The following is a 51,529-nucleotide window of genomic DNA, read 5'->3' as shown; positions in this document are numbered from 1 at the left end:
GTAGGTCGATGCCGAATTTAGAAGAGAGAGCGAGTTCAAAAGACTCGCTCTTTTTTATTTTGTCTCGTGGAGAACCTCTAACTGCCAACTTGTAACCTGTAACTTGCCGAAGGCAATTTATCTGATTTCTGGTAACTCGATACCTTTTATTTTACGATATAAATTTAAAGCGTAAGAATCCGTCATTCCTGAGACGTAATCCGTTACCGTTTGTATTTTCGTGTAAATGGAATCATCTTGATGAACTTTGTATTGTTCTGGCATAACGGATAGAATATTCCGGGCATAATAGGTTTCTGGTTTCAGAACAGCATCAATATATTCTTTTAATATGGTGGCAAGGATTTTGAAACCTGCAATCTGTATTTGTGTAACGATATTCGTGTGATAAATCCGGGAATAGGCTAATTCAGTACAGGTTTCATAGGCTTGTTTATTGGTGCCTGTTAAGTGATGTATCAAGCTGCCTTGAAAGGTTCCGTTCATGATTGCCTCGTAGTTTTGGCAAAAGATGTCTGCACAGGCATTGATTAATTTATTAATAATACCTGCACGTAGAAATGCGATACATTCGTTTTTGTCCGTGACAATTTTGAAGGTTCTGGAGATCGTCTTTAAATCTTCCTTGTCTGTATCTTTGTCGTAGAAATTAAGAAGTATCCGGGTAGTTTCATCATAGGATAGAATTTTTAGCTTGTGAGAGTCTTCAATATCCATGATCTGATAGCAAATATCGTCGGCAGCTTCAACTAGATAAACGAGTGGATGGCGGACGTATTGCAAAGGTTTTGAGTTGAGTTGGATAATACCAAGTTCTTCGGCTACTTCCTTGTATATTTCTTTTTCACTTTGAAAAAATCCGTATTTATGTCCTTTGAGGGAGGCTTTAGATTCAAATGGGTATTTAACAATGGATGCAAGAGTGGTAAAGGTCATTGTGTAACCACCTGGCCTGCGTCCGTTAAAGCTATGGGTTAATAACCGAAAAGCATTTGCGTTACCTTCGAAATGACTGATGTCAGCCCATTCCTCGTCCGTTAGGAGTTTTTTCAAGTATTGCCCTTCTCCTTCCGTGAAAAAATAAGAAATAGCCTCTTCGCCGGAATGTCCGAAAGGAGGATTCCCCAAATCGTGAGCTAAACAGGCCGTACTAACAATGGTTCCGATTTCTTCGAGGATTTCTGGGTGCTCTAATGCCTCTTTGGTTTTAACAAATTGTGCAATTTTGTTTCCTAGCGAACGTCCCACGCTAGCTACTTCTAGGCTATGAGTTAGACGGTTATGTACAAAGATATTGCCCGGTAACGGGAATACCTGAGTTTTATTTTGTAATCGTCGAAACGGTGAGGAAAAGATTAAACGATCGTAGTCTCTTTGAAATTGTGATCGGTCATGAGAACGAAACATGGTGATAGTACTTCCCGGTTGATAACGTCTCGATGATAATAATTTATTCCAGTCCATCATGGTAGTTCAGATTACAAATTTATAGGTTACAGGTTTAAGTAAAGTATGTCAATTGGAGACCTGTAACGGTTATACAAATGTAGTAATAAAAAGAAGAGGAAGCAAACTGCTTCCTCTTTCGATCTTTATTTTGAAATGAAGTGGTAGTGACTACCAAATCTTTCGAATGCTGCTTTATCGAGCGTTTCTCGGTGATCGGGATGAGCAATATTGATTAAAGTCTTTGCTCTTTCCTGAAGGGTTTTACCGTAAAGGTCTGCGATACCGAATTCCGTAACAATGTAGTGTACATCGAAACGGGTGGTAACAACTCCAGCTCCGTTTAACAAGGTCGGGCAAATTTTGCTCACGCCTTTGTTTGTTACTGCCGGTAATGCAATAATCGGTTTTCCTCCTTCGCTGGCTGCTGCTCCGCGGATGAAGTCTAATTGACCACCACTACCACTGTAAAATTTAATACCTAAAGAGTCTGCGTTGACTTGACCCGTGATGTCAACGGAAAGGGCTGAGTTGATAGCTGTCATTTTCGGTTGTTGTGCGATGATGAACGGATCGTTCGTGTAACCTACATCCATCATGGCTACTCCCGGGTTATCATCGATGAAGTCATATACTCTTTTTGATCCCATCAAGAAGGTTGATACGATCTTACCTTTGTCGAATTTCTTATTCATGTTGTTGACAACACCTTTTTCATACAAGGGTAATACGCCGTCAGCAAACATTTCCGTGTGAATACCTAAGTTTTTGTGGTTGCCTAGTTGGGAAAGTACCGCATTAGGGATTGCTCCGATTCCCATTTGCAGGGTAGCTCCGTCTTCGATCAAAGAGGCTACATTTTTACCGATAGCAATATCTTGCTCTGTTAATGTTGCCGGATGAGCTTCGATAAGCGGGGTATTGTCCTCGCAGAAGATGTCGATATCTGATAATTTGATGATAGCATCTCCCCATGCTCTAGGAACGTTCGGGTTGATAACACCAATAACTGTTTTCGCATTCTGTACGGCAGCTAACGTGGCATCAACAGAGGTTCCCATGGATACAAAACCATGCTTGTCCGGGGGACAAACTTGGATCATGGCAACATCAACCGGGTGAATACCGCTTCTGATCAGTTTCTGGGTTTCACTCAAATGAACGGGTACATAATCTGCATATCCTTCTTGAGTCGGTTTACGCACGTTACTGCCCACGAAATAGGATTCTAGGAAGAAGATTCCTTCGAATTCTGCTTCTGCATACGGGGCACTACCTTCCGTGTGCAAGTGTTGCAACTTGACGTCTCTCAATTCTCCTGCACGTCCTCTGTTGCAAAGAGCTTGAATTAGACCTTGGGGGGCACAAGCCACACTGTGAATGTGAATCCGGTCTCCGGATTTTACAACTTTTACAGCCTCTTCAAATGACACTGTTTTGATTCCTTGATACATAGCAAGTTATTTTGTTTTGATTTCTTATGATTTAATTATTAGCTAACCTCTTGAAAGAGGGGTGCAAGTTAACAACACTCTTTTAATTAAACAATTTTTTCCGTAATTATTAGTGTTCAATTTGTGACACGGTTTTTACTTACAGTAGCCAGCCTAGAATGGCCTTTCCCGTGAAAAGATAAATGTTCAAACCGATGATGTCGTTCGTTAAGGTGATAAACGGACCGGTGGCAAGTGCCGGATCTATTTTTAATTTGTTGAGTAATAGAGGAAAAGCTGTACCGAACATGGATGCGAACATGATCACGATAAATAAGGATATAGTTACCGTGATGGGCATGGCAAGTGATGTTAGGTTGAAACAAAGGGATAGGATAAAAATGATGGAAGAACAGATGCAGGCATTTATGACTGCACATGAAATTTCTTTTGAAATACTCTGTAATATGTTTTTTGATGTCAGGGTGTTGGAGGCAAGTCCTTTTACCACGATGGCGGAAGACTGGATACCCACGTTTCCCCCCATGGCGGTGATAACAGGAATGAACATGGCTGTTGCTGGGAATAGGGCAATGTCTGCCTCGTAGAAAGAAATCATATAGGCTGCAAGCATTCCTCCGAATAAACCGATGATCAGCCACGGAAGACGTGCTTTGGTCTGGTCCCAGATCGTGTCAGATGATTCCACGTCCTGTGAGATACCGGACATCATCTGGTAGTCTTTTTCTGCTTCTTCCCGGATCACGTCAACCACGTCGTCGATCGTGATTCGACCGACAAGTCGGCCGATAGAGTCAACTACAGGAATGGCGACTAAATCGTACTTCTGCATGATACGTCCCACGGATTCGGCCGGTTCATCGGTGGTCACGTAGGTTACGTCCGGGTTATATATACTTTGGATTTTGGTAGATGTCGGGGAAAGAATCATCTTTTTCAATGAAAGTCTTCCTTTCAAGATGTTGTCGTCATCAACGACGTAGATGTAGAATATTTCATCTAGGTTCTCTGCTTGTCTACTAAGTTCGCGTAGACAGGTGAGGACGGTCCAATTCTCGTTGACTTTCACTAGTTCTTTACCCATAAGTCCACCAGCAGAATCTTCGTCGTAATGCAACAGATCGACGATGTCTCCCGCTTGTTCGAGGTCTTCCATGTGTGAAAGAACTTCTTGCTGCTGTTCGTTGGGCATACTACCCACGAGGTCGGCGGCATCGTCCGTGTCCATGTTGTCCACGAAACGTTTGGCTATAACTTCCGGGGGGAAAGAATCGATAAATCGTTGTCTTTCGTCTTCTTCGATTTCTGCCAGAACGTCTCCGGCTTTCTCTTCATCTAGCAACAGAAACAGGAATTGGGCTTCTTTGGTGTCCAATTCATTCATGATTTCGGCAATATCCGCCGGATGAAGAGGTTCTACCAACTTGGCGACATCTTCTTTATTATCCGCTTTTATCAGTCCCTCTATCTGGGAAACTAATTCTTCCGAGAGTTCAAACTGTTGCATAGTTCATCAATTACTTGTTTGCCTGCTGAATCTCTTTACATAGTGTAATGAAATCCTCTACACTTAATTGTTCCGGGCGCAAAGATAACGTTTCTGAGGCAAAATCCGGAGAAATAATTGATTTTAAAGAATTACGTAAGGTTTTTCGTCGTTGATTGAAACCTGATTTTACGATATTGAAAAAAAGTTTTTCGTCACAATCGAGTTTTTCCCTTTTATTCCGGATGAGTCGGATTACGGCGGATTTTACTTTTGGTGGTGGATCGAAAACCTGTTCTCCCACGGTGAAAAGATACTCGATGTCGTAAAATGTTTGTAGGAATACGCTTAAAATCCCATATGTTTTGTTCCCGTGAGAGGCGCTGATGCGTTCGGCCACCTCTTTTTGTATCATACAGACGACTTGGGGTATTAGATCCCGGTTTTCTAGGATACGGAAAAAGATTTGCGAAGAGATGTTATAAGGAAGATTCCCGATGATCGAAAACGGTTCTGTGTAAAAATTTCGAATATCCGATTTTAGAAAATCCCCGTAAATAATCTGCTCTTTATGGGCAGGTAGCTCTTCGTGCAGGTAGTCAATGGACTCTTGGTCGATGTCAATGGCAAGCACGGAAAATTTCGTATCTTTTAATAAATGACGTGTCAGTACTCCCATACCCGGCCCGATTTCCAGAACCCCTTTGGTGACAGGTAGTAAACTCGCCGTGATTTTACAAGCGATGTTTTGGTCTTTCAAAAAATGTTGTCCCAGATGTTTTTTTGCTCGAACGATACTCATAGTATGAATTCAGGGTGTTATGGGTTAAACTTCCAATTATTTATTTACTTTTGCAAACGACTTACAAAATAATGCTTTTATTTTGATTTGTGAAAATTATTAGAGTGTCAATCTTGACGAATTTTGTGGATGAAGCCATTTTATAAACAGGTTATAAAGTTTTTTGCCTTTTTGCTGGTAACAGTTTTTTTGTTCTGGCTGGTGTATCGAGATCAAAATTTCGATGACTTGATGAAGGTTTTGCGTGATGATGTCGACTATACGTGGATATGGGTAGCGATTGTTTTCGGTTTACTTAGCCACGTGAGTCGTTCTCTGCGTTGGCAGATGTTGACGAAATCTATGGGATACCAGATTTCTTTCATGAATAGTTTTATGGGGGTGATGATTGGTTATTTTGCTAATATGGCGATCCCCCGGATGGGTGAGTTTACCCGTTGCGGAGTGGTGAGTAAATATGAGAATGTGCCATTCTCGAAGTTATTGGGAACGGTGGTTACCGAGCGGGTATTTGACATGATTATGTTGCTGTTGCTTACTTTGGTTGTTGTCGTTTCGCAATTTAAACAGGTCGGGATATTCCTGAATAATAATGAAGAGATTAAACAAAAGTTATACACGATGTTTCATTCCCCATGGACTTACGTGGTGTTGGGAGTATTGATCGTGGGGGTGGCAGGTTTCTTCTGGTTTGTACGAAAAGGTACTTTCTTCACCCGGTTACATCATTTTTTATCGGGAATGAAAGAAGGTTTATTGACCGTGAAGGACGTGAAACATAAGTGGTTATTTGTCGGTCATACGATTTTTATCTGGCTGATGTATTTTCTGATGCTATACGTTTGTTTCTTCTGTTTCCAGTTCACCTCTCACTTGGGACCGATGGTTGGTTTGACCGTGTTTGTTCTTTCCAGTTACGGGATGGTGGCTCCGGTACAAGGTGGCGTGGGTGCGTGGCATTTCATGGTGATTGCAGCCTTGATGATTTATTTACCGCATACGGAAGAAATTGCCAGTCTGTCCAAGACATTTGCTTTATTGACTCACGGCACGATGACGTTGTTGTATATTGTGGTAGGCGTGTTGTGTTTGTTATTCTTGCCAATATATAATCGGAAGTAAATTTCATGTTTATGGATATTGTTGAAAAATATTTTACCGGGTTAAGTGAGAGACAGTCGGAACAGTTCCAACAATTGGAGGGGCTTTACCGGGAATGGAATGAAAAGATCAATGTGATTTCGAGGAAAGATATAGATGCTTTGAACGTGCATCATGTTTTACATTCTTTGGCGATAGCAAAGGTGATTTCTTTCAAAGCGGGGACAAAAGTGTTGGATGTCGGAACGGGAGGAGGTTTTCCCGGAATTCCGTTGGCTATTATGTTCCCGGAGGTAGATTTTTTCTTGGTAGATTCTATCGGGAAGAAAATTAAAGTGGTAGAGGGTGTTGCAGGAGCTTTAGGCTTAAAAAATGTGATAGCAAGGCAATTGAGAGTAGAGACGATGAAAGAAAAATTTGATTTTATCGTGAGTCGTGCCGTGACGGCTTTTCCGGCTTTTGTAGCCTTGACCAGAAAGCGTATTCGAGAGAATAGTTTCAACGATTTGTCCAATGGGATTTTGTATCTGAAGGGAGGGGATTTTGAAGAAGAGATTCGGGATTTCAAGGATAAAATTTCTGTTTATAATATTCCTGATTTTTTTGAGGAAGAGTTTTTCGAAACGAAGAAATTAATTTATATGAAATTCCTCAAATAATTTTCTATTAACGATTTGGGAATAAGAAGAATTCTTCTTAAATTTGTCGCAGTTTACATTTCCACCTGGTTCATGCCGGGTGATTTTACTTACGTAATGAAAATTATCCAAATATAACGTGACTATATGTACGATATTTTAGAACTGAATGAAAAGTTACTTTCAGATTTGCGTCAAATTGCAAAAGAACTGAATGTTAAAAGGATTGAATCCTTTAAAAAGAAAGAATTAATATACAAAATTTTAGATCAGCAAGCCATGATTGCTACCGAGGAAACAGCTCCCGTTGAACCGAAGGAGAAGAAACCTCGTGTGCGAGTGATAAGGGGAGGTGCTGAAAAAGTGGGAGATTCCAAAGGTGGATTGGCCAAATTTAATCGGAATAAAGATAAGAAGGCCGATGCGAAACAGGAGAAAACCCAAAATGAAACTGTCAAAGAGGCTCCCGAAAAGAAAGATGCAGTTTTACCCGTAGAGGAAGTGCAGCCGATCAATGTCGTGCATAGTGATATTTTGGATAAGGATCTGGTTTTCAGTCGTACGGAAAACGGTATTGTTGTAGAGAAAAAAGGAGAGGTTGTTGCAGAACCACAGGAAACGGAAGTAAAGAATGAAACTTCAGAGGCTCCTAAACGTGAGCAAGCCGGACAAAAGCAAGACCGTAAGTTTTTCGATAAGCGTAACCGGAAACAAACCAAGCGGGAAGAGGTGAAAAGTGAAGAAGGAAAAGAAGAGGTGAAAGAGGAAAAGGCGGTTGAAGAGGTTGTTAAAGAGGAACAAGTGGCAGAAAGACCCAGCCGTCCGAAGTTTGTAAAACGGAATAGACGTGTTGAGAGAGATGAAGAAACCATTCGTCAAGATGTGGAAGAGAATGAGTTTGAAGATGTCGAAAATGAATCTGGCGTTAAGGGTGAGGCTGAAAATGAGAATTATGAAAGTGTTCCTGCTGAGTTTGAAGAAAGAAAAGAAAGTCAAAACAAGATGCGTTTTGATAAACGCGATAAATATTACGAGTTCGAAGGAATTATTTTAAATTCGGGTGTGTTGGAAATCATGCCTGACGGGTATGGATTCCTTAGATCTTCTGATTATAATTACTTGAATTCTCCGGATGATATTTACGTGTCTCAAAGTCAGATCAAGTTATTTGGTTTGTCAACGGGTGACACGGTGGAAGGAACCGTGCGTCCCCCGAAAGAAGGAGAGAAGTATTTCCCGTTGATTAAAGTATCGAAAATTAACGGGAAGTCTCCGGAAGCGGTGCGTGACCGAATCCCGTTTGATCACTTAACCCCGCTTTTCCCGAATGAGAAATTCAATCTTACTGGAAGTGGGCGGGCTACGATTTCTACTCGTGTGGTGGATATGTTTGCCCCGATCGGTAAAGGCCAGCGCGGTTTGATTGTGGCTCAGCCGAAAACGGGTAAGACGATGTTGCTGAAAGAAATTGCTAATGCAATTTCAGCCAATCATCCTGAAGTGTATTTGATCATCCTGTTGATTGACGAGCGTCCGGAAGAGGTAACCGATATGGCTCGTAGCGTGAATGCGGAGGTGATTGCCTCTACTTTCGACGAGCCGGCAGAGCGTCACGTGAAGGTGGCTAATATCGTGTTGGAAAAGGCTAAACGTATGGTTGAGTGTGGACACGACGTGGTGATCCTGTTGGATTCAATTACTCGTCTGGCTCGTGCTTATAACACGGTGTCTCCTGCATCTGGAAAGGTGCTTTCCGGTGGTGTGGATGCAAATGCATTACACAAACCGAAACGGTTCTTTGGTGCAGCCCGTAATATCGAAAATGGTGGTTCGTTGACGATTCTGGCAACTGCGTTGACAGAGACCGGTTCAAAAATGGACGACGTGATTTTCGAGGAATTCAAGGGTACTGGAAATATGGAGTTACAGTTAGACCGCAAATTGTCCAACCGTCGTATTTACCCGGCTGTGGATATTACGGCATCAAGCACGCGTCGTGATGACTTGTTGTTGGAGGACTACACGTTGAACCGTATCTGGATTTTGCGTAACTATCTGACGGATATGAATTCTGTTGAGGCAATGCAATTCGTGAAGGATCGTTTGGAAAAGACGAAATCTAACGAGGAATTTTTGATCTCGATGAATGATAAATAGTTTTATAAGTTTTATAATATGGAAAAGCGAGTTCATTTGGACTCGCTTTTTTGATGCCTCAAATATAGAATCATTTTAAGTACGTGCTTATATCGCAATGGTGTAGCGGGTTATGCGTGAATGAATGTTCATTGGGATGTATGAAATGGCAATGAAATGTATGTTTTGCAACATGTAGATTACAAAACCATGCTTTTTTTATTACCTTTGCATTGCAAAGAATAAAAAATGGAGAGTTTACGTAACACGCATAAGATCCTGATGAAAGAAAGGACGTCGGCTATCCGTCGCGGTTTATTGGATACGATAGATTCTCGTGCCCGGTTGATTGCGATAAAGGGAAGTCGTGGTGTGGGAAAGACCAATTTCCTACTAGATTTTTGCAAGGATCATTACAAGGACGATCCTTCTTGTCTTTACGTGAACATTAATAACTTGTTCTTTGCGATGGAAGGATTGTTTAATTTCGTGGAACGTTTCTACAAGCTGGGAGGGAAAGTATTGTTGCTGGATCAGATCCATAAGTATCCAAATTGGGACCGGGAATTGCGGGAGGCTTACGATCGTTTCCCGGATTTGCAGATCGTTTTCACCGCATCTTCTATTTTACGGGTCAAATCCAACAAATATTTGCATGGAATTGTGGAGATGTACAACCTGAGCGGTTTGTCGTTTCGAGAGTTTTTGGAGTTAGAAACAGGATATAAGTTTCCTGTTTATTCTTTCGAGGAAATCGTGGAACATCACGAGGAGATCGTGAATGATATTTTGGAGAAAGTACGTCCGTTAGCTTTTTTTAATAGCTATTTGAAATATGGTTATTATCCTATATATTTGGAGGAGAAATCACATATTGATTATTTGCTGAAAAACATCAACTTAACATTGGAGTTTGATATTCCGTACAATAATCAAATTGAACTGAAGTACTTGACAAAATTGAAACAATTACTTTTTATCGTGGCAAATGGTAATAGTAATATTAATATCAGTAAGTTGAGTGCCCAGATTGGTGTTTCTCGTGCAACGGTATTGAATTACCTGCATTACATGAAGAATGCTCGGTTGTTGACCTTGTTGTTTGATCGGGAAAGTGATGATGAGAACGGGTTAAAGCCGAATCAAGTATTTTTGCATAATCCGAACTTGTTGAATGCAGTTTGTCTGGATCAGACAGATTCATTGATGATTCGAAAAACATTTTTAATTAGTCAGTTATGTGCCGTGGCAAAATTGAATTTTTCTGGAAATGAAGATTTGTTCGTGAACCAGAAATATGAGGTTTCCGTACGGCAACAAGGAGATAAAGGGCGAGTCCGGGATTCAGTAATTCTGATGACCGATATGATCGAACGAGGTAAAAAGAATGTCATACCCTTGTGGCTTGCCGGTTTTGTGTATTGAGAGAAATAAGAATCTTAAATAGAATGATCAACTATTGTTAGTTAATGTTTAAAAAAATGGCAAAAGAAAAGAAATTTATCACATGTGATGGTAATGCGGCCGCTGCTCATGTAGCTTACATGTTCAGCGAGGTATCGTGTATCTATCCTATTACTCCGTCGTCTCCGATGGCTGAGTATGTAGACGAATGGGCTGCTAAAGGTAGAAAGAACCTGTTCGGGGAGACTGTAAGAGTGATGGAAATGCAATCAGAGGCAGGTGCTGCCGGAGCTGTTCACGGTTCTTTACAAGCTGGTGCGTTAACCACGACTTACACGGCTTCTCAGGGATTATTATTGATGATTCCTAATATGTATAAGATTGCAGGAGAGTTACTTCCTTGCGTGTTCCACGTGAGTGCTCGTGCTTTGGCTGCTCATGCACTTTCTATTTTTGGTGATCATGCAGACGTTTACGCTGCCCGTCAAACTGGTTTTGCTATGTTGGCTTCCGGTTCTGTACAGGAAGTAATGGACCTTTCTGCTGTATCACACTTGACGGCTATCAAGTCAAGAGTTCCTTTCGTTAATTTCTTTGACGGTTTCCGTACTTCTCACGAGATCCAGAAGATCGAAGAGTTGGATATGGAAGATATTCGTGGCTTGGTTGACATGAAGGCTTTGCAGGAGTTCCGTGATCGGGCTCAGAATTCTGAGAACCCTGTAACAAAGGGAACCGCTCAAAATCCGGATGTGTATTTCCAGGGGAGAGAGGCGGCTAACAAGTTCTACGATGCAGTTCCTGATATTGTGGCTGGTTATATGGATGAAATGTCCAAGATTACCGGTCGTACCTATCGTCCGTTCGTTTATTACGGAGCTAAAGATGCCGAGAATATCATTATCGCTATGGGTTCTGTAACCGAGACTATCCGTGAGGTGATCGATTACAAGCTTGCTAATGGCGAGAAAGTGGGTATGATCGCTGTTCATTTGTATCGTCCGTTCTCTGCTAAATATTTCATGGAAGCTGTTCCTGCTACGGTAAAACGTATTGCAGTGCTTGACCGTACGAAAGAGCCGGGTGCAAACGGAGATCCGTTGTATCTTGACGTGAAAGACGTGTTCTATGGTCAGAAGAATGCCCCGGTGATCGTTGGCGGACGTTATGGATTAGGTTCTAAGGATGTAACTCCGGGACAAATCATTGCTGTTTACAAGAACTTGGCTATGAACGAGCCGAAGAACCAATTCACTCTTGGTATCGTGGATGATGTAACTTTCCGTTCTCTTCCTATTGAACCGGAAGTAAAAGTGAACTCAGACCACATGTATGAGGCTAAGTTCTACGGATTAGGTTCTGACGGAACTGTAGGTGCTAATAAGAACTCTATCAAGATTATCGGTGGAGCTACCAATAAATATTGCCAAGCTTATTTCGCTTATGACTCTAAGAAATCAGGAGGTTTTACGGCTTCTCACCTTCGTTTCGGGGATGATCCTATTCGTTCAACCTATTTGGTAACTACTCCTGACTTCGTGGCTTGTCACGTGCCTGCATACATTCACATGTATGATGTATTGAAAGGTTTGAAGAAAGGTGGTTCTTTCTTGTTAAACTCTCTTTGGGATGAAAAAGAGGTGGGAGAGCATCTTCCGAATGCAATGAAACGTTATTTGGCTGAAAACGAAATTAATTTCTATATTATCAACGGAACGAAGATCGGTCAACAATTAGGTTTGGGTAACCGTACGAACACGATCATGCAGTCTGCATTCTTTAAAATCACGAACGTGATTCCTTACGATTTGGCTGTTAGTGAGATGAAAAAAGCTATCGACAAGTCATACGGAAAGAAGGGTGAGGCTATTGTGAAGATGAACTATGCTGCTGTTGATGCGGGTGGTTTGGCTGAAAACGTAGTGAAAGTTACTGTTCCTGCTGAATGGGCAAACTTGAAAGACGAAGCATGTGTTTGTGACGAAAAACGTCCGGAATTTATCCGTAACGTGGTTGACGTGATGAACGCACAAAAAGGGGATGATCTTCCTGTTAGTGCATTTGCTGGACGTGAAGACGGAACTTTCCCTGCCGGAACTTCTAAGTTCGAAAAACGCGGAATCGCTATTAATGTTCCGGAATGGCAAGTGAATAATTGTATTCAATGTAATCAATGTGCTTACGTTTGTCCTCACGCTGCTATTCGTCCGTTCTTGATTTCTGACGCTGAATTAGCTGCCGCTCCTGCTGGAACAGAAACCAAGCCGGCTATTGGTAAGGAACTTGCAGGATTGAAGTTTAAGATTCAAGTATCTCCGTTAGATTGTACGGGTTGTGGTAACTGTGCCGATGTTTGTCCGGCTAAGGAGAAAGCATTGGTAATGAAACCGCTTGAATCTCAAGAATCTGAAATCGTTCGTTTCGAATACATGGATAAAAAGGTTGGCTACAAGAAAGTAGTTGAGCCGAATAACGTGAAAAATTCTCAGTTCCAACAACCTTTGTTCGAGTTCTCCGGAGCTTGTGCCGGTTGTGGTGAGACTCCGTATATTAAATTAATTACTCAATTGTTCGGAGAGAGAATGATGGTGGCTAATGCTACCGGATGTACCTCAATCTATGGAGGTTCAGCTCCTTCAACTCCGTATTGCAAGAATTATCAATCAGGACGTGGTGTAGCTTGGGCTAATTCATTGTTCGAGGATAATGCCGAGTATGGTCTTGGAATGGCAGAGGGTAATAACCGTTTGCGTGACCGTGCTAAGAGATTGTTGGAAGAGAACTTGTCAAGTTTCTCTGCCGAAACTCAGGCTGCTGTTAACGAATGGCTTGCTGCTTTCGAGGATGGAGAGAAGACTTTAGCTGTCAGCGACAATATGTCTGCTGCGTTAGCTAAAGAAAATTCAGCTATCGCTAAAGAGATTTTAGAATTGAAGGCTTACTTCACGAAGAAATCTCAATGGATCTTCGGTGGTGACGGATGGGCATACGACATCGGTTACGGCGGTTTGGATCACGTGTTAGCAAGCGGTCATAACGTGAATGTATTGGTGGTTGATACCGAGGTATATTCAAATACTGGAGGTCAATCTTCTAAATCAACTCCTGTTGGTGCCGTGGCTAAATTTGCTGCCAGCGGTAAACGTGTTCGCAAGAAGGATTTGGGTGCAATGGCAATGTCTTATGGTTATGTGTATGTTGCACAAGTTGCTATGGGATCTAACCAAGCTCAATATTTGAAAGCTTTGAAAGAGGCAGAGGCATATGACGGACCTTCATTGATCATCGCTTACGCTCCGTGTATCAACCACGGTCTGAAAGCAAGCATGGGTAAATCTCAAGCTGAAGAGAAGAAGGCTGTTGAATGCGGATACTGGCAATTATACCGTTATAACCCGGCATTGGAAGAAGAGGGTAAGAACCCGTTCCAATTGGATTCTAAGGAGCCGGATTATAGCAAATTCCGTGACTATCTGATGGGTGAAGTTCGTTTCAACTCCTTGTTGAAGGCTGCTCCGGAAGAAGCTGAGCAATTGTTTGCCAAGACTCAGTCTGACGCTAAATGGCGTTATGAAGGTTACAAGCGTCGTGCAGAAATGAAATACGGCGAGTAATACTCCTTAATAATAGAAAAAGATCGCTCGGAATTTATTTCCGGGCGATCTTTTTTGTGTGGGTTTCCCTGTCAAGCTATAAATACAACTCTTTTTTGTTATCCGTGCCTCCGTTTTAATATATTTTGAAAAATGAAACAAAATGTGCCTGCATATAGTGAAATTACCTAAATGCGGGTCATTTGTTAATTTTAATTACTTCATTAGAGGCATAATAGATTGTAAATACACTATAAATAGTACTAATTCTTGATTTCCTGAAAGTATTTTTGTAATGTATAAAATGAAAAGGAATAATGGATAATAATCAGGTATTTTTTTACAGATGACAAAGGTAGTTACTTATTTTATAAAGTAACTATGATGATTGATAATAATCGGTCATACAGGTATTGTTTGAAGTAAAATAACATCTTTTTGTTTATCTCAATATAATATGAGTGTATAAGGCTATTTATAGTTGGAAGGAATGATTAAGAAAATACATATTTTGGGGATAATTCTGGCATCTGTGCTACTGATGTCCTGTATTGAAGAACGCTTGAAAGCGGATGATGCAGAGAATGCAGCGGCATATTTGCAGGTGCGAGGAGGACGTCTGTTGAATTCAACGGATCCACTTGACAACGAGATCGAGCGACTTCGGATTCTTGCATTTAATAAAAATACGGGGCGATGCGTGAGCAATAAATTGTATTATGCAGAGCTGAATGAAGTAATTAACCATCCGATAGATGATGGTACGTATGATTTCGTATTCTTGGCTAATGAGCCGAATATTGTGATTATTGTAGATGCATTAAATGGAATCTATGAGTATGCTGATCTTGAAAGTATCATGTACCCGGAACAAGCTTTTCAATCGAGTGTTTCTATTCCGATGTTCCAGAAGTTGGAGAATGTAGAGGTCCTTCCGGGACAGGATGGAGCGAGAGTGGACGGAGGAGAGATACAGCGTCAGATCGAGTTGCAGTTGGAAAGACTGGCAACACGTGTGGATATTGTGTTGGAAGGAGAAGAAGATTTGACAGATTATTTTAAAGGGGTTACTTTCTTTAATGTTCCGGAGGGGATTACATTGATGTCAGCAAGTAATACATCACTTGGTAGAAATAAAACCCGGAAATATACTTTGGCGGATGATGCCGGTTATTTTACAAGTGTTACGCCTAGTGCGGAACAGCGGTCTCGTGGTATTGTTTGGGTAAAAAAGATTACACGTTTTATTTTGCCTTTCAGTAATTTTACTCCTGAAAATGATGATAGTAAGGCTATTACTTTTAAGGTGGATTTGGAAGAGAGACATAGCCCTTCCTGTTATTTAAAGATACAAACTGCGGGCGTGAGTGGTGCTTCAAAGGACAATTACACGTTACCTTACAATTCGGCACTTTTGCTTACGGGCGTTATCAAGGACCCGATAAATATCAATATTCAAGTTACTCCTTGGGGAAAGGAAGAACATGGATGGGAAGCGCAGAATCGTTATCTGAATGTTTCGGATATAAGTGTGAACATTACCGACTTTAACGGGGCCAGAATTACATTCTCTTCGAATATGCCTGTCGTGAAGGTGTTGCCGGACGTGATTGTTGCGGGTTCTAAGACGATGAAGACGGAGAAGGTATTTAACGATCTTATACTTGCTGCGGGGGAAAATTCAACGACACGTTTTGCATATACTTATGATGTTATACGTGGAGAGGGAACCGGGTATATGGATATTTTATTGGATGAGTACAACATGGACGTGGAGACTTCTCTGGTAAATCCTGATGGGCGGCATTCTATTTTCCGGTTGATATTGTCGGCGGAGGATGAGAATGGGAAGAACAGCCTTCAACGGGAGATAACGGTGAATACGAGCCAGTATGGTGCGCATTTTCAAGGTGACCATTGGAATGGTTATGGATATATAGGTGCTTTTTTCCGGGAAAATGAGGTTGGCGAACGGATTATTTCCACGCAATTACCACGTTTGGAAAAACAGGATTATGCTTTAGGGTATTGGGAAGTGGAAGTTGACGAACCTTATAAAGATCAAGTTATATTGAGTACGACACCTAGTTTCGATCCTTATGTCGGAACGGATAATCCCGGTAAGCCGGAGGAATATCCCGTGCGTCCGAATGAATATAAGAAGGGGGAAATGGAAAGTGGTGGAACTAAGATAAATGGTAGGGGACGTGTTTATTTCCGTGTTGGTTGGAGAAGTCCTAATCCGAATACGGGAAGTACAGGAGAGAAAACTCCGAGATATGCCACGGTTACGTTGACTTTTACGCAGGCGACTACAGTTGAAAATGGTTGGCGCCCGTCGTATAAGATTTATCTTCGACAAGGAGAGGCGGCTGATTATATCATGAATCCGCAATCGAGTATACTTGACGGGCCCTTACAAGGTAAGTCTCGTGCTTATGCCAGAAAATTCTCGGCCTTTAATATCACGGATCGTGAATTGAAGAATAAAACAGAAGATTACGTGGGCTTGTACGCGAAGACATCCAAGCGGGATGCCAAGTTTGTCGATTATCCCACGCAGGCAGGAGCTTTTTACCAGTGGGCATTAAGCAAGACAGACGAGGATATGGCTGACTTTATTCGCCGGGCTTACAATCCTGCATTGCCATATAATACGGATTCTCCCGAAGGTTACTGGACCTCTACCCAATACTGGAATAAGATTCCAATATGGGCATCGTCCGGGTCTGACGAGCAATACGAGTATGGCTATGGGGAAGAGGTTGAGGTTTGTCCTCCCGGTTATCATCGCCCATCAGATGGGTATATTGATCAGGTTTCATATAATGGACCTTACCCGAATTATAGGTACGGGAATGGCTATGTTGATGTTAACGGAATTACAGTCACGGAACGGATTAAGGGAGAAGAGAATATCGCGTTCTCGGAATGGAGGCAATCTTTATGGCTAAATCCTTGGCAGGGGGAGACCATTCCCGATACAGAGGTCCTTGTTGGAAAAGGAGATGAAGAAAACGAGAAAATAGCGATCAGGGAGAAGACCTCACCAGCGTACGTGGCCAATAAGGATATAAATTTATTGTTTGGTTTTTACGCTGATGGTTACTATGATCGACGTCCGATGAAAGTACAGATTGCAACAACTTCAAGGCTTACAGCTCGACTGGGAGTTGGGGTTTCCATAAACAGTCCAAGTGTGGCTTACCGGGGAACATTGGTTTATAATTCGGAAAATAATGCCTCGACTTTTTTCCCGGCCGCGGGACGTCGTTTGGATCGGGGTGGATATCTGGAATATGTTGGTGAGACTGGATATTATTGGAGTTCATCTACGGGACCGAATACGGCTACTGCACAAGGAAGTATCGTGAAATCAGTTTGGTCAGTGGAGATTGCCGGCTGGAATCCCGGGCACCTGCATATTTTGCCGACATTCGGTTATTCAATCCGTTGCGTGAAAGATGAAATGAGTTCAAATTGATGAGTGATGTATAAGGGAATATTGATATTATTTACGTTGTTATTATCTTTTTCGGCGTGTTCGATAAAAGAGGATGAAAGGGGAGGGCCTGTGGTTACAGATGAAAAAATCAGGTTCGAGCTATTCACTAAAACCGGAGCTTACGGGTTACCTGTGGCCCGGGCTAGTGCGAGTGAAACAGCCGTGGAGCAAGGAATTTGGGTTCTTGTTTTTCGGGGAACAGATGGGAATGCGGAATTTGTAGAGGCGGTTCAGGCAGATGAACTTAATGGTAAAACGTATGTTTACCTGACGGAATCTTCTGATGCCTGTCGGCTGTTGATACTGGCAAATCCGGCAAGTCATTTTTACGTGGGGAATATGCCATACGCATTTTCAACGGAGAACTTTAGTACTTGTCTTGAAAATAAGACCCTTGCTTATGCTTGTGAGAATTTGCATACGGCGGCATTGACAGATCCGCAGAACACGGTGCCTTATGTTGGGCAAAAGTTGCCTATGAGTGATTTGATCGATTTGCCTAGGATTGGTACCGGGGTGACCATGCCCCAGATGCAGTTGAAACGTGCTGTCGGGAGGATTGTCGTGAGAAACACGGCTCCCGGTTTTATACTGGATGGAATTACCACGGTGACGAATGTGGCTAAGAGTTCGAGACTGCATAATTTAACCGAAACACTGGAACAGAATATTGGTGTCGAAAATCTAGTGGAATATAGAGGGGATAATTCGTATATATCAGATATAGTGGAAACGGACGAGATTATGCCGCAAGAACAAACAACGGGGGATAATCCTCTCTATGTTTACGAAACTCATACATCGTCGAATGATACTTATCTTATTATTCGAGGACGTTATAACGGAGAATCCTTTTTTTACAAGATGGCTCTCGTGGATGATAACCGGAATATGTTGAATATCCAGCGTAACACGGAGTATATTTTTACGATCACTTCTATCAAGGGGAGAGGATTTAGTTCGATAGCTGATGTCAAAGCTTCTCTTGCGTCGAACACGAATCTGGATTATACTATTTTGGTACAAGATAAATCAGCCTATGAGATTGTGAGTAATAACGAGTATTATCTTGGTGTAACGAATTCTCATTTTGAGATTTATGCAAGTGCGGGAACAACTAGAATATACACGGCTTTTACTTTGATCACGGATTGTAAGACCGAGTTCCCGGAAAAAAGGACGATTACCTCGTTGACGAGCAACTTGAAGATTGTTTCTCCTGCTGATGGAAAGATTCCGGTTTCAACGACTTCGCCTTTAGAGGTTGAGATTCAGATGTTGGCAGGTTTTGATTCGGGAGAGATTGAATTGTATCTTGGTAATCTCAGGAAGATTATCACGGTTAGAAGGCAAGATATGATTTCTGCTAATGCTAGGACAATTGGTGAATTTATTAATAACGGGTATTATGTTTCGGCTTTCGTGGAGGATTACGCGAATCATGGTTGGCTACAATTAGCTCCCGGGAACGGGGAGATCCGTAATGACCCGGATTATATATACGTGGATGATGGAAAGATTAACTTGAAAATCGAAGAAAACGGATCATCTAGTCGCCGGGAGGGAATTGTGTATGTCTCGATAGGTAAAGGATCAACTCAAAGAATAAAAGTTTATGTAACTCAAGCGACATATCCTTCCTGATAATGCGGATCAACTAAAAAAGAAACTATGAAGAAACTACGATTAATATTTATTTTTTTACTTGCCTGTTGTGCTATTCCTGAGGTGCATGCCCAGAAAGTGGCCGTGAAGACAAACCTGTTATACGATGCAACAACGACCTTTAATCTAGGCGTGGAATTTAGCTTGGCCCGGAAGTGGACGCTGGATGTGCCGGTGAATCTGAACCCGTGGAAGTTTAATGACGGGACACGTTTGCGACATTGGGGCATACAGCCTGAGGTTCGTTACTGGTTTTGTGAACGCTTTCGGCGGACATTTATCGGTTTGCATGCTCATTATGCTGATTTTAACGTGGGTAATTTGCCGGACTGGTCTTTTATCAGCGAGAACATGAAACAAAATCGGTACGAGGGATATCTTTATGGAGCCGGGATTTCTGTCGGTCACGCTTGGATTCTGAAAAGACGTTGGGGGATTGAAGCCACTCTCGGATTGGGATATGCCCGTATCGTGTATGACAAGTACCCATGTGCCGAATGCGGTTCCCGGTTAAAATCCGGAAATCGGAATTACTTCGGTCCGACAAAGGTCGGTATTTCACTAATCTATTTAATCAAGTAAAGTATGAAAATAATGATACGATACACGGCTTGCGTGTTGATGGCCTTCTTGCTAGGGACATTAACTTCGGCAGCCCAGTCAAAATCCTCTTATACCGGAACTATTAATGTCAATCCGGTACGAGTGTTACAAGCGGGGAAAACGCTTTACGTGGAAATGGATATTGTCTTGGTCCACGTGAAAGTGAAGTCTGCCGGGGCAGTAGATATTATCCCCCGGTTAGTGTCCTCTTCGGACACGCTTGAACTTCCCAAAGTTTCGCTTAAAGGGCGTAACGAGTACTTAACCTACGAGCGGGTTCTTTCCCTGATGAGTTCCTCGGAACGATCGGCTTACCCAACCCATTATCAGGTGGTGAGAAACGTGAAAGCTGAAAATCAAACGATAGAGTATCGCTATACTCTTCCTTTCGAAGCTTGGATGGCGGAAGCCTATCTGGACGTTCAGAAAGATGAATGTGGTTGTGGGGAAGTGGCTTGGATGGAAGTGGAGACCATTGATACAGTGAAGCTGGATTTCATTCCGGTTCCTTACCGGGTGGTACCCCATCTGGCTTACGTGCAACCCGTACCCGAACCAATTAAAAACCGGGAAAAACAAGTAGAGGCTTTTCTGGACTTCGAGGTGAACCAGACTTATATTCAGCCAGAATACATGAATAATCCCGTGGAGCTGGCGAAGATTCGGGCGATGATTGATGAATTGCATGTTGATCATGATATTACGATTAACCGCTTGGATCTTATCGGGTATGCTTCTCCGGAAGGTTCTTTGGCCGGTAATAAACGATTGTCTGAAGGACGAGCTTTGGCGTTGAAGAATTATCTGGCAAGACGTTACTCGTTTGCTCCTTCACTTTACCACATCGTTTTCGGTGGTGAGAACTGGGAAGGTTTGCGCAAAGCCTTGGCGAATCTTGATGTCACTTACAAAACTGCGGTCGAATCAATCATAGATAACTATGACGGGCAGGAGCGAAAAGAACGTTTGATGAAGTTGCAGGGAGGGGTGCCTTATCGTTATTTGCTTCGAAATGTTTATCCGGGATTGCGTGTTGCCATTTGCAAGGTTGAGTACCATGTTAAGAATTTCAACGTGGAGGAAGCGAAGGAGATTATAAAGGTGCGTCCGCAGAACTTGAGTTTGAATGAGATGTACTTGGTGGCAAATACTTACCCGAATGGATCTCGTGAGTTTATCAACGTGTTTGAAACTGCCGTGAGATTATTCCCGGAAGATGATGTTGCTAAATTGAATGCGGCAATAGCGGCACTTTCTCGCGGAGACACGGAAACGGCAGGTCAATTCTTGGCTCAGGTGAAACATCAGGAATTACCGGAATATGCGAATGCTGCGGGAGTGTTGGCCCTTTTGAAGGGTGACTACGATGCTGCCGAAAGATTCTTGCAGGCAGCTTCGGATGCCGGGCTTGAAGTTGCAGGAAAAAACTTGGAGGAGCTTGGTAAAAAGAAAGCGAATGATCAGGAAATGAAATCTAGGGTGATTTATAAATAAGAGTAGAGATAGAATCAATTGATAATAATTTGATAAATAAACCAATCAATTTTTTAACAAACAAACAACCAATTTTCAATTAAACTTTGTAACTATGAAGAAGATGTATTATTTTGCTGCGACACTTTTAGTATTGTTGTTTGCGGCGTGTAGTAATGACCATATCGGTCGAGATGATGATGATGACGGGATTGTAACGGATCCTACCGGGGAGGCGTGGATCTCTTTGGATATTAAGACTGCCGCAGCGAAGGCCTTGGGTAGGGCATTGAATAACCCGGATAAGGAGATGGGAACTCCGGCAGAATCTACCGTGAGTAAACTTCGGGTTATTTTCTTTGATGCGGCACATAATGTGACTGCTGATAAGTCTTTTACTGTAGGTTCTGATACAGAAGCGGGAGAACCCGGACAACCGGAAGGAATTCTGGGGACGGCTTTTAAAGTTCCGGCTGCTTCTAAACGGATTCTGGTGATTGCAAATCCAAGTCCAGATTTACCTACGAACGTTAGTACTTATAATGAGTTTAATCAAGCTATTGTGGCTATAGCCTCGTTATCCTCACCCTCTTATTTCATGATGACGAATGCTAAAGGTGGTTTGGAGCCATCTCTTCCCAATGGAGATGAGACAGATCTGACTCTTTATAATTCAGCATCAAAGGCTGAGAGCCAACCGCTTTCTATTCATATAGACCGTGCCGTGGCAAAGGTTCGGGTATATACTGACAACGGTAATATCGCAGCTAATAATTTGCAGGCGAATATCTCTGAACCCGGTTGGGTTTTGAATGCAACGAACAAGAAATATTTCCCGGTATCTGAGCGTGTGAAGACATGGATGGAAGAGACTCCGAGAGGATGTATCACTCCTTTTGACCAGTATGATCTGGGGTCATATAGAAAGGATCCGAATCATGACGTACAACCCTTGATGTCCGACCCGAATTTTACAAGTTATTTACAAGAATATAATTACGAGATGGATGCAGCGAATATAGCTTCCGGAGCTTGGCATCCGACTGAAATATCCGTGAACAACGTGGAGTATTGTCTTGAGAACACCCAAACAGCCGAGCATAACGTGTGGGCTTACACAACTCAGGTCCTGTTTAAAGTTATTTACTCTCCGAAAGGATTGGTTACTCCGGATAAGAATGTTTACGATAATCCTGCGGATAATGTGAATCATGGAGAATTGATGGCAGGTGCAGATTGGCTTATGGTTAATGGCGGGTACTATACTTGGAATTTGTTGATGGATTATATTAAAGCGGAATTGTTGTACAAGTACACCAGCGAGGATAAGGATCCTAGTATTATCTATACTGCAGCATTATCCCAAACTGTGAATAAGTATCTGGTAGCTATCGGAACTCCGGAGGTATCGATTGACAGGGGTAGTGGAACTCCCGAAGCGAGAGCTGATGAGGTGGTTGCTAATTTTAATCTGAAAAGAAGTAACGTGGAAAATTATGGAGCTTACCGTCATGGAACCGTATCTTACTACAAGGGTGGAGTAAATTACTATCCGATTATGATTAAACATGACGATACTGATCAGGTTTACAATGAATTCGGAGAATTCGGAGTGGTTCGTAACTCTGTTTACGACGTGCATATTTCTAAGGTAAACAATCCGGGTTATCCGAATGTTCCGAAACCGGATCCGGGAACCAAAGATGAGGATGAGGACAAATATTTGTCTATCAGAATTAACGTGAATCCTTGGACTTGGTATACTCAAACTGAAGAATTATAATCAGTTCGATGATTTTGTCAAATTGTGGGGGACGACGTTTGTCCCTCACAAGCTTATACCTCTTGGTATGGGAGGAGATGTTGTCTGCCATTAATAAAATGGAACGCCAAAAAAGAAAGAAATGAATTTCAAAAGTCATATAAATTTACTGATCGTTGGGCTACTGATGATTGGTGCTGGGATACTCGTATCCTGTGATGCCTTTAATGAAGATTTGCCGGAGTGTCGCTTGTTTGTCAAGTTTAAATATGACTATAATATGCTATCCGTCTGTGCTTTTCATAAACAGGTAGATAAAGTGGAGCTCTATGTTTTCGACAGGGATGGCAAATTCCTTTTCCAACAAGCCGAAGAGGGGGATGCGTTGGCTACCGGTAATTACCAGATGTCCGTGGCACTTCCTTTGGGAGAATACAAGTTGATGGCTTGGGCCGGGGTGCATGATTCGTACGATGTTCCTCAGTTGGCTCCGGGTGCGTCGATCACGGAGTTGGAATTAAAATTGAAGAGAACGTCATCGCTTATTATTGATAAAGCGTTGGAACCGCTTTGGTATGGTGAAATCAATGATGTAAACTTTACCGGTAACATTAATCTTGTCGAGACGATTAACTTGATCAAGAATACAAATACCGTAAGATTTATTTTCCAACAGCCGGAGAATGGTGGAGGTGGATTTGCCGTGGATGATTATGATTACGAGATTCTTGAATCGAACGGGTATCTTGATCATCAGAATCAATTGAAGGATGATGATGAGTTGAGTTTTCGTCCCTATTATAGCAAACAGATCAGTCCTGCCGCTATTGGTGTGGAATTGAACACGATGCGTTTGATGGACGATCGGCCGACTCGTTTTGTCGTGACGGAGAAAGCCACGAATAAGCCGGTGTTTAATATAAGTCTTACCGATTATTTTAGCAAGACCATGATGGCCGGGCGTAATTGGAGTACCCAAGAGTATTTTGATCGTCAGGATGAATGGGATGTTGTTTTCTATTTTGCCGGGGAGAACGGGGAAGGCCTATGGCATGCTGTGCAAGTGATCATTAATGATTGGACGTGGCACATTCAAGATGAGGGAGAGGATTTGTAATTTCCAAAAATTGATTACTTTTGAGAAAATGGTAATCAATAATATTGCATGGAAAAAAGATTGGAGGAATTGTTTAATAATTCGTCACTTACAGTTGAAGAATTAAGAAATGTATTTATAAAAGACCTTGTACCTCTCGTGCATGGAGAGAATTTGGTAGGTCTGGATCGAGGGGATGTGGAGCATCTTATGGATGGTAAAGTTTCGGTTGAAGATCGGGACCGGAGTCGGTGAAAGTCGAGCCATAGATGCAATCGGAGATGTGCTGACAAAATTGGGATCGGTTATCGAAGGAGTGGATCATGCTAGGTATTTGATGTACATTGAATATGGTGCGGAGGATTTGATGATGGATGAATTGGTCCGGGTAATGAATTATTTTGAGGAAAAGGTAGGAAATGAAGTGGAAATGGTTTGGGGAGCCGGGCGTAATGATGAATTAGGGAATCAATTGAAAATATTATTGTTGGCCGGGTGGAAGTAATTACCTGAGGGATTCAGATCGGTCATATAAAATAAAGTATTCACGGAAATCTTTTTCAAGATTCCCGTGAATGGTTATTATTTGAAAGTTAGTTTGAAATGCTGGTCATTTGAATAGGGATCCTTTTCTGGCGAAGAGAAAAATACATAGAAGTGTAACTTAAGGTACTTGTATACAATTTTGTAGTGAAATGTGAATTCCTAAATGCAAGAATGCGTATAGGACTACCCGTTATCAAGTGAAGAAGGAATGAGTACTTAAGGTAATTGCCAGATAATCATAGAGTAAAAGCCTATCAAGTTCGTATCAAAGACGTTCACGAACGTCTTTGATACGTCTTTGTAGCGAAGTTGATACGTCTTTAATCCCTAAGTGCATCGAATATGCAACGGGTAAACACGGTTATTACCCTGAAAAAGTTTATTGTAAACTAGAGTAAACCTATATCAGAAAGATTGAAAATACGTGAAATAGATAGCTTTTCCCGTCGCTTGTTTTGGGAATTTTCTTGTTTCGAAGTAACCTTAAAAGGGGGAAAAGCGTAATGTGTGAAAATTAAACAAGAAAGATGATGGATTTGAATAAAATGTTGAACTTGACGGGAATGGTAGCTCTCGTGACGGGAGGCGGTAATGGTATCGGTTGCGGGAGTGCCCGTATTTTGGCAGAGGCGGGAGCTGATGTGGTGATTGGTGACGTGAATCTGGCGGCAGCCGAAGAGGTGGCAGAAGATATACGTGAAATGGGGCGTCGGGCTCTGGCTCTGAAATGTGACGTGACGAGAGATGCGGATTTGATGAATCTCGTGGAACGGACCATCGTGGAGTTTGGTAAATTGAACATTCTGGTGAATAACGTGGGAGTTGGCGGGGGAGGCCGTGAAAATCCTTTTCGGGTGACGGTGGAATATTTCGAACGTATTTTCAAGGTAAATGTGTTCAGTGCTTGGAGATTGTGCCAGTTGGCCGTACCTTATATGAAACAGGCTGGTTATGGTTCGATCGTGAACATTACTTCCATGGGAAGTATCAACCGGAGTCCGAACATGAGTGCCTATGCCTCGTCAAAAGCGGCTTTGAATCACATGACAGCCAACTTGGCAATGGATTTCGGACCCGATGTACGGATTAATGCCGTGGGACCGGGAGCCGTGGAAACGCAAGCACTCGCATCCGTGCTGACTCCGGAGATCGAGAAAAAGATGTTGGAACACACACCAATCAAGCGATTGGGTGAAATAGAAGATATTGCCGGGGCGGTCCTCTTTTTTGCAGCACCGATTTCCAGTTGGATCACTGGGCAGGTGTTATTTGTGAACGGGGGCGGTGTCCAAACGTTGGATTAATCCTTTTCGGGACCACCCGTTCCTTCTTTTTGTACTTGTAATTCTTTGATTTCTTTGTTGAGAAAAATGGACAGGACTGTCCGTAAAATTACAACTCCCCCAAGTATAGCCAATTCATTCAAGCTGGGTTCCAGAACTGTTTTTAGAATATCGGAGGCAATCAAAAACTCAAGGCCTAATAGTAAATAAGTTCCTAGATCGGCACGAAGTTCACGAGTTGCCGTGAACGAGTATTTCCCGGTAAAACGTCGGGATTCATTACGGATGAACGCGCAAAAAGCAATTATCGCCCCATAGATAACGATGATCAGGCTGATGACGCTGATACCCGTGGATAGTATTTCAAGATAGTGCATGATTTTCATGATGTGGTATTTATAATGTCGTAATTACGGATTTTTTGTATAAAGGTTGTTACAATTCCCGTTTTTTCGCTAAAATCGTTATCTTTGGGGTGTTGTAAAAATAAATCACTTACTATAAAGAAACAATGGAGCAAGAGAACAAACAAATGAATTCACTCCCGGATAATGCGTACCGGGAACTCGCCCCGGGCGAGGAGTACAAGCCGATGATGCCGGCGAACACGAAACCCAAGGAGGTTACGCCTTATTCCGTGACATTCGGTATTATCATGGCGGTCATTTTTTCCGCGGCAGCAGCTTACCTTGGACTGAAAGTAGGACAGGTATTCGAGGCCGCGATTCCTATCGCTATTATTGCTGTTGGTGTGGGCAATATGTTGGGGAAGAAAAATATGTTGGGACAAAATGTGATTATCCAGTCTATCGGAGCTAGTTCCGGTGTGATCGTGGCCGGGGCAATCTTTACGCTACCGGCTCTTTACATTTTAGGACTGGAGGCTCAATTTTACCAGATATTCCTTTCTTCTCTGTTCGGGGGTTTTTTGGGTATCTTGTTATTGATTCCTTTCCGGAAATATTTCGTGAAAGACATGCATGGGAAATATCCTTTCCCGGAGGCAACAGCAACCACGGAAGTTCTGGTTTCCGGTGAAAAGAAAGGTAACCAAGCTAAACTATTGGCCGTGAGTGGACTGATCGGAGGTCTTTATGATTTCTGCGTGAGTACCTTTGGTTGGTGGGCAGAAGGAATCTCAACCCGTATTATGGGATGGGGAGAAGTGCTTGCCGACAAGATGAAAGTGGTATTTAAAGTGAACACGGGTGCGGCAGTACTCGGTTTAGGATATATTATCGGGTTGAAATACGCGGCGATTATTTGTGCCGGTTCTTTCACCGTGTGGTTCGTATTGATTCCTTTTATCAGCCATTTCGCTGATGGACAGACATTAGCTGTTGGGGAGGGAATTACAGTGTTGTTGCGGGATATGACCCCGGAGCAGATCTTCTCGAATTATGCCCGTCATATCGGTATCGGTGGTATCGCCATGGCCGGTGTTATCGGTATTATCCGTTCTTCCAGTATTATCAAGCAGGCTTTAGGATTGGCCGTTAGTGAATTAGGTGGTAAGAAAAAAGGAGATGGTGTGGTGGAGCGTACACAGCGTGATATTTCCATGAAGTTCATCCTGTCCGGGATTATCTCCGTGCTGATCGCTACTTTCGTGTTTTTCCAATTTGGCGTGTTGGGTAATTTAACTCACACGATCATCGCGACGTTGATTGTATTCGTTATCTCTTTCTTGTTCACGACGGTGGCAGCAAACGCTATCGCTATCGTGGGTTCGAATCCGGTATCCGGAATGACGTTGATGACGTTGATTTTGAGTTCGCTGGTATTGGTTAGTGCCGGGTTGAGTGGAACGAGCGGAATGATGGCTGCCATGATCATCGGTGGGGTGGTTTGTACCGCACTGTCTATGGCCGGAGGTTTCATTACCGACTTGAAGATCGGTTACTGGTTGGGGACAACTCCTGCGAGACAGGAAGGCTGGAAGTTCTTGGGTACGGCTGTTTCTGCCGCCACGATTGCCGGGGTAATGATGGTGTTGAACCAGACTTATGGTTTCGTGGGAGAGAACGCGTTGGTTGCCCCGCAGGCAAATGCGATGGCTGCCGTGATCAAGCCTTTAATGGAAGGCGGAGCAACTCCTTGGTTGCTGTACTTTGCCGGAGCGGCTTTGGCATTGATCTTGACGATGATCGGTGTTCCCGCATTGGCTTTTGCTTTAGGAATGTTTATCCCGTTGGATTTGAATACTCCGCTGTTGATTGGTGGTTTGGTTAGCTGGTACGTGGGTACTCGTAGTAAGGACGAGAATGTGAATAAAGCTCGCCGTGAACGTGGTACATTAATTGCTTCCGGATTTATTGCTGGTGGGGCTTTAATGGGTGTGATCAGTGCTATTCTGAAATATTGCGGTGCTGACTGGTTTATCACTTGGAGTGGTGCTGAAGTATTGGCTGTCGTGATGTATATTTTGATCATCCTTTACTTCATCTACGATTCTATGAAAGCTAAACTGGCGGATTAATTTTAAATTTTAGATTGTAAATTTTAAATTGGACAATGCAATTGGAAATTTGCAATCTAAAATAATGATTAAGCTGTTTTAATCTAAAATTTAAAATCTAAAATAAAAATGGTGGATTTAAAAGATCGTTTTTTGAAATACGTGAGTTTCGACACGCAAAGTGACGAAATGAGCGAGACTTTCCCTTCTACCGAAAAGCAGAAAGTGTTGCTGAAATACTTGGTAGAGGAAATGAAATCTCTTGGGTTAACCGAAGTGGAGATGGACGAGCATAGTTATGCTATGGGTACAATTCCCGCTACTCCGGGTTATGAGGATCGTCCGGTGATTGGTTTTATCTCTCACGTGGATACGAGTCCGGATATGAGCGGGGCGAATATCAAACCGCAGATTATCGAGAATTATGATGGAAAGGATATTCGTTTGAACGAAGATCTGATGATGACGGTGAAGGATTTCCCGGAATTGTCTGCGTTTAAAGGACATACGTTGATTACAACCGACGGGACAACTTTGTTGGGTGCTGACGATAAAGCGGGTGTTGCCGAGATCATGACGGCTGCCGAGTATCTAATGGCACATCCCGAAATCAAGCATGGGAAGATCCGTATCGGTTTCACTCCGGATGAGGAAGTGGGCCGGGGAGTGGATTATTTCAACGTGGAGAAATTCGGCGCTAAATTCGCTTACACCATTGATGGTGGGTTCGAGGGCGAATTGGAATATGAAAACTTCAATGCCGCCAGTGCCAAGGTTGCTATTCAAGGACGTAACGTGCATCCGGGTTATGCTAAAGATAAGATGATTAATGCTTTGCAGGTAGCTGCCGAGGTGAATAGCTTGTTACCTGCCTGGGAGCGTCCGGAGCATACTGATGGATACGAGGGTTTCTATCATTTGGTAGGATTGAGTGGTTCCGTGGAGAATGCGGAAATCAGTTATATCATTCGTGATCATATCCGGGAGAAGTTTGAGGCTAAAAAACAGTTCATGACGAAAGTGGTAGAATTGTTGACCCAGAAGTATGGCGAAGGCGTGTTGACGTTAACTTTGAAGGATCAATATTATAATATGCGTGAGATGGTTGAGCCGCATCCGGAAGTGATCGACAAGGCGTTCAAGGCTATGGAGCAAGCCGGGGTAACCCCGATTGTCCGTCCGATCCGTGGAGGTACCGATGGCGCCCGTCTTTCATACATGGGATTGCCTTGTCCGAATTTATTCACCGGGGGAATGAACTTCCACGGTAAATTCGAGTACTGTTCTCTGGACACGATGAGACGTGCGCAGCAGACGATTTTGAACTTGATTCAACTTTGGGCGGAATAGAATTAACTCGATAAAAAATACAAACACTCCAAACTTGTTAAGTTTGGGGTGTTTTTTTATGGGGGATAATAGATATTTTAGGATTTAAATGTATATATTTGTAGAAATACAAAAAGATATGCAGAAATTTATAACCTTATTCATCTTCGCATGTATAATTTGTTCATGCGAGAAAAGTGATAACAAGCCTTCTCAACCAAGGTTTTTAGTATTGACTAGGACTGTAAAAATGTTGCCAACTGAGTACCAAAAGGGTAAAGAGATGAAGGAGGTCTATACTTACAACGATTTCGGGTATGAAGATAGTTTTATCTTGTACGTTGATGGCGAAAACGTGGAGGAAAGGAAAAATTACAAGCATGATGAACAGGGACGAGTTTTGCATTGGGAAGCTTTTGCCCCGGATGGGAGGAAAGGGTTAACGATGGATTATACTTATTCCGCATCAGGAAAGATATTGGTGGAGGACAAAGTTTTTCTTCCGACAGCAGAGAGCGGGTACGGGGCGGAGACAGATCATTACCTGACACAATACACGTATGATGAACAGGATCGTGAAATTCAGCAGCTTTCTTACCTCAATGACGAGGTTCTTGGGGTACATACGAATTACAAGTATGACAATTCCGGGAATTTGCTTTTGGTTCATGATGTTGATAAAGACGGGCAACTTAAAATGAAATATGAGGCTACTTATAATAGGGCTGGGAAAATAGAAAAAAGCACGGTGACATCGTATTTGAGTTTTGGAACGCTTACTACTATGTGGGAGTATTCTTATGATTCCGAGGGTTACTTGATATTGGAGGAGGAATATCAAGATGGAAAACCCGCACACGTGCTTAAAGATCATAAATACGATGAGGCAGGGAATCTTTTGTCGTGTAATTCGTATGGGGTTGATGGTGTTGTATATACTGAATATTACTACACTTATCAACGATTTGATTGAAAGTAAATATCGTTTGCTTGATTTTTATCAAGGTTTGACGTCAAGAAAATATTAATTTTACACCTTAATAAAGTAAGGTTTAAAACATGAAAAATAATATGTCCGTGGCCGAACAGGCTACTCTTTTCCCTTTTACCCCGCCGAAACATTCGGATAGTTTGTGTATTCCCGTACAGACGTGGGAATTTTTATGTCACACGCTCTATTTAAAGCGGTATCCTTTTTTACTCGGTCCGAAAGGATGTGGGAAGTCTTCCATTGCTAAGGAATTGGCGGATGCCATGGGGATGGAGTATTTTGCTTTCGATATGGGGCAGGCTTTTAAGCCGAAAAAGATGTTCGTGGGAGGATTGATTATCGGGGATGACGGGAAAACGAAAGCGGTACGTTCGGAGTTTTTTAAGGCTTTTGTGTCGACTAAACCAACGTTAATATTCTTAGATGAGTTGACACGTACCCCGATGGTGGCGGCGAATTTCCTGATGACTATCTTGGATCGTCAACAATCGTATATCTATGATGAGGATTCTGGGAAACGCTATAATAAAGGCGGAAATGTGCTTTTCGTGGCAGCAGGTAACGTGGGATTTGCCTATGTTTCCACGCAGCGTTTGGATACAGCCTTTGAAGATCGGTTTATCAAAGTTCGGTTAAATTACTTGACCACGGCAGAAGAGGCTGCATTGATTCAGGCTCGGTTCCCGAAGGTGTCTCGTGATGCGGCTACTCAATTGGCCAAGGTCGCCGAGGTGTTACGTTTGGCCGAACAGAAAGAAACGCTATCCGTTTCACTTTCGACTCGTCAGGTGCTGGATGCGGCGGCTTATATCCCGTTAGGGTACAGGCTGGATGAGGTGATCGAGCGGGTGATTCTCACAAACTACGTGATTACAGGGGAAGAGACAGTGGCTCGTTCCTTAATACAGACCCTTTGAACGTACGGTCATGGATTATCGACGGATAGAAGAGATATATGACGAACAGTTTATCGACCGGGATTGGTGGGGAAATTTTCCCATGGCTCGAAATTTACTGGCTCGGGATTTGGGAACCACGGATTTATTGAAATTGGTCCCGGTATGTGCGAGGATCGCTTTTCATGTCACGGGGGAGATTCCTAAAATGGTACTTTCCAATCGGGTTCCTAGTTTGTCGATGAATCCCAAACATATAGCCCTGAATTTAAAATTGTTGCGATTGGGCGTGTCGGACGAGACAAGAGTATTTGTCTTTTTCGGGTATTTCGTTCACGAGTTGGCACATCTGATTTACACGGGAAAAGATATTGCAGAGTTGAGTGACGATGAATTGCGCTACACACCAATGCATTATGATATGATTCATTTTATTGAGGATCGGCGAGTGGAGTCGAAACTCGTAAAGGATTTTCCCGGTTATCACTATTATTTGTATGCGGCTCGTAAGTTGGGGTTGGCGATGGGATTGAATGCCGTGGAACATTATATGGGATTTTATGGCGGACAGAGTGAAGATGGCGTACATCGGGGAATGGATGGTTCCGAGGCTTTGTATGATTATATCTGTTCTAAAATATTGTACCCGAATCTTCTGGATGAGAGTAATTATATGCGGGAAGTATTGTCTTTTCCCGGTAATGACGGGAAGGTTCGGCAAGTGAATGCGATCTTGAAATCGATCAAGGATTACGGGGAATTGACTTACAAGGAGGTTGTTTGGTACGCGGGAATGTTGACAGAATTGTTTCAAGAAAAGGAGATATGTCCGGATCATTTCTTTTTACAAGAGATGAAGAAGGCGATGAAGGGTATCGAGGATTTCAAGACGGATAAGCAGATTAAAATGGCTGAATCCGTTATTCGTGATTTGCGGAAAACGTTGAATCAAGAGCCTGTTTTTTCGACCCAGTTATACGTGAGCCCGGAACGGTCAAAGCTGGAATGGAAGGGAACATTGGGAATTTGTGACCGTATCGAGGAGTTCGAGGCTGATGTGGCCGAAATTTCGGATGATTTATTGAACCGGGCAAAGGAATTGGCGGCCAAAATACAGTTGAGTCTGGCCATGTTCTCCGGGAAAATGGATCGAACCCGGGTGATCTACGAGCAGGATTCCGGGGAATTGGATGAGGATGAATTGTATCAATCCCGATATAACCGGAATATATTTTTTGAGGAAGTAATGGCTCCTTCGGCTATTTTGGAAGTGGTTATCCTTTTGGATTTGTCTGGTTCGATGTGTACGGGAGACAAGATTTCCACGCAAATTGTGATCTCTTCTGCGTTAGCCTTGGCTTTCAACAAGTATCCGAACGTGGTGTATTACTCGATATACGGGCATCGCTGTGGAGATGAGGGCATCGAGATTATTCGTTTCCACGATCGGGGCGCAAAACTGCAACTGGGGAAACTGTTTTCTCAACAAGCGTTAAATGCCAATGCTGACGGGTATGCCATGCTGTATTGTTTTGATAAGTTCAAGTCGGATGCCAAGAATAAATTGTTCTTCATGATTTCTGACGGGGCTCCCTCAGCCACGGGGTATGACGGGGAGGATGCCCGTGAACACGTGTGGGAAGTCGTGCGGGAAGGAAAGAAGAGAGGAATCGAGGTTCTGTCCGTGGGGATTGATAATTTCGAACAGGCGGATATGTATGAAGAGTTTATTCCTTATTCCGGCCCGGAGATCACGACGAAGATTTCTCAATGGATTCGTAAGAAATTCATGTCGATAGCGGATGATAATTCGTTTTAACGATAATAAAAAAACAGCATCAAAACCGATGCTGTTTTTTCATTTCTTATTATAATCCTAATTTCTTACGTATTGCTTTCGGGATAGCATCTTTGTGAACCATGATTGCCACGGTTTGCAAGCGACAGAATGGTTCGGACATATAAAGATAACCACCGAACGGATTACGATCTTCTCCCCAAGAATTTTTGGTCTTATAGTAGATCGTTCCGTTCTGATCCTTTAGCATTCCGGTGATGTGCATCAAGTGATCATCTGTTGTCTGGCGGTTGTTAAAAGTGAATTGACGTTTGTTGTCATCTACTCTCATTTCCGGTACGGGAGATTCGAAAGACTGCATTTTACGTTCCCGATCTTTCGCACTAAGTGTGGTCCACTTGTCGATCTCGGCATTGATCATTTCCTCCGGGTTATTGGTCGGGAGAATGGCCAACCCGTTCGGGTGGCTGAAACCATTGTGGCTTACGTCTCCATCCCAGCATACGGAGTACCCGTTTTTCAAGGCGTTATTCATCACTTCCATTAACTCGTCAATCGGTAGATTGTAGTAACGGGCGTGCATCCAGTTATCGGGAATCGTGAGTTCCACCTCTTCGTAGAAAGGGTACATTTGGAAAGAAGTCAATTCCACGTAATCATTTAAATTTAGATCTAGGGATGCCGCAAAACTTTGCGGGGTATACTCCTTGCCCTCGTAAGTGAATGTTTCCGGGGTGTCACCTAGGTAAGCCTCGATATATCTCATGAAACCTTTTGTCCACACGGGGGTAATTTGCCGGTTCGGATTTTTATTCACGGCGTCAAGGATTCCTTGCAAAGCATCCACCATTTCTGCATGAATGTGAAAGTCCCGTCCGTATTGCAATCCGGTATATACTTCTTCCGGAACAATTCCGTACTTTTTGATCATGTCTATTACGTCATGAGCTTGTCCGCCTTCGCTGAAGTTTGTCTTCCCGTGGAACTGAACGTAACGTAATCCTTTCTCGAAGTAGGCGTTTTTAGCCACGTAAAGTTCTGCAAGATCATAGACAGGTTTGCCTTTACGCAGTAATTCGGATTCTAAAAATGAGAGAGTTGCGTAGTCCCAGCAGGTTCCCACGCTTTGTTGATTCTTTACCGGAGTCGTTTTCAAGTCAACGACGGTTGTAAAGTTGTAGCCGGAACGAGGTCCGCCTTTTTGTGCAAACACGGCCGTGCTGATAGAAACAAGCAGGATGACCATGCATAAGAACGAATGTTTTATCATATCTGATTAATTTTGGTATTTTTACTTTGGTGGCGAAGTTAATTAAAATTTTGCATACACTAAAAATAATCTTTTATCTGCAAAACGAATGCTTTGTAGCGGATAATCTATATCTTTACCTCGTTTTTGTGGACGTGGGGAGAAATATACTTAAATATAAATTACTTTATTCATGAAAAAGAGCGTTATATTACTTTTGAGTGTTACCGCATTAGTAACGTCTTGTAAGGATGGAGCTAAGCGGGTGAACAACCCGTTAATGCAGAAGTTTGAAACCCCGTTTCAAGCTCCGCCTTTTGATAAGATAAAACCGGCGGATTACAAGCCGGCTTTCGAGGAAGGTATGAAACAACACAAGGCAGAAATTGAGGCTATCGTGAATAACCCGGAAGAACCGACTTTCGAGAACACGATCGTGGCTCTTGATAAAGCCGGGGAGTTGCTGAATCAGACCTCTGCGATATTCTTCAACCTGTACGAGGCGATGAAGAATGATGAAATGCAACAATTAGCCATGGAAATCAGTCCTGCCGTAACAGCCCACGGGGATGAGATTAACATGAATCCTAAATTGTTTGCCCGGATCAAGGCATTGTACGATAAACGGGAGACTTTGGGATTGGATGCTCTGGCTTTGCGTACGTTGGAACTGTATTACAATGATTTCGTGCGTGGTGGTGCGAATCTGAATGATGCAGATAAGGCTAAGATGATGCAGATTAATGGTGAATTGGCTAAATTGAGTTTGCAATATGGTGATAATCTATTGAAAGAGACAAATGCTTTCACGTTGGTTGTTGATAACGAGAAAGACTTGGCCGGACTTCCGGAAACTTCTATTGCCGCCGCTGCCGCCGAGGCTAAAGACCGGGGAATGGAAGGTAAATGGGTTTTCACGGTTCAAAAACCAAGTATGATTCCTTTCCTGACGTATGCCCAAAATCGTGATTTGCGGGAGAAGCTGTACAAGGGATATTATATGCGTGGGAATAATGACAATGCTAATGATAACAAGGCCGTGTTAGCTAAAATGGTGAATTTGAGAACGGAAAAAGCTAAATTGCTGGGATTTGATACTTATGCCGCTTACGTGGTAGATGTGAACATGGCCAAAACCCCGAAGGCTATCTATGATTTCATGGGACGTGTGTGGGAACCGGCATTGAAAGTTGCCAAACAGGAATTGGCTGAAATGCAGGCTATTGCCACAAAAGAAGGGATGACGTCTAAACTGGAAAGTTGGGATTGGTGGTATTACGCGGAGAAATTGCGGAAACAGAAATATGATCTGGACGAATCCGAGATGGCTCCTTATCTGAAATTGGAAAACGTGCGGGATGGAATGTTTGCGGTTGCCAATAAATTATATGGAATCACCATGCATAAAAGAACGGATATTCCGTTATATCACCCGCAAGTGGAAACTTACGAGGTGAAAGATGTTGACGGAACTTCTCTCGGAATTTTGTATTTGGATTATTACACTCGTGCCAGCAAGTCGGCGGGAGCATGGATGACCGAATTCCGTCATTACACGAAAGTGAACGGACAGGAAGAAATGCCGTTAGTTTCCGTGGTTTATAATTTCTCTCCTGCCGTGGGGGATGCTCCCGTTTTGTTGAGTTGGGATGACACGGAAACGATGTTCCATGAATTCGGACACGCCTTACACGGATTCTTTACTCGTGGCGATTACCAGCGGATTGCGGGTACTATTCCTCACGATATGGTAGAGTTACCTTCACAGGTGATGGAGAATTGGGCGAGCGAACCGGAAGTGTTGAAAATGTATGCAAAACATTACCAGACTGGCGAGACAATGCCGGATGCGTTAATCCAGAAGATTCAGGAGAGCGGACATTTTAATCAGGGATTCGCGACGGTAGAATATGTGGCTGCGGCTTTACTGGATATGGATTGGTACTCTAATACAGAAGTGAAAGATTTTGACGTGAGCGCTTTCGAGAAAGCCTCTATGGATAAATACGGTTTGATCAAAGAGATATTACCTCGTTATCGTTCCACGTATTTCTCTCATATTTTTGATGGCGGTTACAGTGCTGGATATTACGTGTATCTCTGGGCCGAAGTGTTGGACGCTGACGCTTTCCAAGCTTTCAAATCTTCCGGGGATATTTATAACAAAGAACTGGCAGCTAAATTTAGAAAATATGTCCTGTCAGAAGGCGGATATGCTGACCCTATGCAGCAGTATATCAAATTCCGTGGTCAGGAACCATCGGAAGATCCTTTGTTGTATAAGAGAGGATTGAAATAACAGGAAAGGGGCTGTCTAAAAAGTCATTTCTCAAACTCCCTCCCCCCTTCGGGGTACTCCCTCTATAAACAGAGGGAGAGTTGAAATACTCCCTTTTTCGGGAAGAGTCACCAGTTCCTCCTCTGTTTATAGAGGAGGTGGCACGAAGTGACGGAGGAGTTCCTGGAAATAAAATGACTTTTTAGACTGCCCCTTTATAAACTTATTGCGATGTGTGTGCGTGTATTTGTTCTTTTGCTTTGTTTGTTATCTCTACAGGGTGGAAGACTGTTTGCCGTGGTACGGGGAATTGATTCATTGGCTCGGAATGAAAAATGTGCTGTTGTAACAGGAGTCGTGTATGATGTTCAAGGCGAGACGATAGCCGGGGTCAATATTATTGAGAAAGGAACGATGAACGGGGTAACTACCGATCGGGAAGGGAAATTCTCGCTTGAGGTAGATTTGCATGGAACGTTGATCGTCTCTTTTGTTGGTTATCGAACCCAGATCATCCCGATTGATGGGAGAACCGATTTAGTGATCACGTTGGAGCATGATTATATTCTTTTGGATGACGTGATCGTGACGGCATTGGGATTGCAAAAGAAAGAATCGGCCTTGTCTTACGCTACTGTTCAGGTGAACAAGAATGAGTTAGTCCGGGTGAAAGATCCGAACATGATCGTGGCGTTGATGGGAAAAGTGGCCGGAATGCAAGTGAACCGGAGTTCTTCGGGAATGGGTGGCTCCGTGAAAGTCGTGATGCGGGGAAGTCGATCCGTGGCTGGGAATAATCAACCGTTGTACGTGATTGACGGGGTACCGATGTTAAACGAAAGCAGCGAACAACCTTATACGGCTATCGGGGGAACGGCTGATGCGGGAAATCGGGATGCCGGAGATGGAATTTCTAATTTGAACCCGGAGGATATAGAGAGTATCAGTATCTTGAAAGGAGCCCCGGCTGCGGCCCTTTACGGGACACAGGCTGCCAACGGGGTTATTTTGATTACCACGAAGAAAGGATCGGCCGGGAAACAAGAGGTTTCTTTCACTTCCAGCGTGGTTTTTGATAAGGCGATGATGTTACCGAAGTTGCAGAATCATTACGGGATGAGCGATGAAATCGAGAGTTGGGGAGAGCGAGAGAATATAACCACGGGTAACCCGATACCCTCTTTTTTTCGGACGGGAGTAACAGCGATTCATTCTTTGTCCTTCATGACTGGGAATGAGCGAGTGCAAACTTATTTCTCGTATGCTAATACCACGGGTAAAGGGATTTTGGAGAATCATAAGTTGTCGAAACACAATATTAATTTGCGGGAAACGGCGACATTTTACGAGGGACGTTTGAAAATAGACGGGAATGTGAATCTATTGAGTCAGCACGTGAAAAATCGTCCTGTTCCGGGAGGATTCTACATGAACCCGTTAGTGGGTCTGTATCGTTTTCCCCGGGGAATGGATATAACCGAATATAAAGAACATTTTGAAGTATGGAATGAGGAACGGCATTTGAACGTGCAGAATTGGCATGCCCCGACAGAGGATTTTGAGCAGAATCCATATTGGATACAGGAGCGAATCACGAGCCGGGATCAACGGATACGGGCTATTGCTTCCCTCGCGTTGAACTTGAAAATTACAAATTGTTTTTCAGTTCAGGCCCGTGGAAACGTGGATTACGTGAACGATAAATTCCGTCAAAAATATTATGCCTCGACGGCTCCCGCGCTGGCAGGAGATAACGGGCGTTATATAGATTCCGGGAACGAGCAGGTGCAAACGTACGGGGATGTGATTGGAACTTATAAAGGAAAGTTTAATGACTTTTCGCTGGATGTATCTTTAGGGGCCAGTATTAACCGGAAAAAAGTCAATGAACTTCGATACGATTCGAAGACCGCCTCTTTGAAGTTTGCTAACGTGTTTAATATCGCGAACATAAACATGAATACATCCGCCTATATTTCAGAGCAGATTGATGCCGTCCGGGAGATGCAGTCATTGTTTGTCACGGCACAAATAGGGTTTCGAGATTATCTATTTCTGGATGTTTCAGCCCGAAATGACTGGAGTTCTACTTTAGCATACACGACCAAGGAGTCGAGAGGCTTTTTCTATCCGTCCGTTGGTCTTTCCTGGTTGGTGAACCGGGTGCTGAAATTACCCGAACAGGTGACGAGTGGTAAGGTGCGGGCCACGTGGAGTAAGGTGGGAAATGACATTCCCTTGTATATCACGAATCCCGTGGCTCACGTTCTGGCCGGTGGGGGAATACAGGCATCGGATGCGGCTCCTTTTGAAGAGATGAAACCGGAGATGAGCTTGTCAATGGAGGTCGGAACGGAATGGAAATTCTTTGGTTCTCGCCTGCACGTTGACTTTACCTATTATCAGACACATACCAAGAATCAGTTTTTCAAATTACCGGCAAAAGATGGTGACGAGTATGCCTATCGTTACGTGAATGCTGGAAATATTCAGAATACAGGTGTCGAGCTGATGATCGAGGGTACTCCGGTTGAAATTAAACATTTCAGTTGGAAGACAGGAATAAATTACGCTTTCAACAAGAATAAAGTGGTTCGTTTGCACGCCGAGTTACCCGTGTTTCAATACGGGCCTTATGGTTTTTCATCCAGTTACGCGATGAAATTGAAGAAAGGCGGGTCTTTCGGGGATATATACGGTAAAGCGTTCAAGCGGGATGCTGACGGGAAAATTCTTTACGAGACGGATGGGGAACATCAAGGATTGCCGATGATTGAAGGAGATGGGAACACGGTGAAAGTGGGAAATGCCAATCCGGACTTCACGTTGGGATGGACGAACACTTTCTCTTGGAAGGGATTGGTGTTGAGTTTGTTGGTAGATGGCCGGTACGGGGGTAAAGTGTTGTCGCAGACGCAGGCCGACATGGATATGTACGGGGTGACAAAAGTTACCGGGGATGCACGGGACAAGGGGTTCGTGATGCTGGAAGGTGAGAAGATTACTAACGTGAAAGGATTCTACAAGTCTATCGTCGGGGGACGTGCCGGGGTGACGGAATATTATATGTATGATGCCACTAATTTCCGTTTGCGGGAGTTGGCTTTGGGGTATACCTTCCCGAAGCGCTGGATGGAGGCGACAAAGTTTTTCCGGGATGTTCAACTGGCTTTTACTGCCCGAAATTTGTTTTTTATATACAAGAAAGCGCCTTTTGACCCGGATCTGATTCTTTCCACGGGGAATGATAATCAGGCGATAGAAGTGTACGGGATGCCCACCACGAGAAGTATGGGATTCAGTTTACGTGTCATGTTTTAATTGGAAGAAAGAATGAGAGGTTTAATCTACATGATAATGGGGTTGATGTTCGTCTCTTGCACGGGACGTTTCAAGGACTTGAACACGGATAAGACGGGGATCACGGATGAGGATATGCAAGTCGATCTGAATCATCTGGGCATACCGTTAAACGTGATTCAGCAAGGGATTTATTTTAACTATGATTACGGGAAGGGGAAGAATTGGCCTTATCAGTTGATGCAGAATCTGAGTGCCGATATGTTTAGCGGGTACATGCACGATTACAAACCTCTAAACGGTGGAAGTCATAACTCCGATTATAACCTGCAAGACGGGTGGAACGGGACGTTGTGGGAGAATACCTACGCTTACATCATGCCCCAGATTAAACGACTGGAGGATTCTACCCGGTTAAAATACCCTGCCGTCTATGCTGTCACTGAAATATTGAAAGTGGAAGTGATGCATCGGGTTTCTGATTATTATGGTCCTGTCATTTACACGAGTTTCGGAAATAAAAAAATGATTTACCTGCCGGATTCGCAACAGGATGTTTATTATCGTTTTCTGGATGATTTGAAAACGGCGGTGGAAATACTGGAAAATTACGTGAATTTAGCTGGCTACACACCTGAATTTTCCCGTTTCGACTTGTTGTTGGATGGCAAGGTCGAATCGTGGATTCGGTTTGCCAACTCGTTGCGTTTGCGTCTGGCAATCCGGATGGCAATGGCCGATCCGGATAGAGCCCGGCAAGAGTTCGTGGACGCTTTCGCTGATCCCCACGGGATTTTTGAAGAACCCGCGCAACAGGTGGCCGTGACGACAGACGATGAATATAGTAACCCGTTGGGCGAGATTAACCGGGTGTGGGGTGAGGTGTATATGAACGCATCCATGGAATCTATTTTGAATGGTTTTGATGATCCCCGGCGGGAGGCTTTTTTCGAACCTTGTCCCGATGATGTTCTTTTGCAGGATCGGGATGGACGGGATTCGGTTCGAATCCCCTTGAAAGGGCAGTACCGGGGAATCCGTCAAGGAACCATGTTTGCTCACACGCTTTATTCCGCTTTGTCGAAAATATACGTGAATGTCCAGACGAAACCAATTTTGATGACGGCTGCTGAGGTTTGGTTTTTGCGGGCGGAAGCCGCTTTGCGGGGATGGACGACAGAGGACCCCGGAATTTGTTACGAACAGGGCATCCGGTGTTCATTCTCCCAGTGGCAGGTACCCGGTGTGGAAACTTACTTGCAGAGTGATTGTCGGGCGGCTGATTTCGAGGATGCCTTTACCCCCGGGAATAATATCAAGGCTCGTTGTCTGGTTACTCCCCGTTGGGATGATGCCGCCTCTGACGAGATGAAACTGGAACGGATTATCACGCAAAAATGGCTGGCTGTTTTCCCGGAGGGTTGCGAGGCATGGGCAGAACAACGAAGGACAGGTTATCCGAGATTATTCCCCGTGCGGTATAATAATAGTCGTAACGGGTGTGTTGACACGGAAAAGATGATTCGTCGTCTGAGTTATCCCTCTTCTATCTTTGATAGCGATAACGGGCAATACGAGATGTTGGTCGATGCCTTGGGAGGCCCGGATCATGCCGGAACTCCTTTGTGGTGGGATACAGGACGGAATTTTTAGCCACCTTGTTTATTACGGCAAGAGAAAAAGATATAAAATTTTAAGCCATAAAATCGAAACTTTATCGAGTTCCTTTCGTTTCTATAAGTGTTGAAAACGAAATAAAAACGAACTTTTAAATATTTATAGTTATGATGAAAGGAAATATCGGTTTAGATGCTGCAATGATTAAATCCAGCAAAACCATTTTGAATAACCTGTTGGCCGATCACTTTGTTTTACTCGCTAAAACTTGGAATTACCACTGGAATATGAAGGGCCCGAGTTTCAGGTCTTATCACACTTTTTTGGAAGATCTTTATAACGGTTTGATTGAAGATATAGATAGCATTGCCGAGCGTGTTCGTGATTTGGACGAACGTCCTATCGGTTCTTTGAAGGGATGTTTGGAACATAATCGTATCAAAGAACATGATGATGAAAAACCGCTTCCCGATGCGAAGGGTATGCTGGCAGCTTTGCTGGACGATAATGCCGAGGTGATTCGACAAATTCGTACCGATTTGGAAACCATGGAGAAAGAAGGATCAAAGGACTTCGGGACATCCAATTTCTTGGAGGATATGATCGAGAAGAAAGAAAAAGTAACTTGGATGATCCGAGCCCATTTGGAATAGGGATAGATTTTTTTGTTATTAGTGAATGGAAAAAACTTTCGTGCGGCAAGTAGAGATACTGTTGTTGCGAAAGTTTTTCTTGTTTTTGTTTACAAACCGTTTTGTTTAAGAACCTCTTGTAGTTCTTGGTTCGAAATATTTTCTCGTTCAGATTTGTCGTAAATGAAATGTAAGCCGATTTGTTTTTCTGTTTGGGAGAGGGCTATAATTACGGTTATAACTCTAGCACCTCCGCTTTTACCTTTTCCTTTGGATTTAATGGGCATTCGTACTTTGTGTATCCCATGTCCCAGATCTATTCCGGTTTCAGGATTTTCCAGAAGTTCTTTTGCTAATTCGGTAATGTCTTGTTTTAGTGACTTGTAGCGTTTGGCTAGTCTTTTTGCTTCCCTGTCAAAAAGGTGGTAGGTCTTGATATTATAATTCATCAAGCAGGTCTTTTAAAGGTCTACCTTCCAAAGTCCCTTCTTGGGCTTGCTTTATTTCTTTGCAGGCATCGTTAAAATCGGCTAATATCTCCGATTTCGTCCGGTAAGGGACTTTTTCTTCTGCCACGACATTTATTTTTTTTTCTTCTTGGAGAAGTACTCTTTTAATTTTTTCCAAGATTTCCATGTCGTTTACTTCCAGAATACGGCGAATCAATTCGTTTTTTTCAATTTCTAATGCCATTGTTGTCATTTCCACTTCTTCTTTAAACGTCTAATTTATGCAAAGATAGGGAAGATTGGTTGATTATCCAATTATTTGATGATGAGATTGTATAAAGAGCTATTCCATTGTTTTTACTATCTTCGTGACGAATAATTACACGAGATGGAAGATAGAGAGATTAGCGACATATTGATTCGTTGGTACGAGGAGAATAAACGGGACTTACCGTGGCGAAGGACTTCCGATCCTTACCTGATCTGGATTTCGGAAATCATACTTCAACAAACTAGGGTGGTACAAGGGTTGGAGTACTTTAACCGATTCACGGAGCGATTTCCCGACGTGGCGGCTCTTGCCCGGGCGGATGAGGACGAGGTGATGAAGTACTGGCAAGGGTTGGGATATTATAGCCGGGCTAGGAACCTGCACGCGGCAGCCCGGCAGATCATGAATGATTTCAGTGGTGTTTTTCCCCGTACACGTGAGGAAGTGCTTTCGTTGAAAGGAATTGGTGATTACACGGCAGCGGCTATTTGTTCTTTTGCCTACCGGTTACCCTATGCAACCGTGGACGGGAATGTATTCCGGGTATTGGCCCGGTTGTTTGATATAGATTTACCCATAGACGGGGGAGAAGGGAAGAAATACTTTACGGCATTGGCCCAATCCCTGTTGGATGAACGTCGTCCGGATTTGTTCAACCAAGCGATGATGGAATTCGGAGCGTTGCAATGTGTACCCAAATCACCGGATTGCGAACATTGTCGTCTAAATGGGACGTGTTTGGGATTAGCCGCCCGGCAAGTGGAGCGATTACCCGTGAAAAGTGGGAAGACCGTGGTGAAGCCCCGTTATTTTAATTATTTGTATATACATGGGCAAGGTATGACCCTTTTATTTAAGCGAACGGGGAATGATATTTGGCGTAATCTCTACGAGTTCCCGTTAATCGAAACGGAACGTGCGGTTACGTGGGAGGAATTATCCGGGATGGCTGTTTTTCAAGAGTTATTTGATGGTATCGAAAAGGTTGAAATTACCCGGGAGTACGTGGCGAAGAAACACGTTTTGTCCCATCGGGTGATATACCCTGTATTTTATGAAATCCGGGTCGATTCGTTTTCAGAGGGTATGGAAAAATATTTAAAAGTGCCTGATGACCGGGTGGGAGAATATGCCGTTTCCCGATTAATTCAGTCATATCTTGAAGTGCGGGATGGTTTGTTGTTTTAAGAAATAAAAGTTCATTGTTTGTCGATCGCTGTTGAAAAAAGTTTATTTTTGCATTCATGCGGAAAAGTGATCGAGATATACTGGATGTGTTCGTGAAGAACCGTAAGGAAGGAGTTCGGATGTTGTTTGATCGATATTATCGGCCTCTCGTGCTGTACGCGGGAAGTTTGATTGATGATGATACGATGGCAGAAGATCTCGTTCAGGAATTTTTCGTGCGTTTATGGGAAGATGATTATTTAAAGCATATCGAGGAAAAGGCTCTTAGTTCTTATCTTTTTTCTTCTGTTCGCAATAGTTGTTACACTTACACGCACAAGAAGGATGTGTTGCGTAGGCGGGTGGATTATACGGCTATTGACGTGGCCGCAGACACGGCTACGGTGTTGAACCAAGAGATTGTGGATCGGGTGACGGCTGTTATCGCTCGGATGCCGGAGCAAACGAGGAAAGTGGTGGATTGTGTTCTGATGCGGGATATGAAATATCAGGATGCAGCCGACGAGTTACAGGTGTCTCTAAACACGGTGAAAACGTTGTTACGTAATGGAATGCGTATATTGCGGGAAGAATTAAAGGGAGATGAAGAATTGATACTGTTGCTTATCATGTCCAAGAGTTAGGGGCTGTAAACCCTTGTTATTCCCCGGTGTGTTATGTTTGGTTTATTGTTGCGTGTTTATTAGTCGGGCAGGTGGGCGTGTCGGATTTGTTTAATTTGCATAATACCTGTTAAAATGGCGGCGATGATCGGGCGACAATCGGGCGACAATCGGGCGATGGCGCCTAACAGGCTGGCAACAGGCTGGTAACATGCACTCAAAATTAGAGTGAATGGCAAGAGTTCCCGTTTTTTAAGTTTATTTTTTCAAAAAAAATGTACCCCCTATTCACCCGTTTTGATTTTTATTTAGTCCTACTTGTAAAAAATAAGAATAAGTATGGCTATTTCAGACTACATGGAAGACTTAATTTATCGAGTTCTAGCGGGAGAGGCGAGTGTGGAGGAACGGGAGGAATTTGAGGCGTGGTTGAGGGAAAATGATGAACATCGTGTCTTCTTTGAAAAAATAGAGCGGGCCTGGTACACGGGAAAGTATGCGGCCCGGTGGAAGAACGTGGGGATGAGTGCCGCATGGAAAGCAGTGGAACACAGGCAGGAACAGAGACAAAGGCGTCGTTTCAGACGAATCGGGTGGAGCGTGGCAGCGAGCGTGGTGGTGTTGGTTGGGATTACATGGCTTGTGGAATCGTGGGAAGAAGAAATCCCCTCTTCAGTTGTGGCTCTGTCTCCGGTGGTAAAACCGGGAGAGGCGAAAGCTCGCTTGGTGTTATCATCAGGATTTGAGGTTGAGTTGGGATACACGAATGGAGATACGATCCGTGAGAAGGGGTTCCCGATTCTGAACGGGAAAGAGTATATTGATTATAGTAAACAGGAAAATTCCTTGCAGGGAGATGTCGTGTATAACGAGTTGATTGTGCCGTCGGGGGGAGAGTACCGGCTAGTGCTGGCTGACCGCACGGTGGTTTATATGAATTCCGAATCTCGGTTAAAGTACCCAGTGATGTTTGGCGGGAAAGACCGCATGGTGGAGTTGGAAGGCGAGGCGTATTTTGAAGTCTCCAAGGATGAAGAGCATCCTTTTATCGTGCGTACGGAACGATTGGACGTGGCGGTGTTAGGTACGGGATTTAACGTGATGGCCTATAAACAAGATCCCCGAACGGAGGTCACCTTGGTGAAGGGGAAGGTGGATGTAAAAAGCGGAAAAATCAACGAAATATTGACTCCTAGCCGGCAATTCGTGATGAATAACGAGAACCGGGCATACGAGGTAAAGACAGTAAACGTAGCTACTTACGTGGATTGGAAGGATGGGGTGCTTAATTTTGACGGGATGCCGTTGGAAGAGTTGGGGGATAAGCTGGGACGTTGGTATGAAGTGAAGTTTTTCTTTGCGAAAGAGAGCTTGAAACGGTTGAAGTTTTCGGGGGCGTTTAAGAAATATAACGAGATTGGTTACATACTTTCTTTAATCGAGGCTACGACCGATGTTACCTTTAAAATCAATAAAGATGTGATTGTTGTTAATGAAAAATAGAGAATAGGATTACTTCTGAGGAATAAAAATACCGGAAAGTGTTAGGACCACGATCCGGTAATCACTCCCGAAGAAGTATTTAAGTATCACTTAATTTACAAATGTATGAAAAAAAGTAATGTCTTGTGGCTTGTTTTGTCAAAAAATAAGCAGCAACAATTGTCGAAAATTATGAAATTGACTTGGATTTTGTGCGTCTGTTTCGTGTGTTCGCTGTCAGCAAACGTGATGTCGCAGCAGAGAGTGAACATGAATCTCGGGAAAACGTCAATTAAAACGGTTTTTGAGGAAATTCGACGGCAAACGGGAAAGATCATTATCTATAATGATGATCGTTTAGCCTTGGAACGGGTGGTGAAGGCCGATTTTAAGGAGGCCGACGTGCGGGCCGTGCTGGATAAGGTGTTGGCCGGTAGTGGGATGACTTATCGTTTCGTGGATGATTATATCGTTATTGTTCCCGAGGTGAAGACAACGCGGGATAGTACGGTGAAGCAATTCCAGATAAAGGGGAAGGTGACGGATAAAAAAGGTGAGGCGATTCCCGGGGTAACGGTACGCTTGGATAGTACTAGTTTAGGTGCTGCGACAGACGTGAACGGGGAGTTTTCATTGACGTTATCGATGGACAAGGGAACACTTGTTTTTTCCTTTATCGGGATGAAAACGCAGAAGGTGAAGTACACGGGACAGAAATATCTGAACGTGGTGATGGAGGAAGATGCCTTGGAGGTGGAAGAGGTTGTTGTCAATGGTTATTTTTCCAAGAGCAAGGAGAGTTTCACGGGTAACGTGGTTTCCGTGAATAAAGAGGAGTTGGCCAAGGTGTCGTCCAATAACTTGATTAGTGCTTTGCAGGTGTTTGATCCTTCTTTCCGGCTGCGTGAGAATGTTGACATGGGATCGAATCCGAATAGTTTACCTGATTTTCGTATTCGCGGTAATTCCGGTTTCGGGGTGGAAGGCGTGTCTGAGGCCACGTTTAGGAATGACCCGAATTTACCCACTTTTATCTTGGATGGTTATGAGGTCGATGTAGAAAAAATTTTTGACTTGAATATTGACCGGATCGAGAACGTGACAATATTGAAGGATGCTTCGGCTACCGCAATCTATGGTTCCCGGGCGGCAAACGGGGTCGTGGTGGTGACGACGAAAGCTCCGGAAGAAGGAAAGTTGAGAGTGTCCTATAATATGAACATGGCGATCAATGCTCCGGATTTGTCTGATTATAACTTGATGAATGCCAAGGAAAAATTGCAGGCCGAGTTGGATGCCGGGTTGTATGATTCGGATGATCTTTATACCCAGCAGTTGTTACGAATGGATTATGCAGAGCGTTTGGAACGAGTGAAAAAAGGGGTAAACACGTATTGGTTGTCTCAACCTTTACACGTTGCTGTCGGACATAAACATTCCTTGTATGTAGAGGGGGGTGACCAAAGCGTGCGTTACGGGATTGACGTGAATTACCAAGCTAATCCGGGAGTGATGAAAAAATCTTCGAGAGACCGGTTCGGGATAGGCTTTCTGCTTTCTTATAATTTGAATAATAAGTTATTGTTTAGAAACAAGTTGACGGTGGATAAGGTGAAAGCGAAAGAATCACCGTATGGTTCCTTCAAGGATTATGCCAAGGCGAACCCGTATGACCAGATTTATGATGAGGATGGAAATTTGATTAAATCATACCAACCGCACGTGAGTACGAGCAATCGTTTCTTGAATCCGTTGTACGAGTCAACGTTGAATCATAAAGATAATACGACGTACACGGAGTGGACGGATAATTTTGATTTTGACTGGTTTATTAGTGAGCATTTCAGGTTGAAGGCCAGAGTGTCATACTCGGAACGCACGGATAAGCAAGAGAAATTTACGGACCCGGAGTCAGCGATTTACAATGAGTCAGACTATCAGGATGGAGAAGGAATTTTGAAGAGAGGGGAGGCGTATAGTTTCCAAGAGAAGAGTTCTAATTTGGATATGAACGTGGTGTTCAGTTATAACCAGCAGTTGGGGAGTCACTTCTTGAATGCCGTGTTGGGAGGTAATGTTATCGAGACCCGGTTTGAGAACGAATCATATAGCGTGATCGGTTTTCCGTCGGGTAGTATGGATTACATTTCTTTCGGTAAGGAGTTTAAGGATTTAACCCCGGAAGGAAGTGAGGGATTATCCCGTTTGGTAGGTTTGTTTGTGAACTTGAACTATACTTGGAATAATATTTATTTATTGGATTTATCCGGTCGTCTGGATGGATCGTCAAAATTCGGCTCCAAGAAGAGATATGCCCCGTTCTGGTCGGCAGGTATTGGTTGGAACGTGCATAATGAAAAATTCTTTGAAGGATTGAAAGGTGTGATTAATCATTTGAAACTTTCCGCGAATGTCGGGGCTACCGGTAAAGCTTCTTTCGAGGCATATGAGGCCCAGGATGTATACGAGTATTACAAGGGACAATGGTATGCCGGAGGTTTGGGTGTGATCATGAATAACATGGGAAATACAAACCTGCAATGGGAAAAGACACACACGTTTGACGGGAATTTTGAAATCCAGTTTTTAAATGGATTGGTCAGTGCTAATATGAACTACTATGTGAAGACAACGAAAGATTTGCTTGCAGATATTACTTTACCGCCTTCTTCAGGTTTTGAAAGTTACAGGGATAACTTGGGAGAGCTGGAGAATAAAGGATATGAAATTTCGTTGAGAGGATTCGTGGTACGGGATAAGGATTTAATCGTGAATGTCTTCGGATCGATTGCGCATAATAAGAACGTGATTAAAAAGATTTCCAATTCATTGGAAACGTACAACAAGAAAGTGGATGATGAGCAGGATAATTACGAACCGGGATGGGGAGAAGCGATGGAGACAGCCAAACCTCAGGTGCAATTCAAAGAGGGACAGTCAACCACGGCGATTTACGCGGTAAAGTCTCACGGGATAAACCCGATGAACGGGAAAGAGGTGTTCGAGGATTTGAAAGGTAACTTGACTTACGAGTGGAGTGCCGCCAACAAGATCGTGTGCGGGGACACGGAACCCAAGGTATCGGGAGCTTTTGGTGCCAATGCGGACTGGAAAGGATTTAATATTAATGTTAGTTTCTTGTATCAATGTGGAGGACAGGTGTATAACCAAACGCTTGTAGATCGGGTGGAGGATGCAAATTTGAGTTGGAACGTGGATCGCCGTGTGTTGAAAGGCAGGTGGAAAGAACCGGGAGATCACACTTTCTTTAAAGACATTAAGAACCGGGATCGGACGGAGGTTTCTTCTCGTTTTGTTCAGGATGAGAACGTGTTGCAATTCAAGTCATTGTCATTTTCTTATTCTTTCCCGACCGAGTTGATTCAAAGATGGAGCTTGGAACGCTTAAAATTGACGTTCCAGATGGAAGATATTTTCAGAATATCTAACGTGAAACGGGAACGAGGTCTAGATTACCCGTTTGCTAGAATTTTTAACGTGGGATTACAGGTACAATTCTAATCCTGTAGAAATGTAAAATAATGGATGATATGAAAAAGAGAATATTGATTATTTTTACGTTATTCGTGTTTGCTTTGATAAACAGCAGTTGTGATAGTTGGCTGGATGTGACCCCGCAAGCACAAGTGAATGCAGAGAAATTGTTTTCTAAACCCAAGGGGTTCGAGAATGCCTTATATGGTATATATACTTCGATGACGGATGCTTCTTCGTATGGAACGCACATGACATTCGGGTTGATGGATGTGTTGGCCCAGTATTATGATGTTTACCAGGACAAGTATCATCTTCTTTACGAGGCATCCCGGTATAATTATAAAAATTCGAATTCTCAAGATGTGATTAAGAATTTGTGGTTAAAGAATTACAATAGTATCGCAAATTGTAATGTTTTGTTGGACTATTTGAGCGAGAAGTCCCCCTCGTTTTTCGAAGGTGAAGAGTATAAATTTTTGGTCGCAGAAACGAAAGCATTAAGGGCTTACTTGCATTTCGACCTGTTGAGGGCGTTTGCCCCGTCATGGAAGGAGAATTCAGAGGCTTTGTGTTTGCCTTATGCCGATAATTTCACGGACCGAGTACATGGTCAAAAAAAGACGAGCGAGATCGTTCAATTGATTCTGACGGATCTTGATAGTGCCCGGATGATGTTAAGTACGGTTGATCCGGCTCGGGAAGAGAGTTTTAAGGAGATGTATAACCATTACGTGACGGAAATCGGGAATGATTTTACAACGGCTCGGGCATATCGTATGAACTATTGGGCAATTACCGGGTTGATGGCCCGTGTGTATCATTACATGGGAGATGAAAGGGCTTACACGTATGCCCAAGAAGTTATCCAGGCCGGGAAAGACGGGTTCTTCCCTTTCACCGAGGAAAGTGCGGTGAGTGCCCCTTTGAAGAGTCGGGATGTCGTGATGCAAAACGAGATTTTGTTTGCTTTGAATTATGCCGGTATTCATGATTTGTGGTACTCTTATGACGCCTCTAAAGATAATTATTATACGATAAATGATGTCGCTTCCATTTATCCTTCTTCTGATGATTTCCGGAAGGAATATTTGGTAATCACGAATAGTAACGGGTATGATATATCGGTTAAATATGCGGATGTGGATTCTGAAAATGGCGGGAAAATTCCGATGATCCGTTTATCTGAAATGTATCTGATTGCCGCAGAGAGCGGTTTTGATGCCCATAAGGAGGTTGCCATCGGTTTACTCGAAGAATTGCGTAAAAACAGGGGAATAGCCGGGGATATTTCAACGACGATTACTTATGATAATTTTGTGAAGGAGTTGACGAAAGAGGCTCGTCGGGAATTTATCGGGGAAGGTCAGTTGTTTTACTGGTATAAACGTTTGGGATTACCGGTTGATCAAGGGAGTACCACGATAATGCTTGAACCGTCTCAATTCTGTTTGCCGTTGCCGGCTACTGAAGTAGAGTTCGGCGGGCGTAAGGAAGATTA

At 43.2% G+C, this 51,529-nt stretch carries 36 protein-coding genes (1 of these 36 cut by a window edge); 28 read left to right on the top strand and 8 right to left on the bottom strand.

Translation table 11 applies throughout. The features are described from left to right. Positions 1-117: 117 nt before the first annotated feature. The 4 genes from QVC79_RS12560 to rsmA all read right to left on the bottom strand — a co-directional run bounded on the left by QVC79_RS12560 (position 118) and on the right by rsmA (position 5,188). Entirely contained in the window at positions 118-1,464 is a 1,347-nt protein-coding gene (locus QVC79_RS12560) for a deoxyguanosinetriphosphate triphosphohydrolase (protein WP_087421895.1), read from the bottom strand. 128 nt (positions 1,465-1,592) lie between these two features. After that, the gene (locus tag QVC79_RS12555) at positions 1,593-2,900 is read right to left on the bottom strand and encodes an acetyl-CoA hydrolase/transferase family protein (protein WP_124317679.1); all 1,308 of its coding nucleotides are present in this window, start codon (positions 2,898-2,900) and stop codon (positions 1,593-1,595) included. A 139-nt stretch (positions 2,901-3,039) separates the two neighbouring features. Then, positions 3,040-4,407, bottom strand: a complete 1,368-nt coding sequence (mgtE, locus tag QVC79_RS12550) for a magnesium transporter (RefSeq protein WP_087421668.1) — start codon at positions 4,405-4,407, stop codon at positions 3,040-3,042. A gap of 10 nt (positions 4,408-4,417) precedes the next feature. Then, positions 4,418-5,188 carry a 16S rRNA (adenine(1518)-N(6)/adenine(1519)-N(6))-dimethyltransferase RsmA gene (gene rsmA, locus QVC79_RS12545; protein ID WP_087421669.1) on the bottom strand — a complete coding sequence of 257 codons (771 nt, stop codon included), beginning with the start codon at positions 5,186-5,188 and terminating at the stop codon, positions 4,418-4,420. Between the two features lie 171 nt (positions 5,189-5,359). On the opposite strand from rsmA, the gene QVC79_RS12540 reads away from it, so the two are divergent. The 14 genes from QVC79_RS12540 (at position 5,360) to QVC79_RS12475 (ending at position 26,014) form a co-directional block, all read left to right on the top strand. Continuing rightward, positions 5,360-6,310, top strand: coding sequence for a lysylphosphatidylglycerol synthase transmembrane domain-containing protein (locus tag QVC79_RS12540; RefSeq protein WP_270595136.1), 951 nt, complete (start codon positions 5,360-5,362; stop codon positions 6,308-6,310). A gap of 11 nt (positions 6,311-6,321) precedes the next feature. Continuing rightward, positions 6,322-6,948, top strand: a complete 627-nt coding sequence (gene rsmG / locus QVC79_RS12535; RefSeq protein ID WP_270595134.1) for a 16S rRNA (guanine(527)-N(7))-methyltransferase RsmG — start codon at positions 6,322-6,324, stop codon at positions 6,946-6,948. 126 nt (positions 6,949-7,074) lie between these two features. Continuing rightward, positions 7,075-9,084 carry a transcription termination factor Rho gene (rho, locus tag QVC79_RS12530; protein ID WP_270595132.1) on the top strand — a complete coding sequence of 670 codons (2,010 nt, stop codon included), beginning with the start codon at positions 7,075-7,077 and terminating at the stop codon, positions 9,082-9,084. A 228-nt stretch (positions 9,085-9,312) separates the two neighbouring features. Continuing rightward, entirely contained in the window at positions 9,313-10,488 is a 1,176-nt protein-coding gene (locus QVC79_RS12525) for an AAA family ATPase (protein WP_270595130.1), read from the top strand. Between the two features lie 56 nt (positions 10,489-10,544). Further along, a complete protein-coding gene (gene nifJ / locus QVC79_RS12520) occupies positions 10,545-14,081 on the top strand; it encodes a pyruvate:ferredoxin (flavodoxin) oxidoreductase (RefSeq protein ID WP_270595128.1) in 3,537 nt (1,178 codons plus the stop codon). A gap of 469 nt (positions 14,082-14,550) precedes the next feature. Continuing rightward, positions 14,551-17,544, top strand: a complete 2,994-nt coding sequence (locus QVC79_RS12515) for a hypothetical protein (RefSeq protein ID WP_270595126.1) — start codon at positions 14,551-14,553, stop codon at positions 17,542-17,544. Positions 17,545-17,550: 6 nt separating this feature from the next. Further along, positions 17,551-19,209 carry a hypothetical protein gene (locus QVC79_RS12510; protein ID WP_270595124.1) on the top strand — a complete coding sequence of 553 codons (1,659 nt, stop codon included), beginning with the start codon at positions 17,551-17,553 and terminating at the stop codon, positions 19,207-19,209. 27 nt (positions 19,210-19,236) lie between these two features. Then, positions 19,237-19,812, top strand: coding sequence for a DUF3575 domain-containing protein (locus QVC79_RS12505; RefSeq protein ID WP_270595123.1), 576 nt, complete (start codon positions 19,237-19,239; stop codon positions 19,810-19,812). 3 nt (positions 19,813-19,815) lie between these two features. Beyond that, complete coding sequence (locus tag QVC79_RS12500) at positions 19,816-21,327, top strand: DUF3868 domain-containing protein (RefSeq protein ID WP_270595121.1); 1,512 nt, start codon at positions 19,816-19,818, stop codon at positions 21,325-21,327. A gap of 94 nt (positions 21,328-21,421) precedes the next feature. Next, on the top strand, positions 21,422-23,089 hold the full coding sequence (locus QVC79_RS12495) for an Mfa1 family fimbria major subunit (protein WP_270595119.1): 1,668 nt from the start codon (positions 21,422-21,424) through the stop codon (positions 23,087-23,089). A 121-nt stretch (positions 23,090-23,210) separates the two neighbouring features. Further along, complete coding sequence (locus QVC79_RS12490) at positions 23,211-24,185, top strand: FimB/Mfa2 family fimbrial subunit (protein WP_270595117.1); 975 nt, start codon at positions 23,211-23,213, stop codon at positions 24,183-24,185. Positions 24,186-24,233: 48 nt separating this feature from the next. After that, on the top strand, positions 24,234-24,419 hold the full coding sequence (locus QVC79_RS12485; protein ID WP_270595116.1) for a hypothetical protein: 186 nt from the start codon (positions 24,234-24,236) through the stop codon (positions 24,417-24,419). After that, positions 24,379-24,669 carry an FtsZ/tubulin family protein gene (locus QVC79_RS12480; RefSeq protein ID WP_270595115.1) on the top strand — a complete coding sequence of 97 codons (291 nt, stop codon included), beginning with the start codon at positions 24,379-24,381 and terminating at the stop codon, positions 24,667-24,669. Before QVC79_RS12485 ends, QVC79_RS12480 begins: the two co-directional genes overlap by 41 nt. A gap of 568 nt (positions 24,670-25,237) precedes the next feature. Then, the gene (locus tag QVC79_RS12475) at positions 25,238-26,014 is read left to right on the top strand and encodes a glucose 1-dehydrogenase (RefSeq protein ID WP_270595114.1); all 777 of its coding nucleotides are present in this window, start codon (positions 25,238-25,240) and stop codon (positions 26,012-26,014) included. Here the strand turns inward: QVC79_RS12475 and QVC79_RS12470 are convergent. After that, positions 26,011-26,379 (bottom strand): DUF1622 domain-containing protein, encoded by a 369-nt coding sequence (locus QVC79_RS12470; protein WP_124316009.1) that lies wholly within the window; start codon positions 26,377-26,379, stop codon positions 26,011-26,013. The two genes, QVC79_RS12475 and QVC79_RS12470, sit on opposite strands and share 4 nt — an antisense overlap. 125 nt (positions 26,380-26,504) lie before the next feature. On the opposite strand from QVC79_RS12470, the gene QVC79_RS12465 reads away from it, so the two are divergent. The 5 genes from QVC79_RS12465 (at position 26,505) to QVC79_RS12445 (ending at position 33,486) form a co-directional block, all read left to right on the top strand. Next, positions 26,505-28,472: an OPT family oligopeptide transporter gene (locus QVC79_RS12465; RefSeq protein WP_124316008.1), complete on the top strand. Its 1,968-nt coding sequence runs from the start codon at positions 26,505-26,507 to the stop codon at positions 28,470-28,472. Between the two features lie 111 nt (positions 28,473-28,583). Beyond that, on the top strand, positions 28,584-29,801 hold the full coding sequence (pepT, locus tag QVC79_RS12460; RefSeq protein WP_270595146.1) for a peptidase T: 1,218 nt from the start codon (positions 28,584-28,586) through the stop codon (positions 29,799-29,801). 262 nt (positions 29,802-30,063) lie between these two features. After that, positions 30,064-30,753, top strand: a complete 690-nt coding sequence (locus QVC79_RS12455) for a hypothetical protein (protein ID WP_270595112.1) — start codon at positions 30,064-30,066, stop codon at positions 30,751-30,753. Positions 30,754-30,839: 86 nt separating this feature from the next. Beyond that, entirely contained in the window at positions 30,840-31,688 is an 849-nt protein-coding gene (locus tag QVC79_RS12450; protein WP_270595111.1) for an AAA family ATPase, read from the top strand. Positions 31,689-31,698: 10 nt separating this feature from the next. Beyond that, a complete protein-coding gene (locus QVC79_RS12445) occupies positions 31,699-33,486 on the top strand; it encodes a vWA domain-containing protein (RefSeq protein ID WP_270595109.1) in 1,788 nt (595 codons plus the stop codon). A 49-nt stretch (positions 33,487-33,535) separates the two neighbouring features. Here QVC79_RS12445 and QVC79_RS12440 read toward each other — a convergent pair whose 3' ends face one another. Then, positions 33,536-34,735: a C1 family peptidase gene (locus tag QVC79_RS12440; RefSeq protein ID WP_270595108.1), complete on the bottom strand. Its 1,200-nt coding sequence runs from the start codon at positions 34,733-34,735 to the stop codon at positions 33,536-33,538. A 172-nt stretch (positions 34,736-34,907) separates the two neighbouring features. Here QVC79_RS12440 and QVC79_RS12435 point away from each other — a divergent pair, with 172 nt between their 5' ends. The 4 genes from QVC79_RS12435 to QVC79_RS12420 all read left to right on the top strand — a co-directional run bounded on the left by QVC79_RS12435 (position 34,908) and on the right by QVC79_RS12420 (position 42,562). Beyond that, complete coding sequence (locus QVC79_RS12435) at positions 34,908-37,013, top strand: M3 family metallopeptidase (RefSeq protein WP_270595107.1); 2,106 nt, start codon at positions 34,908-34,910, stop codon at positions 37,011-37,013. A gap of 210 nt (positions 37,014-37,223) precedes the next feature. Next, a complete protein-coding gene (locus QVC79_RS12430) occupies positions 37,224-40,313 on the top strand; it encodes a SusC/RagA family TonB-linked outer membrane protein (RefSeq protein ID WP_270595105.1) in 3,090 nt (1,029 codons plus the stop codon). A 12-nt stretch (positions 40,314-40,325) separates the two neighbouring features. Continuing rightward, on the top strand, positions 40,326-41,945 hold the full coding sequence (locus QVC79_RS12425) for a SusD/RagB family nutrient-binding outer membrane lipoprotein (RefSeq protein WP_270595103.1): 1,620 nt from the start codon (positions 40,326-40,328) through the stop codon (positions 41,943-41,945). Positions 41,946-42,076: 131 nt separating this feature from the next. Next, positions 42,077-42,562 (top strand): Dps family protein, encoded by a 486-nt coding sequence (locus QVC79_RS12420; RefSeq protein ID WP_229782459.1) that lies wholly within the window; start codon positions 42,077-42,079, stop codon positions 42,560-42,562. Positions 42,563-42,651: 89 nt separating this feature from the next. Here QVC79_RS12420 and QVC79_RS12415 read toward each other — a convergent pair whose 3' ends face one another. Next, on the bottom strand, positions 42,652-42,990 hold the full coding sequence (locus QVC79_RS12415; RefSeq protein WP_270595101.1) for a type II toxin-antitoxin system RelE/ParE family toxin: 339 nt from the start codon (positions 42,988-42,990) through the stop codon (positions 42,652-42,654). Next, a complete protein-coding gene (locus tag QVC79_RS12410) occupies positions 42,980-43,234 on the bottom strand; it encodes a hypothetical protein (RefSeq protein WP_287642494.1) in 255 nt (84 codons plus the stop codon). The genes QVC79_RS12415 and QVC79_RS12410 overlap by 11 nt, the downstream gene beginning before the upstream one ends. Before the next feature lie 144 nt (positions 43,235-43,378). On the opposite strand from QVC79_RS12410, the gene mutY reads away from it, so the two are divergent. The 5 genes from mutY to QVC79_RS12385 form a co-directional block, all read left to right on the top strand. Continuing rightward, positions 43,379-44,449, top strand: coding sequence for an A/G-specific adenine glycosylase (gene mutY / locus QVC79_RS12405; protein WP_270595097.1), 1,071 nt, complete (start codon positions 43,379-43,381; stop codon positions 44,447-44,449). Between the two features lie 56 nt (positions 44,450-44,505). Beyond that, a complete protein-coding gene (locus tag QVC79_RS12400) occupies positions 44,506-45,072 on the top strand; it encodes a sigma-70 family RNA polymerase sigma factor (protein ID WP_270595096.1) in 567 nt (188 codons plus the stop codon). Between the two features lie 318 nt (positions 45,073-45,390). Beyond that, a complete protein-coding gene (locus QVC79_RS12395) occupies positions 45,391-46,554 on the top strand; it encodes a FecR family protein (RefSeq protein ID WP_270595094.1) in 1,164 nt (387 codons plus the stop codon). A 105-nt stretch (positions 46,555-46,659) separates the two neighbouring features. Continuing rightward, positions 46,660-50,055 carry a SusC/RagA family TonB-linked outer membrane protein gene (locus QVC79_RS12390; protein WP_270595093.1) on the top strand — a complete coding sequence of 1,132 codons (3,396 nt, stop codon included), beginning with the start codon at positions 46,660-46,662 and terminating at the stop codon, positions 50,053-50,055. Between the two features lie 29 nt (positions 50,056-50,084). Continuing rightward, on the top strand, positions 50,085-51,529 hold the 5' portion of the coding sequence (locus QVC79_RS12385) for a RagB/SusD family nutrient uptake outer membrane protein (RefSeq protein WP_270595092.1). Its footprint extends 16 nt past the window's final position; 1,445 of the gene's 1,461 nt are visible here — the first part of the coding sequence; it begins with the start codon at positions 50,085-50,087; the stop codon falls past the right edge of the window.

This window comes from Butyricimonas sp. (assembly GCF_019423355.1).
GTDB classification, from domain to species: domain Bacteria; phylum Bacteroidota; class Bacteroidia; order Bacteroidales; family Marinifilaceae; genus Butyricimonas; species Butyricimonas faecihominis.
This window is presented reverse-complemented; position numbering and strand designations above follow the sequence as displayed.

Bases quoted from the DNA above. Each gene is read 5' to 3' on its own strand.
- QVC79_RS12560 (WP_087421895.1), bottom strand. From the start codon at position 1,464: ATGGACTGGAATAAATTATTATCATCGAGACGTTATCAACCGGGAAGT.
- QVC79_RS12555 (WP_124317679.1), bottom strand. From the start codon at position 2,900: ATGTATCAAGGAATCAAAACAGTGTCATTTGAAGAGGCTGTAAAAGTT.
- mgtE (WP_087421668.1), bottom strand. From the start codon at position 4,407: ATGCAACAGTTTGAACTCTCGGAAGAATTAGTTTCCCAGATAGAGGGA.
- rsmA (WP_087421669.1), bottom strand. From the start codon at position 5,188: ATGAGTATCGTTCGAGCAAAAAAACATCTGGGACAACATTTTTTGAAA.
- rsmG (WP_270595134.1), top strand. From the start codon at position 6,322: ATGGATATTGTTGAAAAATATTTTACCGGGTTAAGTGAGAGACAGTCG.
- rho (WP_270595132.1), top strand. From the start codon at position 7,075: ATGTACGATATTTTAGAACTGAATGAAAAGTTACTTTCAGATTTGCGT.
- QVC79_RS12525 (WP_270595130.1), top strand. From the start codon at position 9,313: ATGGAGAGTTTACGTAACACGCATAAGATCCTGATGAAAGAAAGGACG.
- nifJ (WP_270595128.1), top strand. From the start codon at position 10,545: ATGGCAAAAGAAAAGAAATTTATCACATGTGATGGTAATGCGGCCGCT.
- QVC79_RS12515 (WP_270595126.1), top strand. From the start codon at position 14,551: ATGATTAAGAAAATACATATTTTGGGGATAATTCTGGCATCTGTGCTA.
- QVC79_RS12510 (WP_270595124.1), top strand. From the start codon at position 17,551: ATGTATAAGGGAATATTGATATTATTTACGTTGTTATTATCTTTTTCG.
- QVC79_RS12505 (WP_270595123.1), top strand. From the start codon at position 19,237: ATGAAGAAACTACGATTAATATTTATTTTTTTACTTGCCTGTTGTGCT.
- QVC79_RS12500 (WP_270595121.1), top strand. From the start codon at position 19,816: ATGAAAATAATGATACGATACACGGCTTGCGTGTTGATGGCCTTCTTG.
- QVC79_RS12495 (WP_270595119.1), top strand. From the start codon at position 21,422: ATGAAGAAGATGTATTATTTTGCTGCGACACTTTTAGTATTGTTGTTT.
- QVC79_RS12490 (WP_270595117.1), top strand. From the start codon at position 23,211: ATGAATTTCAAAAGTCATATAAATTTACTGATCGTTGGGCTACTGATG.
- QVC79_RS12485 (WP_270595116.1), top strand. From the start codon at position 24,234: ATGGAAAAAAGATTGGAGGAATTGTTTAATAATTCGTCACTTACAGTT.
- QVC79_RS12480 (WP_270595115.1), top strand. From the start codon at position 24,379: ATGGTAAAGTTTCGGTTGAAGATCGGGACCGGAGTCGGTGAAAGTCGA.
- QVC79_RS12475 (WP_270595114.1), top strand. From the start codon at position 25,238: ATGATGGATTTGAATAAAATGTTGAACTTGACGGGAATGGTAGCTCTC.
- QVC79_RS12470 (WP_124316009.1), bottom strand. From the start codon at position 26,379: ATGAAAATCATGCACTATCTTGAAATACTATCCACGGGTATCAGCGTC.
- QVC79_RS12465 (WP_124316008.1), top strand. From the start codon at position 26,505: ATGGAGCAAGAGAACAAACAAATGAATTCACTCCCGGATAATGCGTAC.
- QVC79_RS12455 (WP_270595112.1), top strand. From the start codon at position 30,064: ATGAAGGAGGTCTATACTTACAACGATTTCGGGTATGAAGATAGTTTT.
- QVC79_RS12450 (WP_270595111.1), top strand. From the start codon at position 30,840: ATGAAAAATAATATGTCCGTGGCCGAACAGGCTACTCTTTTCCCTTTT.
- QVC79_RS12445 (WP_270595109.1), top strand. From the start codon at position 31,699: ATGGATTATCGACGGATAGAAGAGATATATGACGAACAGTTTATCGAC.
- QVC79_RS12440 (WP_270595108.1), bottom strand. From the start codon at position 34,735: ATGATAAAACATTCGTTCTTATGCATGGTCATCCTGCTTGTTTCTATC.
- QVC79_RS12435 (WP_270595107.1), top strand. From the start codon at position 34,908: ATGAAAAAGAGCGTTATATTACTTTTGAGTGTTACCGCATTAGTAACG.
- QVC79_RS12430 (WP_270595105.1), top strand. From the start codon at position 37,224: ATGTGTGTGCGTGTATTTGTTCTTTTGCTTTGTTTGTTATCTCTACAG.
- QVC79_RS12425 (WP_270595103.1), top strand. From the start codon at position 40,326: ATGAGAGGTTTAATCTACATGATAATGGGGTTGATGTTCGTCTCTTGC.
- QVC79_RS12420 (WP_229782459.1), top strand. From the start codon at position 42,077: ATGATGAAAGGAAATATCGGTTTAGATGCTGCAATGATTAAATCCAGC.
- QVC79_RS12415 (WP_270595101.1), bottom strand. From the start codon at position 42,990: ATGAATTATAATATCAAGACCTACCACCTTTTTGACAGGGAAGCAAAA.
- QVC79_RS12410 (WP_287642494.1), bottom strand. From the start codon at position 43,234: ATGGCATTAGAAATTGAAAAAAACGAATTGATTCGCCGTATTCTGGAA.
- mutY (WP_270595097.1), top strand. From the start codon at position 43,379: ATGGAAGATAGAGAGATTAGCGACATATTGATTCGTTGGTACGAGGAG.
- QVC79_RS12400 (WP_270595096.1), top strand. From the start codon at position 44,506: ATGCGGAAAAGTGATCGAGATATACTGGATGTGTTCGTGAAGAACCGT.
- QVC79_RS12395 (WP_270595094.1), top strand. From the start codon at position 45,391: ATGGCTATTTCAGACTACATGGAAGACTTAATTTATCGAGTTCTAGCG.
- QVC79_RS12390 (WP_270595093.1), top strand. From the start codon at position 46,660: ATGAAAAAAAGTAATGTCTTGTGGCTTGTTTTGTCAAAAAATAAGCAG.